The following is a 43,794-nucleotide window of genomic DNA, read 5'->3' on the forward strand; positions in this document are numbered from 1 at the left end:
TTGTATTCTTTGGTCGATTATTACCCACTGTTCAAAATGAATGGGCTGGTAATTGGGTATTTTCATGAGAGGACTCAAGGGTATAGGCTATATTTGCAAAAAAAGAAAAAATGAACGAGGAACTTGAAAAGCTTTTTCAAAAAATGCTGGACCCCGAAGAGTCGGAGGCCTATTTTTTTGCTGATAAATTGGGAAAAAAGGCAGATGAACAAGCCAAAGACCGATTGATCCAATTGGTGGCAGATGACGATTGGGAAAAGGCCTATTTAGCTTGTCGGGCACTTTCCAAAACACCTTGGAATGAAGAGGCTTTGGACGCCATTTTCAAAGCCATTCAGGACCGGAAGAACAAACTACATCAAGGGGCATTTGTCCAAATCTTAGAAGAGTTTGATTTGAGTCAGCGTTTTGTTGACATTTTCCGTATTTATCTTTTCGGAAATTTTAAAGCATCAAACCTCGCAAAGGATTATTTGGATCAGATTGAATTCGAAATTTCACCTCGGACTATTCGAAAAGCTGAAAAACACTGGAACCATTATTTGCATAATCCGGAGGATGAGGGAAGTCTGGAAATAAAAAAATCTGAAGTTGAACCTATGTTGCTGGAAATGAAAGAATTATTTTCTTGACAGGATACAACAATTAGATTCGGATGGAGTTTAATAAAAGTATGAGGGAATTAGATGTACTTGAGCTTCATAGTCAGTTTTTGGGGGAATTCGGATTTGATTTTCACCCTAGTCACTTGATGTTTTTCAAGGATTTCCCTCATGGCAAACAAGTTATTTTTATTCATTATAGTGAGTATCCAGAAGTAAGCTATTTAGAGTATAATTTGGGAGTACGGATTGACCGAGTCGAAGAGATAATTCATCGTTTTTTGCCCACACTCAGTGATTATGCCGAACGATCAATTACATTGATTCAGAAAGCCAATAAAATCGGAAATCAAATCCCTTCAAGGTTTGAGTTGCATACAAACTCGGAATTGGGGGATGCACTAATGGCTTCGGAGAGTTTCTTTGTAACTCATGGATTTCATTGGTTAGATGAAATGATAAATCCCAAAAAGTTAGAGCAGGCTTTTGCAGCAAGAAAAGATCGGGTTTTCCAAACTCAAAACTTTGTATACTTTGCCTTTCGGGGAGTAACATTGGCAAAATTGTATAAACCTGAAGATTATCCTGAATTAAGGAAGATATACCTCAAAGAAATCAAGGAGCAGGGAATGACTCCATTTACAATTGCTTCGTTCCTTCAGCTTTTGAATTACCTTGACCATTTATCTGTTTAAGGATTTCGCTTTTTTACTCCACGGGTCGCTTCAGCTTCCAAAGGATTTTCTGGCCAATAATGTTTAGGATAACGCCTTTTCAATTCTTTTTTGACTTCGAAATAGCCATTCGACCAGAAGCTTGCCAAGTCTTGAGTAACCTGAACCGGCTTAAATCCTGGAGATAGCATTTCAATAAGTAAAGGGATTTTCCCCTGATTAATTTTGGGAGTATCTAATAATCCAAACAATTCCTGCAATCGAACTGATAGGATAGGGGCTTCTCCTTCCGGCCGGTACTTAATTTTAACCGTTCCTCCCGATGGAACAGAAATCCGTTCTGGTGCCAATTGAGCGAGCAATTGTTGTTGCTCAAAGTCCAGGTGATGAGTTAAAATTTGAACCAGGTCCAACTTCTTCAAATCTTCATTTTTAGACACATTAATGACATAAGGAGCTAACCAAGTCTTGGCATTTTGATACAAAGAATTAATTGACCAATCGGGCCAATTTTGTGAAGGATTCCATTTTCTCAAGGATTGAATCCGGAAAATCAATTGCTGAACATCTTCATTCCAATCCAATAAAATTTCTCCCTCGTTTTGAATGGCTTCCAAAATCACATCCGCTGCTTTTTCCTTTGGAATAGAGGAAAGCGGGCGAGAACCCAATAAAATTGCTCCTATTCTTATTTCTGAATGAGCAAGTAGTCCGCCTTTCTTTCGATCCCATGTCAACACTTCTTTAGTTTGAAGTAATGGCATTAAATCTTTGGGGTTAAGAGGTGCCGCCAACCAAATTTTACCCATTCCCTCACGAGCATCCACATGAGCAACTGCTAGCCACGATTCATGCGCCAACTCATCTCTATGACTGATTTGAGCTATTTTCCCATTAGACAACTGAAATTGAGCATTATTTCCAGGTCTTGCAGCAGCTATTCGTTCTGGATATGCAAAAGCTAATAAAAGGCCTGTAATCCAAGGATCTACAGCTTGATTTTCAGCCTTAATTCCAAAAAGTTTTCGGTATTGATTGGCCACTTTTTCTATTTTCTTGATTCGGGGAATACCGACTCCACGATCTCGAAATTTCCGAAGTGCTTCAATGCGTAAATTTAAATCAACACCTGCATCTGAGCCTAAGGGATCCCGTTCTTCTAAAATTGCAGCAATATCTGTTGCCAATGCCAGTTGATCTTCTTTTTTGGCATACAGAAGCATATGGGCGATACGAGGATGCACAGGAAGTTGATGCATTTCTTTTCCATGCGAGGTAAGTATTCCTTCCTCTAATGCGCCCAATTCTTCCAGAGACTTTTCGGATAGTTTTAAAGTCCCCACAGGAGGAGGAGTAAACCACAGCATGCTCCGAATATCATCCTTACCCCAAACCTTCATATCCAATACCATTGAAGTTAAGTCTGCCTCTAGAATTTCAGGATTTCGGAAGGGGGATAGCTTTGCTTGGGTAGCTTTGGTCCATAAACGGTAGGAATTTCCTGCCGTCAACCGCCCTGCTCGTCCACTACGCTGATCTGCCGAATCTTGACTGATTCGATGTAAAACTAAGCGTGAAAGCCCTGTTCTTGGATCAAATCGATTTGATTTTGCAAATCCCGAATCAACTACCACACGTACCCCTTCAATGGTGAGGGACGTTTCTGCAATGTCTGTGGCTAGGACGATTTTTCGTTTTCCTGATGGATGAGGAAAAATCGCTCGTTGCTGTTCTGAGGGGGAAAGCTGTCCGTAAAGCGGAAGTACCACATCTTCTGGAAGAGTCCTTCGCAAGATTTCTAGTGCCTTTTTTATTTCATTTTGCCCCGGTAAAAAAACCAAAAAATCACCTTCATGCTTTTTGGTGAGTGGAATTACCTGTCTTGCTGTATCCTCTCCAATGGAAAATTCATCAGCTTCTTGCAAATAGTGAACTTCGACTGGATATTGCTTCCCCTGACTTTGAATAATCGGTGCATTCATCAATTCTCCCAATTGCTCGGTATCCAAGGTAGCGGACATGATCAGGATCCGTAGATCAAATCTTAAGATATCTTGAACTTCTCTAGAAAGGGCTAATGCAACCTCGGAAAATAGGTTTCGCTCGTGGAATTCATCAAAGATTACCAAACCAATATCCTCTAATGCATTGTCCTGGTGAAGCATTCGTGTTAGAATGCCTTCCGTAAGAACTTCCAATCGAGTTTTTTCAGAAATGGCAGATTCGAAACGAATTCGATAGCCAACAGTTTGCCCCAATTCTTCCCCAAGCATGCTGGCCATTCGCTGTGCAATACTTTTGGTAGCGAGGCGTCTCGGCTCCAATAAAATGATTTTCTTACTGGCGAGCCAAGGTTCAGAAAGTAATGCGAGCGGCAAAAGCGTACTTTTCCCTGCACCAGGAGGTGCCTGAATAATCAAGGAGTTTGTTCGGGATAGTGTTTCTCTTACTTCGGGAATTATTTCAGAAACTGGAAGGTCAAAAGCCTGGAAATCGAAAGCAGTCATGTGGGTACAAAAATAAAAAGCCATCAGGATTTTCCCGATGGCTCTCAAGTCATTTAATAACTATTTATTGGGCTGGTCCTAATTTAGCTTCTGCTTTTCCATATTCCCAGCGAATCTCAAATCGATCCTGTTTCACTTCATAAACCAAGCGTTCCTCCAATGAGGATGTTTGTTGAGAAGGAACATTGACGCGCAAAACGTCTTCAGCAGAATCATAATTGAAAGCTCCCCACTGTTTGGCTACTTTATTGAATATAAAGGTAGACTCATATTCTCCTGGGATAATAAAAAAGCTGTAAGTACCTGCAGGAAGTTTTTGACCTTCAACCAAAATATCCTTGTCCGTAGTAAAGGTGGTTGCTTCATTGGCACCAGCTCTCCAAACCTGTCCTAGCGGAACCAAATCTCCCCAAATCATTCTGCCTTTTACAGCAGGTGAGGAATAACTGATCGTAATAGTTGCATCGCCAATAGAACCTTCAGCGGTTCGGGCTGGGCTTGCTTTTTCCTGAGCTAAAGCAGAGAAACCAAAGACACCAAGGGTGAATGCAAGAAAAAAGAGTGTTTTTAATTTTTTCATGATGTTTAAGTTGGGGAATGAAAAGGGTTAATAATTAGAATATTTATTCAAACTGAAAAATAATAGAAAAGGTTAGCGGGAAGCAATCTCCATTTACTTCCCGCTCACCTAGAACTTAGACTTTAACCCAAGCTTGTTTCTTATTGCTTTCAATGATCCGCTCACCGATAATCAACTCACGAAGGCCATCTGCAAAGGTTGGGAAAGTAGGTTTTTCAGGTTGTTTACCTTCTCTGACAGCTGCATATACTTCTTTAAACATTTGTTTAGAAGTATCCGGAAATCCTTCATTGTGGCCACCTGGGAAACTAATCAGTGCAGAAGCCTCCGCATGAAACAAAGATGGGTCTTTCATCAATTGACCGTTTGCAGTTTCACGCTTTCCAATCCAAAGTTCATTAGGCTTTTCTGAATTGAATTCAAAATTTGATTTGGATCCGGCAATCTCAATATTCAAGCGATTTTTTCGGCCTGCATTTACCTGAGAAACTGTTATTGATCCTTTGGAGCCATTATCAAATCGAAGCATTACAGTAGCATGGTCTTCTGTATTAATCGGAACCTCTTCGTAATCATCCATGGTCAACATTTTTCCAGAATAGGTTTCTATGGCTTTCAAAGGCTTCAATCGCGTCTTGTGCACTGTTGAAAAATCTGCCATCACCTCAGTAATCTTAAGGCCTGTGACATATTCTGTAATATCTAATAAGTGAGAACCAATATCGGCAATGGCTCTTGAGTCACCTGATTTATCCGGTTCCAATCTCCAATTGTAATCAGTCTTCAAAAACAACCAATCTTGCAAATAAGACCCCATCACATTGTAAACTTCTCCTAATTCTCCTTTTTCACGCATGGTCTTCATTTGGCGAATCATGGGATAATAGCGCAAGTTGAAATGAACAGCGTTAACCAGTCCTTTTTCTTTTGCAATAGCAACCAATTCTTCTGCCTCTTCGATTTTTACAGCCAGCGGTTTTTCGCAAATCACATGTTTTCCGGCTTCCAAAGCTGCTTTTGTCTGTGGATAATGCAAAAAGTTAGGGGTACAAATATGGACCACATCAATATCTGAGTCCTTCAACATCTCATCGAAAGTATAAGCTTTGGGAATTCCTAATAAAGCCGCTTTTTCATCAGCAAGTTCTTGGGTGACTTCTACCAGTCCGACCACTTCGATATTTGGTATTCTTCGGAGTGCTTCTAAGTGTGCAGGACCAATAAATCCAGTTCCGACAATAGCCGCATTGATTTTCTTTGACATAGGTTATTAGGTTTTAATGACAATGATTAAAGTTTCAAATTAGAAAAAATGCTTAAAACTCTCGCAAGGATAATGGGTGATTTTGTCTGATTGCTAGCTAGTTTGAATTTATGATCACTGACTATCAAATAATTATATTTTAATTGTTTCAGTTAATTTTCAATGATGCGGATTTATCCACCACTTGAAATTTTCTACTTGGTCAGACTCCAATGGAATAAATGATCCGATAAGAGGAGTCCGAACAAGCACATCCAATTCCTCCGCTTTTGGTAAGAGACGATCTACAGGATCAGTCCAAGAATGCATCGCTAATCGAAAAGCCCCCCAATGAATGGGCATGACTTGTTTTGCACGGAGATCAAGACCTGCTTGCGCAGTCTCTTCGGGCATCATATGTATTTCTTTCCAGTTTTCATTGTATTGTCCGCATTCTAAAAGCGCTAAATCAAAAGGACCGTACTTGGCACCGATTTCTTGAAAATGAGGTCCATAGCCGCTGTCCCCACTAAAATAAATCCGTTCAGAATCGCTTCGAATCACCCATGATCCCCAGAGGGTACTAAAGCGATTCGTTAATCCTCTACCTGAAAAATGTCGGCTAGGGGTAAAAGCATACGAAATCCCATCGAATGTTCTTTCTTCCCACCAATCCAATTCCTCAATATTCTCAAATGGAACATCCCAATTTTCCAAATGGGATCCTACGCCTAGAGGAACCAAGAATTTCCTTGTCTTGGATTTCAATCGCTGTACAGATTCATAATCCAAGTGGTCATAATGATCATGTGAAAATAAAACCAAGTCAATTTCGGGTAGCTGTTCAATCTCTATGGGGAGTTCGTCAAAAAAGCGTTTGTTACCTAACCAAGGATGGGGTGCAGGGACATCTCCAAACATGGGATCCAGCAAAATATTTTTACCATCCATCTGAATCAAAAAAGCAGAGTGTCCAAACCAAATCAACCTTGTTTTTTCTGATTTAATTAAATCAATTGAATCTATCTTTTCGACAGGAATTTCAAAATCAGGGCGTCGGGAGGGATCATTTTTGAAAAACTCTGGCATCAGCTTCATTGCTTTTGCAAAACCCATCGTCATCTCAGTGGGAGTAAGATTTTGGAATTTACCATCTCTGAAGTGATCAAGCTTTTCAAATTCAGCTACTTGCTCTGAGCTAGGGTTTCCACCAAATTGTGGGTTGAGATTTACAAAAAGTACAATTGCTAGGATCAATACACCGATCAGCCCCACAGGAAGTGCAATAATTTTTCGAATCACTTTAAAATTGGTCAGTCTTTTCTGTCAATAATCATCCAAACGTATTTCAATAAAAATAAATCCCTTATTGTTCTTCTAAACCTGATTTTTTTAAAATTCCCTATGAAAAATCCTTTTAGGATGGAATTCTTTGTACAATTCCATCAATGGCATGTTCATAGTTTTGATTTTTTGTAACTTACCTAAAAAAAAGAACCATGGCTAGTTTCAATCTTAAAGTAAACGGAAAGAGTCACCAGGTCGAAGTAGAGGACGATACGCCATTGCTATGGGTTCTTCGCGATCATTTGGGACTCGTTGGCACCAAGTTTTCATGTGGAATTGCCCAATGTGGGGCCTGCACAGTTCATTTAAATGGTAACCCAACCTTCTCCTGCGTCACCCCGATTTCCAGTGTTGGAAATGCAGAAGTGACCACTATAGAAGGACTTTCAGAAAATGGGGATCATCCTGTTCAAAAGGCTTGGGAAGAAGTGGACGTAGCCCAGTGCGGTTACTGTCAAGGAGGTCAAATTATGCAGGCAGCTGCATTTTTGAAGCAAAACCCAAATCCAAGTATGGAGGAAATTGACAATGCGATGAATCGAAATATTTGTCGCTGCGGTACCTATCACAAGATTCGAGAAGCAGTAGCACAAGCAGCCAAAAACATGTAATCATGAAAACTGTCACTAGAGAAAGTAGAAGAGATTTTCTAAAAATAGCCGGAACCACTGCCGGCAGTTTGTTTATTGGTTTCAATTGGTTCAGTTGTGATTCACCTAAAGTTGAGGTACTAAGTACTGAAGAGGTTTTGGCACAGGCTAAATCCTTCAACGCATATTTATCTATTTCCCCGTCTGGTGATGTAGTTATTTACTCTCCAAATCCAGAATTAGGACAAAATATCAAAACATCCTTCCCAATGGTAGTTGCCGAGGAATTGGATGCTGATTGGGGAAAAGTTCGAGTCCTCCAAGCCAATTTGGATACAGAAAAATATGATCGGCAATTGACAGGAGGTTCCGGAGCTATGCCACATAGCTGGGAAAGACTTCGCAAAGCCGGTGCAACTGCTCGCTATGTGTTAGTAGCGGCGGCTGCTAAAATGTGGAATGTCCCTGCTGAAGAAATTACTGTGGAAAATGGAATCATTTCACATTCCGGAAGTAAGAAATCTGGACATTTTGGGGAATTTGTTGCCGAGGCTGCACAAATGAAAGCTCCAGAAGAGGTAAAATTGAAAGACAAGAAGGATTTCAAAATCATTGGCACCCCAGTAAAGAATGTGGATTCCCGTGAAATTTACACTGGTAAGCCTCTTTTTGGATTAGATTTTTATCGCGAAGGCATGATGCATGCCATGGTACAGCGAGCTCCTTTTGGGATGAAAATCAAATCCCTGGATGATGCTGCTGCTAAAGCAGTGTCAGGAGTTACAGATGTGGTAACCTTCGGAACATCTGTTGCGGTAGTTGGAAATTCTACCTGGCCCTTGATGAAGGCCAAAAAGCTATTAAAAATCGAATATGAGGCTGATGGATCCGTTGAGAGTTCTGCTGACCATGATCGGATTTTCAAGGAACTAATGGCTAATGGAAAAGCTGATGTAAGAAGGCAGGATGGAAATGTTAATTCTGCTTTTCAAAATGCTGCCAAAGTTGTTTCGGCTGAATATCAATGTCCTTTCTTGGCACATTCACCAATGGAGCCTGAAAACTTCTTTGCTCATGTCAAAGGAGATCGATGTGAACTGATAGGACCAACGCAAACACCTGACCGAGCGAGACAAACAGCAGCAGCAATTCTTGGAATTCCTGCTGATAACGTAACTGTAGAAATTACCCGATTAGGTGGGGGATTTGGTAGACGACTTCGAGCTGATTACGTGGAAGAAGCCGTTCATATCTCCAAAGCAATAAATGCTCCTGTAAAAGTTACTTGGAGTAGGGAAGATGAACTTACTGGAGGAGCCTACAGACCAGCAGTACGCTATCGATTTGAAGCTGCCTTGGATGCCAATGGAACTATGATAGGCTACAAACTTCGAGGAGTGGGAATGAATGCAGGGAATACTACCCGTGAAAATAATTTCCCATCAGGAGCTGTAGATAACCTATTGATCGAATCAGTCAATTATGAATCAAGCATCACCACAAATGCATGGAGAGCTCCAATTACGAACTTCCTGGCCTATGCTGAGCAAAGCTTCTTGGATGAAGTAGCTCTAGAAGCTGGGAAAGATCCTGTTGCGTTCCGCTTGGAATTACTGGATCGAGCTAAAAATAATCCTGTAGGTCAACTCGGATACGATGTGGATCGAATGATTGGAGTTGTAAAAACAGCTGCAGAAAAAGGTAATTGGGGCAAAAACCCAAATATCAAACAAGGCTTCAGCGTTTATTTCTCTCATCGATCCTACGTAGCTCAAGTTGCAGACATCGAAATGCAGGGAGGAACTCCAGTATTGAAGAAAATTACTGCTGCCACTGATTGTGGAATGGTGGTAAATCCAACCGGAGCTAATCACCAAGTCCGAGGTGGAATTGTGGATGGAATGGGACATGCTATGTATACCAACCTCACCTTCGAAAATGGAGTACCAAAACAACGGAATTACGATACTTATCGATTAATTCGTTTGAAGGAAGTTCCGGAAATTGAGCCACACTTCATTGACTCTGGCTATGATCCTACAGGATTGGGAGAACCAGCACTACCACCAACAGGAGGCGCTATTGCCAATGCCATTTTTGCCGCAACAGGAAGGAGATTACGAAGTCAGCCTTTCATTGAGCAAAAGGAATTTTCGGATATCAAACTAGAGATCCGAAGGTCATAAGGTGAATGATTCGAAAGTGTTATTCAGCCTAATGAATTCATAAAAACAAAAATCCTCTGAGAATTGCTCAGAGGATTTTTTTATGGTTATTCTTCAACGATTTTTCATTTCAACTTTTCAGCTTCAGTTCTTAATAGCTCATTTTCATCGCTCAACCCAGATTGGATATAGTCCAAAATAGCTTGATTCTTTTCTTGTCCACTATTCAATAAAACACCCAGCGTAATCATCACACCGATGCGCGTTCCTACTTTTTTTGCTGCTGTATTAAACAATGGTTCTAGCTCTTCATAAGAAACTTCACCAGCTAATTCTTTAATAGAAGAAATAGCATTTTCCAGTTTTTCCCCTGAGAAATTGGTTAGCTTTTTACTGATTTGTTGAATTTCATTCAAGGCTTTTCTTTTCCCTTGAGGAGAAGGATTTGGTGTAGATGCTTTTTGCGATTGTACAGGTTTTTCAACCTGCTTTGCCCAAGTATCCTTTAAACCAACGGTCTTGTTGAATATTAAATTTCCTTCAGAGGAATCTGTATCTAGGGTAAAATATCCCAGGCGCTGGAATTGAAATTTATCTTCAAGAGTTGCCTTGGCTAAATATGGTTCTAGATAAGCCTCTTTGATAACCCGAAGAGATTCTGGATTTATAAAGTCCATGAAATTTTTATCCTCATGGGCATCTGGCGCCTCATCCAAAAACAAGCGATCGTATTCGCGAACTTCGGCTTTAATCGCATGAGCGATGGAAACCCAGTGAAGTGTTCCTTTCACCTTTCGCATACTAGCTTCCGTACCACTTCCAGATTTCGATTCCGGATCATAGGAACAGTGAATTTCTACGATATTTCCAGCCTCATCTTTTACAACGGACTCCGCTTTGATGATATAAGCACTTTTTAGACGAACTTCATTTCCGAGCGAAAGCCTGAAAAACTTCTTTCCACCATCTTCTTTAAAATCCTCTCGTTCGATATATAATTCTCGGGAAAAAGGCACCTCATGGGTTCCTGAATTAGGATCCTCAGGATTATTTTCCATAGATAAAATCTCCGTTTTATCGACAGGATAATTGGTAATTACCAATTTGATTGGGTTTAAAACAGCCATTACCCGGGTAGCTGTTTTGTTCAAATCCTCCCGTATACAATATTCCAAAAGGGAAACATCGGTCACGTTATCCCGCTTTGAAATTCCAGCCAAATCACTGAATTTCCGAATGGAATCTGGCGTGTAACCTCTTCGTCTTAAACCGGAAATAGTTGGCATTCGTGGATCATCCCATCCTGCTACTACTTTCTTCTGTACCAATTCAAGAAGCTTTCGCTTACTCATCACTGTATAACTCAAATTACGACGCGCAAACTCCCGCTGCTTGGGTCTTAAACGACTCGAATCGTAAATCTGATCCAAATACCAATCATACAACTCCCGGTGAGATTTGAATTCCAAGGTACAAAGGGAATGAGATACCTGCTCGATGTAATCTGATTGACCATGCGCCCAATCATACATTGGATAAATACACCATTTGGTTCCAGTACGATGGTGTGCTGCGTTGACGATCCGATATAAAATGGGATCCCGCATGTGCATATTTGGAGAAGCCATATCAATTTTGGCCCGCAAAAGATAAGAGCCTGCAGGAAATTCTCCATTTTTCATTTTTTCAAAAAGCTCCAAATTCTCAGCAACGGGTCGATCCCTGAAGGGGCTTGGAGTTCCAGCTGTAGTAGGAGATCCTTTTTGAGCTGCGATTTCTTCAGACGATTGCTGATCGACATAAGCTTTCCCTTCTTTGATCAACAGAACAGCCCAGTCATACAATTGCTGAAAGTAATCAGAAGAGTAACACTCGTTTGCCCACTGAAAACCTAACCAAGCAATATCACGCTTGATAGCGTCTACATATTCCTGCTCTTCTTTTGCGGGATTAGTATCATCAAATCGAAGATTTACCGGAGCATTGTATTTTTCCCCTAACCCAAAGTTCAAGCAGATTGAAGCTGCATGTCCAATATGCAGGTATCCATTAGGTTCAGGGGGGAATCGGAATCGAAGTAGATCTTTTGGAAAACCATTTGCCAAATCTTCCTCGACGATATGTTCTATAAAATTGAGTGCGTTTACTGGTTCTTTCATTTTTGAAAAATTGAAAAGCAAAATTACTTCAAATGATAGGATTTACAACTTCAACCCAGAATTGCTTTTGGAAACAACAGGTTAGAAAAATAATCAGTTCAACAAATGATTTTTGTAAAATTATCCTAGACAAAAACAGGTTAGTAGGGAGTACTCAAAGGCAAAAAAATCCTTGAACGGCCAAAAATTTGAACCGTTAAGAATAAGGTGAAAAAAAGCTCTTCAAAATTTAGTGATTCGAAGAGCTTATATTGAACGTGTCAAATAAATAGTTTCCCTATAAAATAAATAGCTGGGAAAAAAGCCATGTAAGCAATGCATTTACATGGAAATAAAACCTTCATAAACCATGTCGGATGTTCTCCATTAGCCAGTTTTGAGATTAGTTTCATAGTGCTTAAAATATTGGGTAAAACAAAAATTACCTTATAAAAATCTATTATTTTAAAAATAAACGAAATAACATTTGTTAATTAATTATTGAGCTTTGCTTTTCTACTCCTAATTCGAGAAAGAGAAACAGTAGTAATACCGATGTAAGAGGCTAAATATTTTTGAGGTACTCTTAAAATAATTTCAGGGTTTTGATCTAGCAAAGCCTGATAACGTTCCTCAGGAGTCATTACAACAAAAAAGAGTATCCTATTTGTGCTCTCTTTTAAAACATGGCTAATATTATCACTCCAAAATCTTAATAGACGAATATTATTTTTTGTAAGCTCTTTAAATTTTTTCGTATTGATTTGAATTACTAAACAATCTTCGATTGCTTCTAAATATTCATTGGATTTCCCATCATTCAAAAAGCAATTTGAACAAGCTGTAAAGTCCTTTTCCAAGGCAATCCTCACTGTTCTCTCTTCACCGTTGGTTTTTGTGACATAGGTTCTAATTACCCCTTTTAGAATGCCCAAAGCAAAATCAAATTGATCACCTTCCTTCGCTATTTTTTCACCTGCTTTGTAGGATTTGAAACTAGAAATTTTGTAAATCTCAACCATATCACTCAGATTGAGTTGGTTGAATTTTTTAAAAAATTCGATGAAGGATGTTTCCAACGTTAAGCTCTAATTTGGTGGCTGAATCTTCTTGTATATTAATAAATTATGAAGTCAATAAAAAGAAGTTACGTTGCTATCTTTCCCTGCCTTCTCTACAGAGTAGTGTTTGGGTCAGCTTAAAAAAGTATTTAAACTTGAAGGAAAAAAAGCAGTTTTATTAGCATGAACTATCCGATCTACCTGGATTACAACGCAACTACTCCTTGTGCCCGCGAAGTAATCGAAGAGATGCTCCCATTCTTTGGAACACACTTTGGAAACGCAGCCAGTAAGAGCCATCCTTATGGTTGGATTGCGGAGAATGCAGTGGAAACAGCCAGAGAACAGATAGCAAATTTAATTGGGGCCAGGCCAAAGGAAATCATTTTTACCTCCGGGGCTACCGAATCAATCAACCTAGCGATTAAAGGAACATTTGAGGCCTATGGAAATGTCAAACAGCATTTCATTACGGCACAATCGGAGCATAAGGCTGTATTAGATACATTTTTAGAATTAGAAAAAAAGGGTGCTGAAGTCACCTATTTGCCTGTGGATTCTGAGGGAAAAATATGTTTGGACTCTTTAGAAAATGCTATCCTTCCTCATACAAAAATGATTTGTTTGATGTGGGCGAATAATGAAACAGGTGTTATTCATCCTATACAGGAAATTGCTGAAATTGCTGAAAAACATGATATTATCTTTTTTACAGATGCTGTTCAGGCAACTGGCAAAATACCTGTCTCCACAAAAGGAATCCACCTGATAGCCTTATCTTCCCATAAGTTTTATGGTCCCAAAGGAGTAGGAGTGTTGTATGTAAGACATAATCATGATTTGCCCAAGCCCTTGGCTCAAATACATGGAGGTGGGCATGAAAAGAGTTTTAGAAGTGGGACTTTAAACGTTCCGGGTATTGTGGGATTAGGAAAAGCTGCTGAGATCCAAAACTCCTCGCTTGAGCAAGAGGGTCTAAGGCTGGAAAAACTGAGAAATCAATTGGAAATGGGGCTTTTACAGATCCCAAACACAAAATTGAATGGAAGTCAAACCTCGCGATTACCGCATGTGACCAATATTTCTTTTGATGGAGTAGAAGGAGAGGAGTTACTTAAAAAAATCAATCAAAAGGTAGCTGTAAGTTCAGGCTCAGCGTGTACATCCATATCACCCAAACCAAGTCATGTGTTAAAAGCCATGGGATTAAACCCGGATTTGGGTAGGGCTTCTATAAGGTTCAGTATTGGTAAATATACAACCGAGAAAGACATTGAGTTTACAATTTCCTGGGTTTCGGAAGTCGTAGAGAAGCTTAGAAAATCATCTTAACCGTTCAACTTTGAGAGATCTTCTTCGGTATCCAAATCAAGCGCACCCAAAGGAAAATCAACAATTTGGACATCATCTAGATATTCTAAAATCAGTTTTTTAGCAGGGACCTTTTTATCCAAGCCCAACAAGTCTTCAAAATATTTTTCATCGAATATTGCTGGAACACCTAATGTGTCCGAATAACGACAAGCAATAATACCTTTTCCCGACTTCTCTTTTTCTTTGATCAATGAATCAAGCAAGTCTGTGTCAACCTTGAATTGATCACAGGTCATAATTAAAATCTGATTTGGAGAAACTACTTTATCCTCCGAAACCATGTACCAAGCAAGACCAGCCTGCATGCTAGAGGTCATTCCATCTTCCCAACTTTCATTCTCTACAAAATAAACTCCATCGGACTGTATCCCTTTTTTGATCAAATTAGGTTGCCAACCCAAAACCACAAGGACAGAATCTGCTTCACTTTTGGATGCAACATCAATAGATCGCTGAATAAGCGTTTTTCCTTGATATTCAACCAGCTGTTTGGGACTTCCCAAGCGGGATGAAGAACCTGCTGCCAAAAGAATTATTCCTGTATTCATGCGCCTTTCTCATGAATCGGCCCTTGCTTATCCCGAAGAAAAATGGGTTGCTTTTTATTTAAGACTGCTTTGATCTCAGCAAAAATAGATAGCGCTATTTCTTCAGAAGTTTCCGCCCCAATCTCCAAACCAATAGGGGCGTAAATGTTTTCCTGATTTACTTGAATCCCTTTACTTTCCAAGCGCTCAATCAATTTTTCGGTTTTTCTCTTTGGGCCTAAAACTCCAATGTAAGGAATCATTGCCTCCTGAAGTTTTTCCAAAACAATTGCCTCATATTCAAAATTATGAGTCATTAAAAGTGCTACCGTATGTAAATCAGTTTGGATCTTTTCTACTACTTCCTCAGCAGGCCCAACCCAAATTTCCTGACTCTTTGGGAAGCGACCCGGAGTCGCTAAATTTTTTCTTCCATCGATGAGAATCAGTTCAAACCCTAACAAATCTGCCATCTGAGCAACCGGAATAGTATCGTTTCCCGCTCCAAATAATAAAACCCGTACAGCAGGCTTTATTACTTCAAAGAAAACAGATAATTCTCCAAACTCAGGATAGGTTCTAATTTCATTTTGGGCTTGATCAAATGATTGAATTTCATGCTTGAGATGAAGCCAAACTTGGGGATTCAAGCTTTCTACCTTTCCAAATTCGTGGATTCCTTTTTTTAGAAAGATAGTTCCAATTTGAGCTGAACGTGAATTTGGAATAGAAAATATTGTTAATAACAAGCCCAGATTCCTGTCTTTCAAGGCTTCTTGAATCAAGGCTATGGGATTTTTAGGATCGTTAAAATCAATAGGTTCAATCAATACATGGATAATCCCATTACAGCCCAAGCCAATTCCAAATTTTTGATCGTCCTCATCCGTCGTGTCATAGGTTACCAGCATGGATTGTTGCTGAAAAATAACGGACTGAGCTTTCCGTAAAGCATCACCTTCCAAACAGCCACCACTAATTGCCCCAGTCAATTGCCCTTCCATATCCACTAGCATCCGAGCACCGGGTCTTCGATAAGCAGAACCAATTACTTGAACGACGGTTGCTAAAGCAACTTGCCTGTCAGCTTCTTTTGCCTGTTCGTATGCCTTAACAATTTGTTTCAGTTCCTTCATCCTAGATTAGTTAGCAAGTTGTACTTGATCTTTTCGAAATGAGAACCAAATGGCTAAAATGACTGATACCGCCAGGTAAATGATGAGTGCTTGGAGTGCTCCCGGGAATGTGGCATTCAATCCAAACCAATCTCCTCTAATAAAAATGAAGTAAAATGCATAAGCCGCTTTCAATAATTCCCAAGCCCAAGCATTCGGGTTCCGGTCCATTAATTCTGTGTAGGCGTAAATCGTTAAGAAAACAAATCCTCCGTAAAAGAAGATGTCCGGAGCACCAATAGTGGCAATGTTTCCAAACAAATAACTGATTAACAACAAGAGAACAATCATCTGTCCAAAACTCCAAATCAGCATTCCTTTCGTCAAGTAGGGATTATACTTTTCGAAATGATAGACATCCTTAATTTTATTTACCGGGTATTTAGCTGCTACATCTGCAGGTCGCCAACCTAAAGGCATAAACCAGATTTTGAACTTATCAGACCATTTTTTTGCTCGCCAAGCATCTTTAATAAGTAGCCACAGGTGCATAAAATTGATCTTTATGGGATTCCAGGTTTGAACCGGTCTCGTGACTCCATACACCGCAGGAATATCATCCTGTTCTTCCTGATAAGTCCCAAACCATTTATCCCAAAAAATAAAAATCTGTCCGTAATTCTTATCCAAATATTCTGGGTTGATTGCGTGATGAACTCGGTGATGGGAGGGGGTTACAATGATTTTTTCTAGAAATCCCATTTTCCCGATATGACGCGTATGGTACCAAAACTGGGCAAACAAGTGCAAAGGTGCCACTATAGCAATTACTTGAGGAGGTACACCGAACAGGGCGGCAGGAATTAAGAAAACGGCAAAAATCTTTACTATGGAAGAAATACTTTGTCGCAGTGCACAAGCTAAATTAAACTCCTCACTGCTGTGATGAATAATGTGATTGTTCCAAAAGATATTGTATTCATGAGCAATTCGGTGTGTCCAGTAACCTGCGAAATCTAAAGCAAGAAAGGCAATCACATAGATCAACCATGATGTTTTAATTTCAAATAGGGCGAAATGAGTATATAACCATTCATAGGAAATCACTACAATGCTTAAACCCAATACATCTTTGGTAACATTGGTTATTCCAGAGCTAAGGCTCGAAATCATATCATTGACAGGAACGGTATCGTTTCCCTTCCACAATCCCCAAAACTTTTCGAACAATACCAACGCAAAAAAAGCCGGCATCGCAATGAGGAGTATCTTTCCGTAAGTTTCCATTTTGAGCTTATTTCTCGTTAAACTTAACCAATTAGAAAAGTTCCGTCAATAAAAATTGTTTGGCTTGTCTTACAAATTGATCTAAAACAATTTTCAAGGAGGTGCACTACTCATCATGAGCATAGAATTCCTATATTCCATGAAGTATTGTGCCTCATGAAAAAAACAATCCTTTTAGGAATTCTTACATCAACTATTTTCTTTCAAGCCTTTGCGCAGCTAGAAAAGGAACAAATCCAAAAACTAGCCGAAGAGGAATTGCTTCATTCTTTGGAACGCTTTTCTGAACTTTTAAAAATCCCAAACAATGGAAGAATACCGGAACAGATTCAAGCAAACCTTGAATGGACAAAAGCCTACTTTGAAGAATTGGGGTATACCACTCAAACCTTAAGTGCAAATGGGGTTCCCCATCTTTTTGCTTCACGGGAACAAAACCCCAATAAAAAGACTATTCTGGTTTACATGCAGCTTGATGGACAACCAGTTGATTCTACAGCTTGGTTACAGGAAAGCCCTTATTTACTGGTCCTCAAGCATGAAGTTGATCAGCAATGGGAAGAAATCCCTTGGCAAAGTTTGTATCATGGGATTGATGTGGATTGGAAGCTTTTTGCGCGATCCGCTTCGGATTCTAAGGGACCTGCTATGGCATTTTTCACAGCCTTGGAAATCTTAAAAAAGGAAGGAATTAAACCAGCTGTGAATTTAAAATTCATCCTTGATTTTCAAGAGGAATTATCTTCCCCTCAATTAGCAGGAATTGTCCAAAAGAATAAAGGGCTATTTGCTGCTGATGGTATCTTAATCATGGATGGAACCCGACATGTATCCAATCTTCCGAATTTGGCTTTTGGGGCCCGTGGGATTGCAACGGTTACCTTAAAGATATTTGGTGCTGACAGAGACCTTCATAGTGGTCAATATGGAAATTTTGCACCAAATCCCGTTTTTGCAGCTTCTAGATTGATTTCTTCTTTGAAAGACAGTAGTGGTAAAGTACTTATTCCTGGTTTTTATGAGGGGGTTGAATTAACTGAAAAAGACTTTGAGGCAATGGCTCAGGTTCCCGAGTCCAACGAGGAAATTTTAGCTGACTTGGGATTGGCAGAATCTGATCAAGTAGGAAAATCATATCAAGAGGCGATGCAATATCCATCTCTGAACATTCGGGGAATTCGCGCCGCCTGGGTGGGAGAAGAAGTTCGGACCATTATTCCCTCTGAAGTGATCGTTGAAATTGATATGCGAACCGTTCAGGAAACACCCGGAGAAAGACAAGTGGGCTTGCTGAGAAAGTATATCGAAAATCAAGGTTTTTATATTATTTCTGGTGATGAACCAAGCAAAGAAGAACGCTCAACATACAGCGAGTTGGTTTCATTTTCTTCACGTGTAGGTTCCCAGCCTTTTCGTGCTGCTATGGATTCAGATTTTGGCAAATGGCTTGAAAAAGGAATGCAAAAGGTTTTTGGAGACAAGTATATCAAAACCCGGCAAACTGGAGGATCTCAACCCATGGCCCCTTTTATCAATATTTTGGGAGTGCCAGCTGTGTCCGTACGAATCCCCAATCCTGATAACAGCATTCATGCGCCAAACGAGAATATTCGAATTGGAAATTATTTGGAAGGAATAGAGACTGTTTTAGGCATCATTACCGAAGACTTCTAATATGGATACAGCTAATTCTATAGCTTTTGTATTGGTTTTAGTGACGGTTTTTTTTGTGTTAAAAATCAGCACATTAAAGCATCCAATTATTAAGGGTGTATTAAATTGGTTCCCCGCTATTTTATTCGCTTATGTAATCCCAGCAGCCTTCACACATATTTTTCGGTGGGACTTATCACAGGTCAACTTACATGACTGGAGTAGGAATATCATCATTCCGATCACCTTGCTTGCCGTCATGTCATCCCTTCCTTTGAAACAATGAATAATGGTGGGATGGCGACCCTTAGTCTTATTCATTGGTGGAAGCTTTTTCATAGCCGTTCTTCCAGTAATTTTAGTAGGGATAGTTAGTTCCTTTTCGCTGCAATCGAATACCTTGTTTATAGCCGATGGTTATTGGAAGGGATTAGTTCCGATTGTAGGTGGTTGGATAGGTGGAAGTACTTCTCAATTGATTTTAAAAGAACTGGCTGAAACTCCGGAAAACCTTTTTTTATCGGTATTGGTCTTGGATAATATTTTGGTGAATATTTGGACCATCCTCATGTTTCAGTTTATCAAAAAAGGAGAGGAGCTCAGTTTAATTTTTAGAATAAAGGACCAATTATCTGATCAACTTCAATCCAAGACTGAAGAGCAATCAGGAAAAAAGATTCGTCCGATCGTAATTGTTTTATGTTTTTTGGCAATTGATTTCTTGATGGCGATAGGACAGTTTTCTTTTTTAAGCACAGTAGTAATTTTGTCCATCGCAGGCCTTTTATTAGGTAATTTGATACCAATTTGGAATACACAATTTTCGCTAAAACTGGGGGGAATCGGAATTATTTTGGTCATGGCAATTTTAGGATTAAAACTGGATTTCAGCAATTTGACCTTGCCTTGGGCCTTTGTAGGTGTTGTATTGATTTGGTTAATCCTTCACTTTATAGGGATGATTCTCGTATCCAAAATCCTCAATCTCAATTTAATTTGGGTTCCTATTGCATCCATGGCTAATTTGGGAGGTATTTCCACAGCTCCTGCTGTAACTGCAGCCTATCGAAAAGATTTAATGCCTCACGCAGTCTTGCTGGCGATTTTGAGTATGGTTACCGGGACAGGCTGGGGGATGCTGACCATCTTTTTATTTCAATTAATTTGAAAAAACCTTAATGCAGTTTCCAAGCTTAGCACAAATAAAAAAGGAGTTAACGCTCTTGAATGAAAAGGAATTGGTTGATCTGATCACAGACTTGAGCAAATTCTCAAGAGACAATAAAGCATACTTATTTTTTAAACTTCAGGAAAAAGAAAACCCTCATCTTTTTGTGGAAATGGCTACAGAAGATTTGGAATTAGAATTTCAGAAAGCAAGGCCTCAACATAGTTATTATGCAAAAAAATCAGCCCAAGTCATTCGAAGAAAAATGAATAAACTGCTCAAACTCAGTAAGCGGAAAGAAGATCAGGTGGAAGTCATTTTATTTTTTTGCGAGCGGCTAAAAGCATATGGATATCTCAAACACCGCCATCCTGTTATTCAAAACCTTTTTGAAATCCAGATTCGAAAGGCAGAAAAATTGATTGCCGGACTTCATGAGGATTTGCAATATGATTATGAAATTAAGCTGGAAGAATTGGGATTAAAGTAACCTTAACCATAAAAAAATCCAGAAACCTAATTCCTTTCACTGCTGAAATGAATGATTAGGCTTCCGGATTTTAAAATTGAGTAGGTGAATTTTCTTATTCTTCCCCTCAATAAAAGTTTGAATTTCAATATTTCAACTTCTCATCCTTTTCCCAAATTCCCCAATAAGCTCCCACGTCACCTTCTGCACCGACTTTCCAAGACTCATCAAAAGAGGAAAAATAAAAGACAGGGATATCATCCAGTTTAGACCAGGTTTGGATATTGATAAAGTATTTCATGAAGTTCTCATCTGAAGGGACGGCTCCATAAAGTGGTGTTCCTTGACTTGGCCAACCTGTTTCTGTGATGATGACCTTTTTACCGTTTCCGGCTTTTACCGCACGATTGTACATATCCTTGATGTACAACAAAGAATAATCTAAGGCACAACCCTCCCAATAAGGATAACAATTAGCGAGAATCACATCGCAAGCCTCTGTAATTCGAGGTCGATGCTCAAACTCATAATATGCATCCACGTAGCCAACCACAGTTTTAGGAAGCGCTTGCTTTACTCTTTGAATAAACTCCAAAAGCTGCTCTTCCGTGAGGTCTTTTCGATACATAACCTCATTGCCGACTGCAGCGATGTCTACATACCCTTCATTAGCCAAACGGATAAGCCCCTCAACTTCTTCCTGATTGATTTGGTCATCTTTTCCTAACCAAGCACCAACCAAAGTTTTCATTCCCATTTCCTTCGCAATCATGGGAATCAACTCATTTCCTTCGGTACAGGAAAAAGAACGGACCCACTTGGTATAAGGACGAATGATTTCTAGTCTTCGTCGTACTTGTTCTTCGGAAAGGGTATCTCCAGGTTGCTGCCCTTCAACATAGGGGCTAAAGCATAGGCCATGCATGCCCTCTTGAAGCAGCGCTTGATATAAATCGGTTAATTCTTCTTTGGAAATTCCTTGCAGGTTTCTTCCCGCAAGAGCTAAAATTTTGTCAGGATTAAATGACATAGTGATCAGTATTTTAAGATTTCTTTTTTATTCCAAATTCCCCAGCTTTGACCCACTTCTCCTTCATGGTGCACTTTCCAAGGTTCATCAAATGATGAAAAAGTGAATAAAGCTATTTTTTCATTTTGCGACCATTCATTGGATGCAATAAGGTACTTCATTGAATTTTCGGGTGAAGGTATTGCGGCTTGCATTTTTTCTCCTGAATCCGGCCAACCTGTTTCAGTGATAATAACCTCTTTGCCGGCAGCTGACTTTTTAATTGTTTCGTACATTTTTTGTAGATACACAGGCGCCTGATCGATATTACATCCTTCCCAGAATGGATAACAGTTGGCAAGTACTAAATCACAGTTTGCAACTATTTCCGGTTGTTGTGAGAGCAGGAAGTATGTGTCCACATAGCTTACTGGAACATTTGGTAAAGCCTGCTTCACTTCTTTTAAATAGTCGAGAACTTCATTCTTTGTGAGTTCATTACGGAGTAATACCTCATTACCCACCACGGCAATATCAACCAATCCATCCTTGGCAAGACTTATGAGTTGTGCTATTTCAGCCTCATTTTTAGCTTTATCGGTACCTAACCAAGCACCCACCATGGTTTTTAAGCCTTTTTCACGAGCAATTTTTGGAATCAGTTCGTTTCCATCTGTACATGAAAAAGAGCGTACCCATCGAGTATGTGGAGCAATGATTTCCATCCTTCGTTTGATCTGTTCCTCAGACAGGGTATCTCCAATGTTTTGCCCTTCGAGATAAGGGCTAAAACATAAGCCATGAAATCCGTCTTGGAGAATTTGGGAAAACATAGCTTTTATTTCAGAGGTCGATTTGTTTGCAAATTTGTTTTGAAGTTTTGCAATTGCGGGTTCATCCTCCTGAGTTAAAGAAATTGGGTTTTCAACTTGATAGGGGGTATAAGGAGTTTCAATCGTATTCTTCTTTTCTTTACGCTTTTTAAGCTCTTCTCGGATTTGATTTGCTCTATCTTCATCAACATCATAGTCATGCATGAGATACATTGCCGCTATGGTTCCTAACATAGGCAGCCCTGAAAAGAACATTCTCAAACCGTCAATTGCCCCTTCCGGCTGCACGGCTGCATTCCCATCAAAACCTACGACAGTCAAAATCACACCACTCAATCCTCCTGCGATAGCAAATCCAAACTTCACCATGTACCAATAAATGGCTCCAAATACACCTTCTCTCCGAACCCCGTAATTCAATTCATCCAGATCAATCACGTCTGCTGTCATAGACATCATCAGGACAAAAAGGCTACCGATCCCAAATGAGTGAAATGGAAGTGAAAATATGAACATCCAAGGTTTACCCGGTACAAATAAGAACCATAGAGAAGTATAACCAATTAATGCGATGCCTTGTGAAACCATAAAGGCGTTTTTCTTTCCAATTTTTCGGGACATCCATGCCACGATTGGAATCACAATAAAGGTGGTTACCAAGGCACCAACACTCCCAAAAATAGGTGTCCAATAACCAGCTGCACCAGCATCGCCGCTAAACAAATACCATACAACGATGAAAAAGACGAAGCCTGCTACGGTATTAAAAGCATTGAAAATAAAGAATGTGGAAATACACAGTTTTCGAAAAGGTCTTGATGAGAATGCCTCTTTGAAACCTCTTAGTATTTGGGAAAGACTATCCCCAATGGCATTAAACGTAAGCGGGGAGAAGTTTTCATTTTTTGTGGATTTGCTGGGAATAAAAATAGCAGGGACCATCGCACAAAGTGAAAAAATGACTGCTACCCAAACTGCCAACTCACGGGTAGCTGCTTCTGGACTGGAAAACCAACTTGGTTCGTACATGATTACCCAAAACCAAGGAGCGATTACCCAAGCCCATTGACCAATCCACTGAGCAATAGCCATAATTTGAGTGCGCTCATGGAAATCCTCACTCATCTCATAGCCCATTGCCACGTAGGGCACACTAAAAATGGTTAACCCAATGTAAAAGGCAAAGGAGCCCAAAAGAAAATAGATGAAATTATAATTTACACTGTTATCTCCATAAAGCTGCCACATCACTGAAAAAGCGAGCCCCATGACAATGGCGCCGAGAAACACATATTGTCTCCGCCTTCCCCATACCGATTTGGTGTTATCTGAAATGAAGCCCATAATGGGGTCAGTCACAGCATCAAGGACTCGGGGAAGAAAGTAGACGATGCCCCACATCCATCCAGGGAATCCCAAGTTTTGGACCAAAACCACCATAAATATCCCTAGCGAAGCAGGGAACATTTGGTTGGCTAACATCCCCACACCAAAAGCTATTTTCTGGCCCATCGGGACTGTTTTCGCGGCAGTTGACATTTTATTAAGGGTTAAGTGGTTAATTGATTAGATATAATTTTTATAAGCTTAAAATTTATTTTGCCGGTGGCGCCATTACATCTTTTAAAAGCGCTTCCTTATCTCCATTGTAAGTTTTCACAATTGGATTTCCGTCTCGGGTCATATTTTCAAAAATTCCTTGATCAACCAAATCCCACATCACAAACTTGGCTTGACCTGTTTCTGTGAATAACCCAAAATGATTTTCAGAACCAATCGGATTTCCAGCATCTTTCCAAGGTTCATTGAACCCTTCAAAAAAGAAACAAGAAATACCTGCTTCATTTGTCCATTCCCGCATCAGCTGGTAATAGCGCGCTTGCTTATATTCATCAGTCGCGTGCGAACCATCAGGCCCGTATAAGCCATCTGAAATTGTGGCCCAGCCTGTTTCTCCGATATGAACAGGTTTATCGACTCCTAGGCTTTTCATATAATTGGTGACAGAATCATATTGAGCTTTTGCAAAATCAAGCGAACGAAACATCGCTGCATCAACTTTTTCAATTTCTGACAGTTTGGATTCTTCAAGAGGAACCCTCCAAAAATCCGGGTTATAATGGGTATTGTGGTATGGATAGGTATGCATTGATATATAATCCACTGCCTTTACTAATTCAGCAAGATCTTCAGTATGGTACATAGGATCTCCACCTCCCCATGAAGAAAAATCATCTGAGCTAGTAATCCAAAGATCTTTTGGAAGGTCTCCCTTGGCCTTCAAATCTTGCAGGTAGTTAACCCATTTTAAAATAACAGATGGTTGGACATAATAACTTGTAGCCCATTTTACCATCGCTTCATTGCCCACTGCTAGGACTTTTACAATATCAGGGTATTGGTTTGCCAGAGCCACAGCTCGATTGATTTCTCCTTCATTTTGCTCACTTTCTACGTCATGATCCGGTTCTTGGTCCGTCCAAGCATTTTTACAATCAATCCATGCTCCTAACATTACATACATTTCAAAATCAGGATTCTCACTTTTCATCTCACTAATAGCTTTCAGTAGATTGGAAGCATGTGCATACTGAACATTGTAAGTCCGGAGTATTTTAATTCCCATGGTAGATAGTATTCGCATATCTTCCTTGAGCTGATCTATGCTTGGTTGAATATCCCTGGATTTTGCCCGGTATCCTTCATATGAAATCGCCTGATAAGCTGGGTTTCCTAGAATTTCTTTTGCAGTCACTATTTTTTGATTTGTTGAGTTAATGGTTTCTTTTTCTGTTGTTTTGTTACCGCATGAAAAAGCCGCTAATAAAGCCATTCCTATGCATACTGATTTCATGTTCGTCAAATTCATGACAATGTTATTTTAAGTTTATCCTAATTAATGTGCTTTTGCTTTTTTGATAATTTAGCCCATAACCAATTGGAAATAGGGGTTGAATAGAATCATCCCAAAAATTAGGACCATATTTTCCTTGAAAATCCTCTATTGATTTCGGCCAAGAATGAGGAAGCTTTCCTTTAAAGTCAAAAAGACCAAATAGCATCTCAGCAACTCCATCTCCTTCGGAACCTGGCAACCAAGCTGCTACAAAAGCATCACTCTGTTCGATTTGATTGGTTACTACCAAAGGCCTTCCGGAAATAAGGACAACCACCGTTTTAATTCCCTTTTCTGTGTAGGCATTTATATATTGTTGATGAGTTTCGGAAAGAGTCAACTGAAACAAGTTCATTTCACCTCCTATATCCCCAAAAAATTCCGCATAGGGTTCCTCTCCAACCACAATGATTGCCACATCCACATCTTCTACTTCTGCTTGGCCATCAGGATCAAATTTCACTTCATGGTTTGAAAACTTCCTTATGCCTTCCAAAATGGTTGTTGCACCTTGGTAATTTTCTTTAGTTCCTTGCCAGTTTACCGTCCAACCACCGGATTGCAGTCCAGAGCTATCCGCAAAAGGTCCTACAACTACAATTTTTGAATCCTTCTTCAAGGGCAAGGCCTGATTCTCATTTTTTAAGAGTACCAAAGATTCCCGAACGGCTTGTCTAGCGACGGAACGGTGCTCAGGTATGCCTATTTTGGCGATAAGGCTTTTGTCAGGAAAGGGATTTTCAAATAATCCAAAACGAAACTTCTGTTTTAAAATCCTTCTTACGGCATCATTGATTCGTTCCTCAGGAATGGTTCCTTCTAAAACACCAGTACGAACTCCTTCTTGAAAAGCATCCAAATCCCCATCCACAGCCATAACCATGTCAATCCCTGCATTGATAATATCATTTTGACCAAACCGGGAATAAGCTTTCCAATCTGAGACTACGATCCCATCAAACTCTAATCTCACTTTCAAAAGGTCTGTAATCATGGCTTTATGGGCATGCATAGGAATCCCATCTAGCGTATTAAAAGAAGTCATGATCGAGGCAACCCCAGCCTCAATAGCTGCCTGATAGGGTGGGAGAAGACGCTCCAAGACTTCTTCTTGACTTAAAGTCGTATTTCCTCCTTCTACCCCAGAATCTGTTGCCCCATCACCTATAAAATGTTTGGCAGTTGCCAATACACCAGGATTGCTCTGAGAACCTTGATGTCCCAAAACTGATGCTCGTGTTAGTTTTGCTGTCAAATCGGTATTCTCAGAAAAAGCCTCGTACACACGACCCCATTTTTCATTCATAGGAATGGCAACACAGGGTGAAAATACCCAATTGAATCCTGTAGCTTTGGACTCCTGGGCAGTAATCATTGCCGCTTTTTCCACCAATTCTGGATTTCCACTAGCGCCTAAACCAACATTATGGGGAAAAATGGTTGCACCTTCATAAGTATTTTGCCCATGTACTGCGTCTACACCAAAAAGTAGCGGAATTCGCAATCTCGTAGACAAAGCATGTTTTTGTAATTCTGAGAATTTCGCTTGCCATTCAGCCGCATCTTCACCAGGAAGGGGACCTTGCGTATGAATTACTGAACCAATAAACTTTGTCTTTATATCCTCCGGACTGATGTCGTCGAAATGCCTTACTTGACTCATTTGACCAATTTTTTCTTCAAGGGTCATTTGAGCAAGTAGCTTCTCAACCTTTTCATCCAGCTTTGAATTTGTATTTCTCTTATTTACCATCCGGAAAAAAGTCTTGCTTATCGTAAAATATTAGAGTTTAGATGAACAATCACATGGCTTATTTCTCCACTTCGATGGAATATTTTATCACTAGAAGCTTTATCTAAATTCAACCCGTCTTCATGCAGAGATTTAGAGCCATCCTTAAAAATAACTTCAAGGCTATTTTTTCCATCCTTATTATATATAACAGGAACTTGGCAATAGGTAAAGGCTAGTGAATTTTCAGGTAGTGGAATTTGATTCATATTCCCTTTGACATCAACGACTTTCATGGTTTGACTTTGAGTCAAAAACTCCTCTTTCTGCAATAAAAAAGGATTGAAAGAAAGTTGGCCATCTTTAATAGATACCCCAAACTCCCCAAATCGGCATAGAATGTCTTCTTTCACTTGACCTGTCATTCCAGGTTGCTGAGCACCTTTACCTGCAGGAGTATGAGAATAAGGATCAGTGGGGAAGGCTCCGTAAACTTCCGGTGATTTATGGACTCCAATTCCTTCATTGATGGCATAATAATGTTCAATCAGCTTATCCAGTATAGGTTGAGCAGTTTTATCTTCATAAGCTTTATAACAGCATTCTAGGACAGCTAACTGAAGCTTGGATACCATGTGCCAGTAAATAGAACCCAAGCCTTCGTATCCATAGAATGTTCCGGATCGTCCAGTAAAAGCTTTGTGGTTAAATACTTTTTCAAAAATTCGAAGGACTTCTTTTTTTTCAGACTCAGAGACGGTAACAGCATTTCTTTGCAAATTCTTTAAAGCAGCTTCCAAATCAGCAGCGTTTTTGAAGTTTCCGTTGAAATGGTAGTCTCCATTTACGTCCTGCTCCAAAATACTTTTATTTCCCTCCTTAATTAATCGCGTCAAAAGAGCCGAATTGGTCACATCGGCTTTCGGGATAATATTCTTTTCGAGGAATCCCGGCAAATCCTTGTTAGGGTAGAGGAGGTAGCTGTTTTGATCTTCTCTATATAAATCACTAGCTCTAAGACTATCCAACGTAGAAAGAGCTTCTTCAGAAGTCAAATATCCCGAACTCAACACGGCAACTTGTCCTTCCAACATTTCACTGAGGTAGGAAATAGAGACTTCATCTTCATTTTCTACCGTCATCAAATTGTATGCGTGGTACAAGTTATCGTCCCGTTTATTCGCTCGAATCGTATGTTCGAGATAGCGCTGACAAAGGCTGGAGAATTCAATCAGCTCTTGAATTCTTAGAGCTTTTCGCTGATTAGTAAAAGAGGATTTATAAATTTTTTCCCTGTAATTGCTACCAGCCTGACCTAAAGCATCTAATACCGACTTCCGATTTTTATCTGAGAATTGTCCAGAAAGTAAATGCTCATTGGATTCCAAGGCTGAATGAATTTCTTTAAAAAATTCAAACAATTCCTCTGATAGCTGAACATCTTTGACAGGGCTATTTTCAAGAGCTTCGATGAAGAAAGTCAAAAACCTTCTAAGGTAGTAAAGCGTCACCATGGAAACCCCATTTCCTACCAAAGCATTATTGGCATCATTCCATTCCGGTCGTTGCGTATTCATCCAAATACCACCTTCTGGGATGAAATTAGAAACTTTTGAAAGTATGGATGCAAGGATTTTCTCGATGAAATTGACATGATGGATTGCTCCACCTTGATTTTGAATCAAAGCCGCATCTGAACCCAACACTACCCATCTTTTTTGAATGGCATGGTCTAGCTGATGATCAAAATCAATGGTGTCTTTAGGATTCTGAAGAATGTCCTGGTAGGGTTTTATTTTGTAAGGAACATTTGCGTAGACGAAGATGTCTTCATTGAAATAACTGCCCAATTTACCCGGAGCATAGTTTTCAGAAAATTCTAAAAATTTCAAGAGGTAAATGATCTGATGATCCCCCCAATACCCAATGTAAGACCAAGGGTCATCGGCTTCAATTTTTTCCCAATCGATCCCGTTTTTTGTAATTCTGTATGGATTATAACCATCAAAGGTTGAGGCATTTAAGAACTTAAATATCATTCCTTCAATGAAGTCTGGATAGGAGAGGGCTAATGCTTCCCAGTTTTGAAAAATATCTCTCCAGTTTCCGGCATAATCCAAGATTTTGGAACCATCCAATTCATTTCGTGTATTTATAGAAAAATGATTCCAAGGTCTACTAGGGTCCCCATGACGCCGACTGAATTTGAGGGGTAAATATTCCAAACAAAGTCGCTTGAGATCCGGATCTTCTGAACTAGCAGCGAATTCCTTTAAATGGGAAACTGAGAATTCATCTGGTAAAGAATTCAATTCCTTTTCAAACTTGGCAAAAACCTCTTGATTCGCAATTGACAAATTGTTTTTAAGATCCTCCTTTTCTATTTGGTAATTATTGTCAAAAATCCCACCTCTCATGATGTTAAACATCGAATTGGCAAAATGGCGGGTATCTTTAAAGGAGTCTGCGGTCAACTGAATTCCATCCGCAGCAGCGTTAAGTTTCACCAGTTCTTGGGTACCCAATTTGATGTCATCTTTTACTTGTGCTAATAAGGTTTTATCCTGCTTGATTGCCTTCGACAAAGCTTGGATTTGAGAGGCATTTTGATTGACATCTGCGAGGATAATCCATTCCTTTGTTTGTCCTTGATCTAAGTTTAAATCAGCTTGAACGAAATAAGCACCTCTTTTAGCCTTAACATCTAATTCTTCTTGAATAGTAAGCCCCTTTCTGAAAGCATTTAATTGAGAAGAGGAGAGGAGTCGCTTGGAATTTTCCAAACCCAAAGACCAAACAATGCTCGCTTTTAGGGCCTCACTCGGCTCAGCTTTATCTACGATGATGGCACTCAAAGCGAAGATGCCGATTCCACTTTCTTTTTCCAGTTCATTTCGCTTGTAGGCGTCCACCAAATTGCTTCGCATGCCTTGAAGGGCACTTCCGACACCGTAAGGCATGATATTTTGAATTCCATCCAGGATCGAAATATCTATTTTGGATGAGGAGTTATTTATGATTTTGCTGGATTTTACAAAACCAAATCGATCACTCGTACTCCATTCATATTGGAATGTCAGGTTTAAGTCTAGATTTTCTTCCTCAAAAAGAATTCTATTCCCGTAGATGTTCTTGTATAAATTCCGTTGGAGTCGGTAGAGATTAGCATAATGAATTGAAAAAGGCTCCCAAATAAAAAGCTGCCCATCTTTCTGTACTCTTAGTATTGTTTTTGACCCTGTAGTTTCCGAAGATTCAAGAATCTTGTCATCTGTATAATAGGGGAATAAGGCATTTTCCGGATCTTTTCTCCCCGCACTCAGCCCCCCGTTACTTCCAATAAACAGCCAATGATTGAAAGGGCTGATGATACTCATAAAAAATGGGGGTATTTGATCACTATTAGAAATTTTCTGAAATAGTTCGGAATCTATTATCTTGATTTCAAGATTAACTTCTTGATTTTCAGCGTATTCACTAATGCTATTCTGCATATAATTATTTTTTTAGACTAAAATGAAGAGTTAATAATATACCCAGATTATCAACCGAAGAATAAAATCGGGTTAATTTCTTGGGAATATTGATGCGATAAAATTTCAATCTCCTTTTTCTCTATAGACTTCAATTACTGTTTTGCTTGAGCTTCTAAATTATTTGATTTTGCTTTTCTTTCTGAATCGTCTAAGTCTATCACAACAAAGTGGTTTTCGATTTTTTCAAGAGAGATTCCTGGTGAAAAGGGATTGATTTGATGTACTTCTTGCAATGCATAGTATGCCGCCCTTGGATATAGTTTGTAATGGCCTGTAGAAGAGGTTTCTCCTTTTGCAGTAATCCCAAACCACTCCTCATTCATATTATTTTCTCCCTTTTTATAATCAAAACTGTACCCTCCATTTGCCCAGGAGGCATCAGTGTTATGGATTTCCAAGTCTACAGTTTGACCAGTCTTCCACCATCCATCACTGAATTGAAAGGTAAATCCGCCTAATGAATTTCCTGATTTCCCTAAACCTGCGGCATTTTCATAGATTTCCTTCCAATTTTCCACCATATAAAAAGCCTGCGATTTTTGATCTTCGGTATTTTCAACAGCATTGAAGGCATCGGATCCAAACTCTGTGAATAGAATCGGTTTATTCAGCTCATTTTTTACCCGTTCGAAAGCATCGCCAAAAGAAGCTCCACGATACATATTTGTTCCAAAAATGTCTATGTCTTTACACTCTTCTTTTATTATATCTAAAAATAGTAGGTCGCCATTGCAAATTGCTATGGGAATGCTGGTATTTATATCTTTCATCGCTAGGGTTGCCTCATTGAATAATTTGTACATGGCAGTTGCCCTGATTATAGATTCTTTATTTTCTTCTGGAATATCCTCGGTTTCAGCACCTTCCCAAAATAATCCATAGTTGTTTTCATTTCCCAATAAATAGAGTAGGAGGCCAGGCGTATCACGGTATTCTTTAACCATTTGAGTCACTTCATCAAGGAGTAAGGTTTTTACTCTTGGATCAGAATAATCTGTAATCGCAACCCATTCCTCATCCAATGTTAGCCCATATCGACCAAAAGAATGGTTGAGCATGGTGTAAATACCATAATTTTCATAGATGTAAGTGATCCATTTTGCAGGAATTCCCGTGTAGATTCGGACGGAATTTACTCCCATATTTTGTAGGAGGGACATTTCATCATGAAGTGCTTCAATGATAAATTCATCGCTTTGTTCCCAAAGTTTATAGTCAAAATTCGTCCCGATTGGAAAATAATCCCAATTCATACCATTGATCATGAAATCTTTTCCATTGACTTGCAACTTCATTCCACTTTCGTTTTCAACAATAGTAACGAGCGTGTTTTGTGCTAGAACGTTGATGGTTGAAGAAATATAAAATGCAAGGGATAGTAAGCTGAAATACTTCATTGGGTTTTATTGAAAAAGAAATTGCTGGTTTAAAATCAGTGGTTCATCTCAAAACTTCGTGTAATTACCCGATTTAAGTCAAAAAGTACAAGGATATACACTACGTCATTTCTTTCATCATACTACTACAAAACTTCAAAAATTAGATCTGGAGCTTGTATTTGATCTATTTTATGAAATTCCGGATACTACAAGTTGACATTAGGGAAGAATTCCAACTTGCATTAACTCTATAAATAAGATAAACCCTTTGAAGGATTTTTAAGACACAGGCTATTTTTAAATTTATCCATTCCTTTATTCTTTTCTTCGTGATTCATTTCTATTTGTTACATAATTTATATTATGTTAAGTAAAAGATTTTAACCCTACCATTCCCCAATTATTTATAAATTCAAATTCCAGTTAGTTACTACTCCTATCACCCACATGAAAATATCGTTACCTAGCTTTGGTTTATTTCTTGGTCCGCTTTCATTTGTTCTGATTTTATTTTTTGTGGAATATCCGGATTTAAACCAAGAAGCACTTTCTATGCTTGCCTTAGCAACTTGGATGGCTATTTGGTGGATTACAGAAGCTTTACCGATCGCTGCAACAGCTTTTCTTCCTTTAATCATTATGCCCACCTTAAAGATTCTTCCTATCAGTAATGTGTCTGCAAACTATATGCATCCTACTGTTATGTTATATATGGGTGGTTTTTTGATGGCAACTGGTATAGAAAAATGGAATTTACATCGAAGAATCGCTCTATCCATTATTAACCTAATTGGAACAGATTTAAGAACGATTGTTTTAGGATTTATTCTGGCCACAGGGTTTCTATCCATGTGGATATCCAATTCTGCCACTTCGTTGATGATGTTACCTATTGGATTAGCTGTGGTCAAACAGTTCCAGGAGCAATTATCCGGTCAAAAAGCAGGCTTATCAGATAGATTAAGTAAAAATATCATGTTGGGAATTGCCTACAGTGCATCCATAGGCGGAGTCGCTACCCTTATCGGAACCCCTACTAATACTATTTTAGCGGCCGTAGTGAAGGAATTATACGGATATTCTATCGGATTTAATGAATGGCTTCTCTTTGGCTTTCCTCTATCCGTATTTCTAATCGGTATCTGTTGGTGGTATCTGGTCAACTTTGCCAATCCCCTTCCTAAAAATTATCGCCTTGAAGAAGGAAAATCAATTGTAAAAGATCAATTGAAAAAGTTGGGAAAGATGAAATTTGAAGAGAAAACAGTACTAGTGGTCTTTGCTCTTGTCTGTTTTTCCTGGATTTCTAGAAGCTTCCTCCTGGTAAAATTTATTCCCGGAATTGATGACACCATCATCGTTTTAAGTGGTGTTGTAATTCTATTTCTCCTACCCGATTCAACTAAAACTAAAAGAATCTTAGATTGGAAAACGGCCGAATCCATTCCTTGGGGAATTTTAATCCTATTCGGAGGCGGCTTGGCTTTGGCCGAAGGGTTTAAAGAAACTGGTTTAGCAGAATGGATTGGACAGCGTTTTACCTTAATCGAAGGAATCTCTTTCTTCTTATTGCTACTCATCATTGTAGCAGCGGTAAATTTCTTAACTGAAGTAACTTCAAATGTTGCTACAGCTTCCATGTTGTTGCCGATTTTAGCATCTGTAGCCTTAAAATTGGACCTCCACCCTTTCGGTTTAATGGTCGGCGCTACCCTTGCCGCAAGCTGTGCTTTTATGCTTCCGGTTGCTACACCACCCAATGCGGTGGTCTTTGGCTCAGGCTATTTAAAAATGAATGACATGGTCAAAGCCGGCTTTTGGTTGAATATTTTGTCGATTCTAATCGTCACAGTACTTGTCTATTTCTTGCTTCCTTCGCTTTGGAATATTGATCTGCAAGCCAATCCATTTTAAGAAAATCCGTCCCTCAGCCATTTCTTACACATTCTGTCCCAAAATCCTCGCTTTTCATCCCTAGAAGTTGGGTATGAAGTTGCACTGCTTTAATGTTGTCAAAAATCAAATAGGCAGATGAAACGAAACCCTTCTATCCCCAAACAGCATAAAGGCTTTTATTTTCTTCTTCTTATTGCACTGATTTATCACCTAATTTCCATTTTGACTCTCATTTAAAAAGATGAAAACGAAAAGTTTTGATTTCCGGCAAATTGAATGGTGGATTACCACTTTATTATTTGTCAGCATTGTACTCTTTAACCTCACCTCCATCAATTCTTACAGGTGGTTGTCAAGCGGTTCCCCTTCTTATGCCAAAATATTCATTCCCACAGCCCTGTATGTAACGTTTTACATCTTCCACATGCGCCTGATTCCTAATTATCTTAAAACGAAAAAAATCTGGCCAATTTTGGGATATGGATCCTTAACCCTGGGATTAAGCTTTCTCTTTTCATCCATACTGACTATTTCTCTTAAAGCTTCCGGTTTTGAAAACCTTTTTCAGCTTTATCTAGGCGTAATTTTTCTTTACATCAGTCATCAGATAGGAAGCTTAGTTCTCAAAGGGATGTTCACTCCTCCCCGATTTCCAAATTATTTTTTCTACAACCTAACCCGACTGATTTTGACCTTTATCGTCATGATTTTCTTCCTGATTTTGGGGCAGAAAACGATCATCGATGAAACAGTATTAATCTTATTTTTAATCTTTCTTCCTATCCTATTGGGTATCGTTACCTACAATTTCTTTTTGGTGTATGGAAAGCGAAAAGCAGGGAAAACAAAGCAAGCAAACTGGTACATGGCCCTTTTGCTGATTGCTGTTTTTATGACCTTTATGATTATTGGAGCATCGAACAATAAGGAGGAGTTGGTTTTAATTGGATTTTTGATAAATGGAATTATCCTATTGATAATCATGCCTTTATCAAATTTGATCTTCAAGAAATATGAAGTCATGGCGGGGCAAATTCTGAACCTGACTACGGAGGTAAATCAGGGAAATGCCAACTTGGATTTCTTACGATCTCAAATCAACCCCCATTTTCTTTTTAATGCATTGAATACCCTTTATGCCAGTGCGCTGATGGAAAATGCGGAAAAGACTTCGGATGGAATTCAGAAGCTAGGTGATATGATGCGCTTCATGCTTCATGAAAATCAACAAGCCAAAATTCCTCTTTCCCGGGAAATTGATTACTTAAGAAATTATATCGACTTGCAAATGCTCCGATTTGGAGCTCAATCAAACTTAGAAGTAGATTTTCAGATCAATGATGACTCCTGCCAAGGTATGATTGCTCCAATGCTTTTGATTCCTTTCTTGGAGAATGCTTTCAAGCATGGAATTTCCTCAAAAGAAAAATCCTGGATAAGAATGAATTTGCGATGCATTTCCGGTTCGGTTCATTTGGATTTGGTAAATAGTGTTCATCAATCGAAATCTAAGGAAAAATCCGAAGAATCCTCAGGAATCGGTTTGGATAATGTCAAAAAGCGTTTGAATTTGGTCTATCCAAATCGGCATCAATTGAATATCATTTCCAACGATACCGATTTCTTTGTTCACTTTTCAGTTCAAATTCAATAGTCCATGATCCAAGCCATCGCTATAGATGACGAGTCCTTTGCCCTTGAAGTAATCAAATCCCATGCAGCCAAAGTCCCTTTTTTGGAACTTCAGGCTACTTTTACCAATGCAATTGAAGGTCTGGAATATTTGAAAGCGAATTCCATACCCCTTCTATTTTTGGATATCAACATGCCTGATATTTCAGGGATAGATTTGGTGCAGTTACTTCCAAAAGGAACTGAGGTGATTTTTACCACAGCTTATTCGGACTATGCCGTCAAAGGCTTCGATTTGGATGCCATGGATTACTTGTTGAAACCATTCAGTTTTCCTCGCTTTTTGAAGGCCTGTCAAAAAGCACGAGACTGGTTTTCATCAAATGCTGAAGAGGAACTTTGGATATTTATCAAAACCAACGAAGGACAGGTACGTGTTGATTTTACCGATTTGCTTTTTTGCGAATCCAAAGGGAATTATGTGAATTTTCAGACTTTGGAAGCTTGTCACCAAAGCCGGATGACCCTTCAAGAGGCTGAAAAATTACTCCCATCCCATTTTATCCGTACTCATCGCTCATTTCTGGCGAATAAAAACCATATTAGAATTGCAGAAAAACATCAGTTGCGAATAGGTAAATTCTCGGTTCCTGTTAGCTCTTCTTATTCAGATGAGGTTTTTGAAAAAATCAATCTCGATTAAGAAACCGTGGCAAAAGCATTCAAAAATTCTTTTCGGTATTCATGGGGTGTTTGATTCATTCGTTCCTTAAAAAGCCGATTAAAATTAGAAAGGGTAAAGAATCCACATTCATAAGCTACCTCACTGATATTCAGATCCGTCTCGTGCAATAATTTGCAGGCATGCGAAATTCGAACTTCGGTCAAAAATTCTGAAAATGTCTTATTCACCCGTGATTTAAAATACCTGCTAAAGGCTGATTGAGAAAGATTAGAAAGCTTGGCTGCTTCTTCTAGACTGACTTTTCCCTGAAAATTTTGCATGACATATTCATATACCAGCCCCATTCTATCCTTTTCAGATTCTTTATTGGAATTGATATATCCTGCATTCGTAATCAATTTGCAGTCCGGTGAATCAGCTAATAGATCAAGTATTTTTAGTAGTTGAATGATCCGCTGCGTCCCCTTCAAATCCAGCATTTCTTTCATCATTGAGGTAATTTTTTCATTTGTCCTGCCGGTAACCTCAATGCCTCTCTCCGATCTTTTTAACATTTGAGAAATTCCTTCAAACTCTTCCAAAGAAAAAACCGATTCATTCAGAAAATTATCAGGAAGGTAAATCACGATTCCATGAGTAATTAATCCATTTTTCGGATCGTGATACTCTTTATCATTTTTCCATAGATGGGGCAAATTAGGTCCTGTAAATACCATATCCCCTTCCCGAAAAGCTTGCATATGATCCCCAATAAAACGGGTACCTCTCCCCTTCAAAACAACAAATAATTGGTACTCGGAATGAAAATGCCAGTTCACATCAAAAAATGGAGCGATCAATTCTTGTATCACAAAGGCTTTATGCTCTGGAATACGTGTCTTTTTAACTGGATTTTTCACTGTATCCTTTTGTTTTCGTATTTAAAACTTTACCAAAATGATAAAATTCAGTCAAATTTCAAATAGATACAGTGAGCATTGTACCCGATTTATTTTGAATATAGCTATCCCAAAAAGTATATCAGAATGATGACCCAACTTAACCTAAAATCACCCCTTTATTTCTCCATATTAATGCTGCTGGTATTGACTTTGTCTTGCGGCAAAAAAAAGGAGTCTTTCTTATCCATGACCGAACCTCGAAGAGTGGAGATTTTGGTCCTTGGACATGAAAGTGAGCATCACAATTCCGAAAAATTGATGCTCCATCTAGGGATTCCTTTATTTCAAAAAGGAATTAATTTAACCTATACAACTGACCCCAACGACCTGAATGAGGATGTTTTGTACAATTATGATGGCTTAATGATTTATGCCAATCATGATGAAATAACTTCTGCACAGGAAAAAGCTCTGAAAGATTACATTCAAAGCGGAAAGGCATTCATTCCTGTTCACAGTGCCTCTTGGTGCTTCCGTAACTCCGATTGGTATGTGGAAACTGTAGGTGGTCAATTTAAATCCCATGGTGATGGAAATTTCACAGCTGAAATCGTAGATCCTTCCCATCCTATTATGCAGGGAATAGAGGAGTTTGAAACTTGGGATGAAACATACGTTCATTCCCAACTCAATCCTAATATGCATGTACTCATGGAGCGTGTGGAAGGAGATCATCGGGAACCTTATGCTTGGACTTTAGAAGAAGGAAAAGGACGCGTATTCTACACTGCTTATGGACACAATGAAGAAACCTGGAAGCAATCTGAATTTCAAGAACTCATTGCAAACGGAATCTTATGGGCTGTAGGTGATCAAGTGAATCAGCTTTTAGCGGCTTACCAAATACCTACACCTGAATTTCGGGATGCAGAAATCCCCAATTATGAGCGAAGAGATCCAGCTCCTCGTTATCAAATGCCACTTTCTCCTGAGGAAAGCATGAAGCTTGTACAACTTCCTGTTGGTTTTGAAATGGAATTATTTGCCAGCGAACCGATGATCATCAACCCAATGGCAATGGCATGGGATGAAAGAGGAAGATTGTATGTCATCGAGACGGTTGATTACCCTAACGAGGTAAGAACTGAAGGTGGAAATGATAAAATCAAAATCTTAGAAGATACCGACGGAGATGGAAAAGCAGATAAGGCCACCGTTTTTGCCGATAATTTAAATATCCCCACTTCCATTATGGCAGTTAATGGAGGAGTTTTGATTTCCATGGCCCCTGATTTTGTCTTTTTGAAAGATACGGATGGAGATGATGTTGCTGATGTGCGAGAAGTAGTCATGACAGGATGGGGAAAAAGTGATACCCATGCAGGACCTTCCAATTTAAAATATGGCTTTGATAATAAAATATGGGGTGTTTTGGGGTATTCCGGATTTCGTGGAACCGTCAGTGGAAAAGAGCACTCCTTCGGACAAGGGGTGTACCGTTTTGAACCTAATGGAGAAAATCTGGAATACTTAGGGAACACTTCCAACAATACCTGGGGATTAGGATTTACAGAGGATTTCGAGACTTTCATCTCTACTGCCAATGGACAACACAGCGTTTATTTCTCCATGGCGAATAATTATGTAAGAAGACCCATTTTCCAAGGTTCTGCGAATACAGTTCATGGAATTGACAGTCATTACGACATGCCTCACCTTACCCCTTTCCTTCGCCAAGTTGATTGGCATGGAGGGTATACCGCAGCCGCGGGGCATAACTTCTACACAGCCAGAAGCTTTCCTGAAAATTATTGGAACCGGATTGCTTTCGTATCTGAACCAACCGGCAGAGTCTTGCATCATGCGATTATTAATCCCGATGGATCAGGATTTACTGAAAAGAATGGGTTCAATATTTTGGCCAGTTCGGATGAGTGGTTTTCACCCGTACATGCAGAAGTTGGACCGGATGGGGCTCTATGGGTAGCAGATTGGTATAACTTTATCATTCAGCACAATCCAACCCCAAGAGGTTTTGAAAATGGTGCAGGTAATGCATATATCAATCCACTTCGGGATAGTCAGCACGGTCGAATTTACCGGATCAGCTATAAAGGTGGCGAAGATTCAAAAACCTTTGATTTAAAAGATGCGGATAGTGCAACTCTTATTGAAGCATTACAAAGTGACAATCTTTTCTGGAGAATGACCGCTCAGCGATTGATTGTCGAAAAGCAGGATCATTCTGTTGTTGAAGACTTGTATAGCATCATTCAGAATCAGGAAGTAGACAAAATTGGGCTGAATGGACCTGCCGTTAATGCACTTTGGACGCTTCAGGGTTTGGGTGAATTAGAAGGAAATAATGAGATTGCAATCCGGGTAGTTGAAAGAGCTCTCAACCACCCATCAGCTGCAGTTCGTAAAAATGCCCTTCGGGTTTTACCAAGAACAGCATCTTCATTAAAAGCAATTTTAGCTTCCAATGTTATCCAAGATACTGACCTAACTACCCGTAAAGAAGCATTCTTAGCTGTTTCAGACATGCCTTTTTCTGAGGATGCCGCAAAAATGCTAGTAGAAGTTGCCCAAAATGAAGAAAATGGACAGGATGCTTATTTACCGCAAGCAATTTTTGCGGCAGTAATATCGCATCCAACTGAATTTGCCAAGCGGGATAACACCACTGCAATTCAGGCTTCAGGGGACTCTGAGTTGTCTTTGGCAGATCGAATCAGTAGAAGCTTGGTGGCCGAGCAGTATCCATTGGATTCAAGAAACTCCATCCTCTTTCCTCCGGACATAGCTGGAAAAGAGATTTCAATTCGGATGATCGTTTCCAAAGGCAATAATCCAATGGATGGAATTTTGGTAGCTTCTGGCAACAACACGAATGGGTACAGTTTGTACATCTTTGAGGATGCTCTTCACTTTGCAGTAGCACAGGATGAAAAATTGACAATCATCAGTACCAATAAACCACTTCCTGATGAGCAATTCATCATTGATGCCACCTTGGTGGAAGATGGAAGCATGAGTTTGAAAATTAACGGTGAAGAAATTGGCAAGGCCAAAACCAAAGGTCTATTCACGGCAGAACTTTCTCCTAGAAGAGTTCGTGTAGGCCAAAATGATTCTAGAAATCAAGTTGGAAAATATATGGGAGGCTGGATGTTCTCAGGAAGAATAAGCAACAAATCTTCCTTGGCCTTGAAAAAGCCAGGAACGGATCTCTCTGAAGATTCAGATAACGTTGCCACCGTTTCAGCCAATGGAAGTTCGATTGTCAAGCTAGCTGTCATCCCACACGAGATGAAATATGACAAGACCACCTTTACGGTAAAGGCTGGTTCACAGGTAACCATCGACTTTGAAAACCCTGATTTCATGCAGCACAATCTAGTTATCGGTCAAAAAGGCTCGATGGAAATTATTGGAGAAGCTGCAGATGCCTTGGCCAGAGATCCGAAAGGAGCTGAGCAAAATTATGTACCTAAAATACCGCAAGTCATAGCCGCCACTAGGTTGGTCGATCCTGAAGGAAGGGAATCCCTGGTATTTGTTGCTCCAAGCGAGCCAGGAGAATATCCTTTTGTATGTACAGTTCCGGGACACTGGAGAATGATGAATGGAATTATGAAGGTTGAATAGGTATGGCTTTGGATGTAACATTTGGAGTCAGTACCTGGCTTTGGACCTCGCCTTTCAATAAGGAAACTGTTTCACTATTTCCAAAAATCAAGTCATTTGGCTATGATGCAGTAGAAATTCCTGTTGAAGATCCTGCGCTTATTGATTTGAAATTGGTGAAGGATGCGTTGGAAACCAATGGGCTTAAGCCTGTCATTTGTGGTGCTTTTGGTCCTACCAGGGATTTTACCCATGAGGATCCCTCCTACCATCAAACTTGCTTTGAGTATTTAGATTCTTGCTTTGAAATCGCGACTGAATTAGGTGCTGGTTTTGTAGCAGGTCCTATGTATTCCGCTGTCGGAAAAGCTCGTTTAGTTTCTCCCGAGCAACGAAAAATAGAATGGGATCGAGCAGTTCAAAATCTCCGAAAAGTCTGCCATCGAGCTGGCGAATTTGGTTTGGATATAGCATTAGAAACCCTCAATCGATTTGAGACAGACTTGATTAATACCGCGGAGGAACTGATACAATTGATTAAAGATATCAATGAACCTCAGGCAAAAGCTCTATTGGATGGATTTCATGTGAGCATCGAAGAACCAAGCATTGAAGAAGCAATTCGTAAAGTTGGAGATAAATTAATCCACGTGCAGGTATCTGAAAATTATCGAGGTACCCCTGGTACTGGGCAAACTAACTGGGCTGCTTGGAAAAAAGGCCTTGAAGATATTGATTATAGAGGTACCATTTCTATTGAAAGTTTCACACCCAATGTAAAGGAATTGGCAGGTGCAGTTTGTATTTGGAAGCCTTTAGTTCCTAGCCAGGATGGCTTTGCCCAAGAGGGCTTACAGTTTCTAAAAAAATGGGCTGGAGAATAAATAAAGGATAAAAAAATCTTGTCATTTCGAGGGGAGTAAAGAAGGATTTTACTTAGCTCAAGTTGACGACTTATAAAATTTTAAAACCCAAAATATTTCATAAATATGAGTAAGAAACCTATTAACATAGCAATCATCGGTTTAGGATTTGGTGCTGAATTTATCCCTATTTATCAGAAGCATCCTTTGGCAAATATGTATGCCGTGTGCCAACGAAATAAGGAAAAGGCAGAAGCCATTGGAAAAGCCTTTGGCATTGAAAAGGTCTATACCGATTATGACGAGTTGCTAAAGGATCCTAACATCGATGCGGTCCATATCAATACTCCGATTCAAAATCATGCTGAACAATCCATAAAGGCACTTAAAGCTGGCAAACATGTAGCCTGTACGGTTCCTATGGCCACAACGGTTGATGAATGTAGGCAAATCGTTGAGCTAACCGAGCAAACGGGACTTACCTACATGATGATGGAAACTGTGATTTACAGCCGGGAATTTCTCTTTGTAAAAGAGCTTTATGATAAAGGAGAGTTGGGTAAAATCCAATTCCTTCGGGCTTCCCATCAGCAAGAAATGGCTGGCTGGCCGGGTTATTGGGAAGGCCTCCCTCCAATGCATTATGCTACACACTGCGTAGGACCAGTTTTAGCCTTACCAAAAGGAGAAGCAGAATATGTCTCATGTTTAGGTTCAGGACGCATTGATGAAAATCTAATTCCGAAATACGGGTCTCCTTTTGCGATCGAGACCTGCCATATCAAATTGAAAGACTCTGATTTGGCAGCGGAAGTAACTCGTTCACTATTTAATACAGCAAGACAATATCGGGAAAGCTTCGATGTGTATGGTTCTAAGAAATCTTTTGAATGGACACTCATCGAACATGAAGATTCTGTTATCCATACGGGTGAAGTTCCAGAGCGGGTCAAAATTCCTGATTATGCCCACCTCCTTCCAGAAGGAATTCAGAAGTTTACTACACAGGGAGTATATGATTCTGATGAAAATCAGCATCTCTCCTTTATTCAAGGTTCCGGACACGGAGGCTCCCACCCACATTTGGTACACGAATTCCTTACAGCGCTTGCTGAAGGTAAAGATCCCTATCCAAATGCGAGACAATCAGCAAATATTACCTGCGTGGGGATACTGGCCCATGAATCCGCAATGGAAGGTGGAAAAATCAAGTACCTGCCAGAATTTACGCTTAGCAAAAAATAAACCTGTTTGCCTATTGTTTCTAAAGCCGATCTTTATGGATCGGCTTTTTTATTGAATACTTTTTTAAGAATAACCCCACTTGAGCGGTATTTCCCAGGAGAAGAACATCTCTAGAGGCTATACTTGTTAAAGAATTATTTGCGGATAAATTGGAACTTCTATCACACAAGAGCCTAATAAATACAAGTAACTTCCAACGTAAAATTTGTAAATGAATAATTTTCCGAAATCAGAATGAGAAGAAAAGATCGCTTAACAACCCAGTTAGCCATCCTCTTATCAATCATTATGAGCCTTTCCTATTCAGTAGCAGAGGCTCGTAAAATCAATACACAATTTTGGTTTAATTATGCCTTAAAAGCCCCTATCAGCGAAAAATTTTTTCTGGGAGGTGATATGGGTTCGAGGGGTTTGATCTCTAATCCTGATTGGAATCAGTTCCTCGTAAGACCTACCCTTACTTACAAATTGTCTGACAAATTAAGCCTATCAGGAGCTGTTGCTTGGTTTGGAACTTACTTTAAAAATCAAAATAGCCTCAATGAATACCGTTTGCATCAAGGGGTAACCTTCAAAACTCCTGATCTTGGTATAATTGGATTCTTTTATCGCTTGCGAATTGAGGAACGGTTTTTCTACCTTCAGGAGAACATGGGAAATACATTTAATGTCCGCGTTCGCGGATTAATTGGAGTTAATACAAAAGATATAACCTGGCTGGGCTCCAAAAGACCTATTTTTCTTCAGTCTATGGTCGAGGGCTTTCAAACATTAGATAAAAATTCTGCCAATGAATTGTTTGTTAATCAAACCCGAGTTCATCTGGCAATTGGTCATAAAATTTCAAGCCAGTTTCGATACGAATTTCATTACATCGCCCAACGGTCCCGGGTATTTAATGAAGACGGTTTTAGAGCAGCTCAGAATGTATTGCGTCTCCGATTATTTCATCGCTTGAATTAATTACCGAAAACCCCAAAAATAAAAAAACCACCCATTTCTGAGTGGTTTTTGAGCCCCTTGCCGGGATCGAACCAGCGACCTACTGATTACAAGTCAGTTGCTCTACCAGCTGAG

Annotated in this window: 32 protein-coding genes (1 of these 32 only partly in view); 15 read left to right on the forward strand and 17 right to left on the reverse strand. The window is 39.5% G+C overall.

The window, feature by feature from the left end; genetic code table 11:
• A protein-coding gene (locus HWE15_RS07905) for a hypothetical protein (RefSeq protein WP_290506978.1) crosses the window boundary here: on the reverse strand, positions 1-66 show its start. It extends 639 nt beyond the left edge of the window; only the first 66 of its 705 coding nucleotides appear in the window; it begins with the start codon at positions 64-66; its stop codon lies off the left edge, out of view.
• A 44-nt stretch (positions 67-110) separates the two neighbouring features.
• Here HWE15_RS07905 and HWE15_RS07910 point away from each other — a divergent pair, with 44 nt between their 5' ends.
• Together HWE15_RS07910 and HWE15_RS07915 are read left to right on the forward strand one after the other, a co-directional pair.
• Positions 111-632, forward strand: coding sequence for a HEAT repeat domain-containing protein (locus HWE15_RS07910; RefSeq protein ID WP_290506979.1), 522 nt, complete (start codon positions 111-113; stop codon positions 630-632).
• Positions 633-673: 41 nt separating this feature from the next.
• Positions 674-1,297, forward strand: a complete 624-nt coding sequence (locus tag HWE15_RS07915; RefSeq protein ID WP_290506980.1) for a hypothetical protein — start codon at positions 674-676, stop codon at positions 1,295-1,297.
• Here HWE15_RS07915 and hrpB read toward each other — a convergent pair.
• The 4 genes from hrpB to HWE15_RS07935 all read right to left on the reverse strand — a co-directional run bounded on the left by hrpB (position 1,294) and on the right by HWE15_RS07935 (position 6,908).
• Positions 1,294-3,807, reverse strand: coding sequence for an ATP-dependent helicase HrpB (gene hrpB, locus HWE15_RS07920; RefSeq protein ID WP_290506981.1), 2,514 nt, complete (start codon positions 3,805-3,807; stop codon positions 1,294-1,296). The genes HWE15_RS07915 and hrpB overlap by 4 nt on opposite strands.
• Positions 3,808-3,847: 40 nt before the next feature.
• The gene (locus tag HWE15_RS07925) at positions 3,848-4,363 is read right to left on the reverse strand and encodes a DUF2911 domain-containing protein (protein WP_290506982.1); all 516 of its coding nucleotides are present in this window, start codon (positions 4,361-4,363) and stop codon (positions 3,848-3,850) included.
• Between the two features lie 115 nt (positions 4,364-4,478).
• Positions 4,479-5,627, reverse strand: a complete 1,149-nt coding sequence (locus tag HWE15_RS07930) for a Gfo/Idh/MocA family oxidoreductase (RefSeq protein WP_290506983.1) — start codon at positions 5,625-5,627, stop codon at positions 4,479-4,481.
• 159 nt (positions 5,628-5,786) lie between these two features.
• Entirely contained in the window at positions 5,787-6,908 is a 1,122-nt protein-coding gene (locus HWE15_RS07935; RefSeq protein WP_290506984.1) for an MBL fold metallo-hydrolase, read from the reverse strand.
• A gap of 197 nt (positions 6,909-7,105) precedes the next feature.
• On the opposite strand from HWE15_RS07935, the gene HWE15_RS07940 reads away from it, so the two are divergent.
• Both HWE15_RS07940 and HWE15_RS07945 read left to right on the forward strand, forming a co-directional pair.
• Positions 7,106-7,564, forward strand: coding sequence for a (2Fe-2S)-binding protein (locus HWE15_RS07940; RefSeq protein WP_290506985.1), 459 nt, complete (start codon positions 7,106-7,108; stop codon positions 7,562-7,564).
• A gap of 2 nt (positions 7,565-7,566) precedes the next feature.
• Complete coding sequence (locus tag HWE15_RS07945; RefSeq protein ID WP_290506986.1) at positions 7,567-9,729, forward strand: molybdopterin cofactor-binding domain-containing protein; 2,163 nt, start codon at positions 7,567-7,569, stop codon at positions 9,727-9,729.
• Between the two features lie 104 nt (positions 9,730-9,833).
• Here HWE15_RS07945 and HWE15_RS07950 read toward each other — a convergent pair whose 3' ends face one another.
• Together HWE15_RS07950 and HWE15_RS07955 are read right to left on the reverse strand one after the other, a co-directional pair.
• Entirely contained in the window at positions 9,834-11,867 is a 2,034-nt protein-coding gene (locus HWE15_RS07950) for a glutamine--tRNA ligase/YqeY domain fusion protein (RefSeq protein WP_290506987.1), read from the reverse strand.
• A gap of 473 nt (positions 11,868-12,340) precedes the next feature.
• Positions 12,341-12,868 carry a Crp/Fnr family transcriptional regulator gene (locus tag HWE15_RS07955; protein ID WP_290506988.1) on the reverse strand — a complete coding sequence of 176 codons (528 nt, stop codon included), beginning with the start codon at positions 12,866-12,868 and terminating at the stop codon, positions 12,341-12,343.
• 222 nt (positions 12,869-13,090) lie between these two features.
• Between HWE15_RS07955 and HWE15_RS07960 the strand changes: the two genes are divergently transcribed.
• Complete coding sequence (locus HWE15_RS07960; RefSeq protein WP_290506989.1) at positions 13,091-14,239, forward strand: cysteine desulfurase family protein; 1,149 nt, start codon at positions 13,091-13,093, stop codon at positions 14,237-14,239.
• Here the strand turns inward: HWE15_RS07960 and HWE15_RS07965 are convergent.
• The 3 genes from HWE15_RS07965 to HWE15_RS07975 are packed head-to-tail and all read right to left on the reverse strand — an operon-like array spanning position 14,236 to position 17,210.
• The gene (locus HWE15_RS07965; RefSeq protein WP_290506990.1) at positions 14,236-14,829 is read right to left on the reverse strand and encodes a nucleotidyltransferase family protein; all 594 of its coding nucleotides are present in this window, start codon (positions 14,827-14,829) and stop codon (positions 14,236-14,238) included. The genes HWE15_RS07960 and HWE15_RS07965 overlap by 4 nt on opposite strands.
• Entirely contained in the window at positions 14,826-15,944 is a 1,119-nt protein-coding gene (locus HWE15_RS07970) for an XdhC family protein (RefSeq protein ID WP_290506991.1), read from the reverse strand. Before HWE15_RS07970 ends, HWE15_RS07965 begins: the two co-directional genes overlap by 4 nt.
• Before the next feature lie 6 nt (positions 15,945-15,950).
• Positions 15,951-17,210 (reverse strand): sterol desaturase family protein, encoded by a 1,260-nt coding sequence (locus HWE15_RS07975; RefSeq protein ID WP_290506992.1) that lies wholly within the window; start codon positions 17,208-17,210, stop codon positions 15,951-15,953.
• Positions 17,211-17,366: 156 nt separating this feature from the next.
• Here HWE15_RS07975 and HWE15_RS07980 point away from each other — a divergent pair, with 156 nt between their 5' ends.
• The 3 genes from HWE15_RS07980 to HWE15_RS07990 all read left to right on the forward strand — a co-directional run bounded on the left by HWE15_RS07980 (position 17,367) and on the right by HWE15_RS07990 (position 20,521).
• A complete protein-coding gene (locus HWE15_RS07980) occupies positions 17,367-18,884 on the forward strand; it encodes a M20/M25/M40 family metallo-hydrolase (protein WP_290506993.1) in 1,518 nt (505 codons plus the stop codon).
• 268 nt (positions 18,885-19,152) lie between these two features.
• Positions 19,153-20,031 (forward strand): DUF819 family protein, encoded by an 879-nt coding sequence (locus HWE15_RS07985; RefSeq protein ID WP_290506994.1) that lies wholly within the window; start codon positions 19,153-19,155, stop codon positions 20,029-20,031.
• Positions 20,032-20,041: 10 nt separating this feature from the next.
• Entirely contained in the window at positions 20,042-20,521 is a 480-nt protein-coding gene (locus HWE15_RS07990; protein ID WP_290506995.1) for a hypothetical protein, read from the forward strand.
• A gap of 124 nt (positions 20,522-20,645) precedes the next feature.
• Here the strand turns inward: HWE15_RS07990 and HWE15_RS07995 are convergent, their stop codons facing one another.
• From HWE15_RS07995 to HWE15_RS08020, 6 genes are all read right to left on the reverse strand, one after another.
• Positions 20,646-21,530, reverse strand: a complete 885-nt coding sequence (locus HWE15_RS07995; protein ID WP_290506996.1) for a glycosyl hydrolase family 17 protein — start codon at positions 21,528-21,530, stop codon at positions 20,646-20,648.
• A 5-nt stretch (positions 21,531-21,535) separates the two neighbouring features.
• Positions 21,536-23,881 (reverse strand): MFS transporter, encoded by a 2,346-nt coding sequence (locus tag HWE15_RS08000; protein WP_290506997.1) that lies wholly within the window; start codon positions 23,879-23,881, stop codon positions 21,536-21,538.
• Between the two features lie 55 nt (positions 23,882-23,936).
• The gene (locus tag HWE15_RS08005; protein ID WP_290506998.1) at positions 23,937-25,211 is read right to left on the reverse strand and encodes a glycosyl hydrolase family 17; all 1,275 of its coding nucleotides are present in this window, start codon (positions 25,209-25,211) and stop codon (positions 23,937-23,939) included.
• 7 nt (positions 25,212-25,218) lie between these two features.
• Positions 25,219-26,991 carry a glycoside hydrolase family 3 N-terminal domain-containing protein gene (locus HWE15_RS08010; RefSeq protein ID WP_290506999.1) on the reverse strand — a complete coding sequence of 591 codons (1,773 nt, stop codon included), beginning with the start codon at positions 26,989-26,991 and terminating at the stop codon, positions 25,219-25,221.
• A 17-nt stretch (positions 26,992-27,008) separates the two neighbouring features.
• The gene (locus HWE15_RS08015; protein ID WP_290507000.1) at positions 27,009-30,347 is read right to left on the reverse strand and encodes a hypothetical protein; all 3,339 of its coding nucleotides are present in this window, start codon (positions 30,345-30,347) and stop codon (positions 27,009-27,011) included.
• Positions 30,348-30,598: 251 nt separating this feature from the next.
• Complete coding sequence (locus HWE15_RS08020; RefSeq protein WP_290507001.1) at positions 30,599-31,903, reverse strand: glycoside hydrolase family 2 TIM barrel-domain containing protein; 1,305 nt, start codon at positions 31,901-31,903, stop codon at positions 30,599-30,601.
• A 429-nt stretch (positions 31,904-32,332) separates the two neighbouring features.
• Between HWE15_RS08020 and HWE15_RS08025 the strand changes: the two genes are divergently transcribed.
• From HWE15_RS08025 to HWE15_RS08035, 3 genes are all read left to right on the forward strand, one after another.
• Positions 32,333-33,799 carry a DASS family sodium-coupled anion symporter gene (locus HWE15_RS08025; RefSeq protein ID WP_290507002.1) on the forward strand — a complete coding sequence of 489 codons (1,467 nt, stop codon included), beginning with the start codon at positions 32,333-32,335 and terminating at the stop codon, positions 33,797-33,799.
• A gap of 223 nt (positions 33,800-34,022) precedes the next feature.
• Positions 34,023-35,435: a sensor histidine kinase gene (locus HWE15_RS08030; RefSeq protein ID WP_290507003.1), complete on the forward strand. Its 1,413-nt coding sequence runs from the start codon at positions 34,023-34,025 to the stop codon at positions 35,433-35,435.
• Positions 35,436-35,438: 3 nt separating this feature from the next.
• Positions 35,439-36,116, forward strand: coding sequence for a LytTR family DNA-binding domain-containing protein (locus tag HWE15_RS08035; RefSeq protein ID WP_290507004.1), 678 nt, complete (start codon positions 35,439-35,441; stop codon positions 36,114-36,116).
• Here the strand turns inward: HWE15_RS08035 and HWE15_RS08040 are convergent.
• Positions 36,113-36,997, reverse strand: coding sequence for an AraC family transcriptional regulator (locus tag HWE15_RS08040; protein ID WP_290507005.1), 885 nt, complete (start codon positions 36,995-36,997; stop codon positions 36,113-36,115). The genes HWE15_RS08035 and HWE15_RS08040 overlap by 4 nt on opposite strands.
• 126 nt (positions 36,998-37,123) lie before the next feature.
• On the opposite strand from HWE15_RS08040, the gene HWE15_RS08045 reads away from it, so the two are divergent.
• From HWE15_RS08045 to HWE15_RS08060, 4 genes are all read left to right on the forward strand, one after another.
• Positions 37,124-40,630, forward strand: coding sequence for a PVC-type heme-binding CxxCH protein (locus HWE15_RS08045; RefSeq protein ID WP_290507006.1), 3,507 nt, complete (start codon positions 37,124-37,126; stop codon positions 40,628-40,630).
• 2 nt (positions 40,631-40,632) lie between these two features.
• Positions 40,633-41,493, forward strand: coding sequence for a sugar phosphate isomerase/epimerase (locus HWE15_RS08050; protein ID WP_290507007.1), 861 nt, complete (start codon positions 40,633-40,635; stop codon positions 41,491-41,493).
• A gap of 105 nt (positions 41,494-41,598) precedes the next feature.
• Positions 41,599-42,717 (forward strand): Gfo/Idh/MocA family oxidoreductase, encoded by a 1,119-nt coding sequence (locus tag HWE15_RS08055; RefSeq protein ID WP_290507008.1) that lies wholly within the window; start codon positions 41,599-41,601, stop codon positions 42,715-42,717.
• A gap of 234 nt (positions 42,718-42,951) precedes the next feature.
• A complete protein-coding gene (locus tag HWE15_RS08060; protein WP_290507009.1) occupies positions 42,952-43,680 on the forward strand; it encodes a DUF2490 domain-containing protein in 729 nt (242 codons plus the stop codon).
• Positions 43,681-43,794: the final 114 nt, after the last annotated feature.

Origin of the sequence: Algoriphagus sp. (genome assembly GCF_013373065.1) — a bacterium.
Lineage (GTDB): Bacteria > Bacteroidota > Bacteroidia > Cytophagales > Cyclobacteriaceae > Algoriphagus.

Bases quoted from the DNA above. Each gene is read 5' to 3' on its own strand.
- HWE15_RS07910 (WP_290506979.1), top strand. From the start codon at position 111: ATGAACGAGGAACTTGAAAAGCTTTTTCAAAAAATGCTGGACCCCGAA.
- HWE15_RS07915 (WP_290506980.1), top strand. From the start codon at position 674: ATGAGGGAATTAGATGTACTTGAGCTTCATAGTCAGTTTTTGGGGGAA.
- hrpB (WP_290506981.1), bottom strand. From the start codon at position 3,807: ATGGCTTTTTATTTTTGTACCCACATGACTGCTTTCGATTTCCAGGCT.
- HWE15_RS07925 (WP_290506982.1), bottom strand. From the start codon at position 4,363: ATGAAAAAATTAAAAACACTCTTTTTTCTTGCATTCACCCTTGGTGTC.
- HWE15_RS07930 (WP_290506983.1), bottom strand. From the start codon at position 5,627: ATGTCAAAGAAAATCAATGCGGCTATTGTCGGAACTGGATTTATTGGT.
- HWE15_RS07940 (WP_290506985.1), top strand. From the start codon at position 7,106: ATGGCTAGTTTCAATCTTAAAGTAAACGGAAAGAGTCACCAGGTCGAA.
- HWE15_RS07945 (WP_290506986.1), top strand. From the start codon at position 7,567: ATGAAAACTGTCACTAGAGAAAGTAGAAGAGATTTTCTAAAAATAGCC.
- HWE15_RS07950 (WP_290506987.1), bottom strand. From the start codon at position 11,867: ATGAAAGAACCAGTAAACGCACTCAATTTTATAGAACATATCGTCGAG.
- HWE15_RS07955 (WP_290506988.1), bottom strand. From the start codon at position 12,868: ATGGTTGAGATTTACAAAATTTCTAGTTTCAAATCCTACAAAGCAGGT.
- HWE15_RS07960 (WP_290506989.1), top strand. From the start codon at position 13,091: ATGAACTATCCGATCTACCTGGATTACAACGCAACTACTCCTTGTGCC.
- HWE15_RS07965 (WP_290506990.1), bottom strand. From the start codon at position 14,829: ATGAATACAGGAATAATTCTTTTGGCAGCAGGTTCTTCATCCCGCTTG.
- HWE15_RS07970 (WP_290506991.1), bottom strand. From the start codon at position 15,944: ATGAAGGAACTGAAACAAATTGTTAAGGCATACGAACAGGCAAAAGAA.
- HWE15_RS07975 (WP_290506992.1), bottom strand. From the start codon at position 17,210: ATGGAAACTTACGGAAAGATACTCCTCATTGCGATGCCGGCTTTTTTT.
- HWE15_RS07980 (WP_290506993.1), top strand. From the start codon at position 17,367: ATGAAAAAAACAATCCTTTTAGGAATTCTTACATCAACTATTTTCTTT.
- HWE15_RS07985 (WP_290506994.1), top strand. From the start codon at position 19,153: ATGGTGGGATGGCGACCCTTAGTCTTATTCATTGGTGGAAGCTTTTTC.
- HWE15_RS07990 (WP_290506995.1), top strand. From the start codon at position 20,042: ATGCAGTTTCCAAGCTTAGCACAAATAAAAAAGGAGTTAACGCTCTTG.
- HWE15_RS07995 (WP_290506996.1), bottom strand. From the start codon at position 21,530: ATGTCATTTAATCCTGACAAAATTTTAGCTCTTGCGGGAAGAAACCTG.
- HWE15_RS08000 (WP_290506997.1), bottom strand. From the start codon at position 23,881: ATGTCAACTGCCGCGAAAACAGTCCCGATGGGCCAGAAAATAGCTTTT.
- HWE15_RS08005 (WP_290506998.1), bottom strand. From the start codon at position 25,211: ATGAATTTGACGAACATGAAATCAGTATGCATAGGAATGGCTTTATTA.
- HWE15_RS08010 (WP_290506999.1), bottom strand. From the start codon at position 26,991: ATGGTAAATAAGAGAAATACAAATTCAAAGCTGGATGAAAAGGTTGAG.
- HWE15_RS08015 (WP_290507000.1), bottom strand. From the start codon at position 30,347: ATGAGTATCATCAGCCCTTTCAATCATTGGCTGTTTATTGGAAGTAAC.
- HWE15_RS08020 (WP_290507001.1), bottom strand. From the start codon at position 31,903: ATGAAGTATTTCAGCTTACTATCCCTTGCATTTTATATTTCTTCAACC.
- HWE15_RS08025 (WP_290507002.1), top strand. From the start codon at position 32,333: ATGAAAATATCGTTACCTAGCTTTGGTTTATTTCTTGGTCCGCTTTCA.
- HWE15_RS08030 (WP_290507003.1), top strand. From the start codon at position 34,023: ATGAAAACGAAAAGTTTTGATTTCCGGCAAATTGAATGGTGGATTACC.
- HWE15_RS08035 (WP_290507004.1), top strand. From the start codon at position 35,439: ATGATCCAAGCCATCGCTATAGATGACGAGTCCTTTGCCCTTGAAGTA.
- HWE15_RS08045 (WP_290507006.1), top strand. From the start codon at position 37,124: ATGATGACCCAACTTAACCTAAAATCACCCCTTTATTTCTCCATATTA.
- HWE15_RS08050 (WP_290507007.1), top strand. From the start codon at position 40,633: ATGGCTTTGGATGTAACATTTGGAGTCAGTACCTGGCTTTGGACCTCG.
- HWE15_RS08055 (WP_290507008.1), top strand. From the start codon at position 41,599: ATGAGTAAGAAACCTATTAACATAGCAATCATCGGTTTAGGATTTGGT.
- HWE15_RS08060 (WP_290507009.1), top strand. From the start codon at position 42,952: ATGAGAAGAAAAGATCGCTTAACAACCCAGTTAGCCATCCTCTTATCA.